The organism is Sphingobacterium sp. (assembly GCF_032065005.1).
Lineage (GTDB): Bacteria > Bacteroidota > Bacteroidia > Sphingobacteriales > Sphingobacteriaceae > Sphingobacterium.
In genome coordinates this window covers 1-54,166 of the sequence record NZ_DAMBMM010000017.1, presented here as the reverse complement: position 1 = coordinate 54,166, position 54,166 = coordinate 1, and the positions used below count along the sequence as shown (strand labels likewise).

At 40.4% G+C, this 54,166-nt stretch carries 44 protein-coding genes; 22 read left to right on the top strand and 22 right to left on the bottom strand.

The genetic code is table 11. The annotated features are described in order from the left end of the window. Positions 1-282: 282 nt before the first annotated feature. The 5 genes from RT138_RS18405 to RT138_RS18385 form a co-directional block, all read right to left on the bottom strand. Positions 283-456 carry a hypothetical protein gene (locus tag RT138_RS18405; RefSeq protein ID WP_313191826.1) on the bottom strand — a complete coding sequence of 58 codons (174 nt, stop codon included), beginning with the start codon at positions 454-456 and terminating at the stop codon, positions 283-285. A 51-nt stretch (positions 457-507) separates the two neighbouring features. Next, positions 508-1,827, bottom strand: a complete 1,320-nt coding sequence (locus tag RT138_RS18400) for an NAD(P)/FAD-dependent oxidoreductase (RefSeq protein WP_313191825.1) — start codon at positions 1,825-1,827, stop codon at positions 508-510. A 187-nt stretch (positions 1,828-2,014) separates the two neighbouring features. After that, entirely contained in the window at positions 2,015-2,344 is a 330-nt protein-coding gene (locus tag RT138_RS18395) for a 2Fe-2S iron-sulfur cluster-binding protein (RefSeq protein WP_185214151.1), read from the bottom strand. Between the two features lie 2 nt (positions 2,345-2,346). Further along, positions 2,347-3,351: an NAD(P)/FAD-dependent oxidoreductase gene (locus RT138_RS18390; protein ID WP_313191824.1), complete on the bottom strand. Its 1,005-nt coding sequence runs from the start codon at positions 3,349-3,351 to the stop codon at positions 2,347-2,349. Between the two features lie 6 nt (positions 3,352-3,357). Continuing rightward, positions 3,358-3,795 carry a MarR family winged helix-turn-helix transcriptional regulator gene (locus tag RT138_RS18385; RefSeq protein WP_185217582.1) on the bottom strand — a complete coding sequence of 146 codons (438 nt, stop codon included), beginning with the start codon at positions 3,793-3,795 and terminating at the stop codon, positions 3,358-3,360. 396 nt (positions 3,796-4,191) lie between these two features. Between RT138_RS18385 and RT138_RS18380 the strand changes: the two genes are divergently transcribed. Further along, positions 4,192-5,202 carry a zinc-binding alcohol dehydrogenase family protein gene (locus RT138_RS18380; RefSeq protein WP_313191823.1) on the top strand — a complete coding sequence of 337 codons (1,011 nt, stop codon included), beginning with the start codon at positions 4,192-4,194 and terminating at the stop codon, positions 5,200-5,202. Positions 5,203-5,212: 10 nt separating this feature from the next. On the opposite strand, the gene RT138_RS18375 is transcribed toward RT138_RS18380, so the two are convergent. The 3 genes from RT138_RS18375 to RT138_RS18365 all read right to left on the bottom strand — a co-directional run bounded on the left by RT138_RS18375 (position 5,213) and on the right by RT138_RS18365 (position 8,510). Further along, a complete protein-coding gene (locus RT138_RS18375) occupies positions 5,213-6,094 on the bottom strand; it encodes an AraC family transcriptional regulator (protein WP_313191822.1) in 882 nt (293 codons plus the stop codon). Positions 6,095-6,265: 171 nt separating this feature from the next. Beyond that, positions 6,266-6,487: a hypothetical protein gene (locus RT138_RS18370; RefSeq protein WP_313191821.1), complete on the bottom strand. Its 222-nt coding sequence runs from the start codon at positions 6,485-6,487 to the stop codon at positions 6,266-6,268. 1,030 nt (positions 6,488-7,517) lie between these two features. Beyond that, a complete protein-coding gene (locus tag RT138_RS18365) occupies positions 7,518-8,510 on the bottom strand; it encodes an acyl-ACP desaturase (protein WP_313191820.1) in 993 nt (330 codons plus the stop codon). Between the two features lie 154 nt (positions 8,511-8,664). Between RT138_RS18365 and RT138_RS18360 the strand changes: the two genes are divergently transcribed. Together RT138_RS18360 and RT138_RS18355 are read left to right on the top strand one after the other, a co-directional pair. Next, a complete protein-coding gene (locus RT138_RS18360) occupies positions 8,665-9,888 on the top strand; it encodes a cysteine desulfurase (RefSeq protein WP_313191819.1) in 1,224 nt (407 codons plus the stop codon). 6 nt (positions 9,889-9,894) lie between these two features. Beyond that, positions 9,895-10,320, top strand: a complete 426-nt coding sequence (locus tag RT138_RS18355; protein ID WP_185214159.1) for a SufE family protein — start codon at positions 9,895-9,897, stop codon at positions 10,318-10,320. A gap of 35 nt (positions 10,321-10,355) precedes the next feature. On the opposite strand, the gene RT138_RS18350 is transcribed toward RT138_RS18355, so the two are convergent. After that, a complete protein-coding gene (locus tag RT138_RS18350; RefSeq protein ID WP_313191818.1) occupies positions 10,356-11,096 on the bottom strand; it encodes a hypothetical protein in 741 nt (246 codons plus the stop codon). 80 nt (positions 11,097-11,176) lie between these two features. Next, positions 11,177-12,001: a glutamate racemase gene (gene murI / locus RT138_RS18345; RefSeq protein ID WP_313191817.1), complete on the bottom strand. Its 825-nt coding sequence runs from the start codon at positions 11,999-12,001 to the stop codon at positions 11,177-11,179. 305 nt (positions 12,002-12,306) lie between these two features. Here murI and RT138_RS18340 point away from each other — a divergent pair, with 305 nt between their 5' ends. Together RT138_RS18340 and RT138_RS18335 are read left to right on the top strand one after the other, a co-directional pair. Further along, positions 12,307-13,161, top strand: coding sequence for a hypothetical protein (locus RT138_RS18340; RefSeq protein WP_313191816.1), 855 nt, complete (start codon positions 12,307-12,309; stop codon positions 13,159-13,161). Positions 13,162-13,452: 291 nt separating this feature from the next. Continuing rightward, positions 13,453-14,310, top strand: coding sequence for a hypothetical protein (locus RT138_RS18335; RefSeq protein WP_313191815.1), 858 nt, complete (start codon positions 13,453-13,455; stop codon positions 14,308-14,310). 60 nt (positions 14,311-14,370) lie between these two features. Here RT138_RS18335 and RT138_RS18330 read toward each other — a convergent pair whose 3' ends face one another. Beyond that, positions 14,371-15,792 carry a glycoside hydrolase family 125 protein gene (locus RT138_RS18330; protein ID WP_185214164.1) on the bottom strand — a complete coding sequence of 474 codons (1,422 nt, stop codon included), beginning with the start codon at positions 15,790-15,792 and terminating at the stop codon, positions 14,371-14,373. A gap of 193 nt (positions 15,793-15,985) precedes the next feature. Here RT138_RS18330 and RT138_RS18325 point away from each other — a divergent pair, with 193 nt between their 5' ends. Continuing rightward, positions 15,986-17,626, top strand: coding sequence for a gliding motility protein RemB (locus tag RT138_RS18325; protein WP_313191814.1), 1,641 nt, complete (start codon positions 15,986-15,988; stop codon positions 17,624-17,626). A gap of 33 nt (positions 17,627-17,659) precedes the next feature. Further along, complete coding sequence (gene aroQ / locus RT138_RS18320) at positions 17,660-18,082, top strand: type II 3-dehydroquinate dehydratase (protein ID WP_185217573.1); 423 nt, start codon at positions 17,660-17,662, stop codon at positions 18,080-18,082. A gap of 71 nt (positions 18,083-18,153) precedes the next feature. On the opposite strand, the gene RT138_RS18315 is transcribed toward aroQ, so the two are convergent. Together RT138_RS18315 and lgt are read right to left on the bottom strand one after the other, a co-directional pair. Beyond that, the gene (locus RT138_RS18315) at positions 18,154-19,359 is read right to left on the bottom strand and encodes a multidrug effflux MFS transporter (RefSeq protein ID WP_313191813.1); all 1,206 of its coding nucleotides are present in this window, start codon (positions 19,357-19,359) and stop codon (positions 18,154-18,156) included. A gap of 47 nt (positions 19,360-19,406) precedes the next feature. After that, the gene (lgt, locus tag RT138_RS18310; protein WP_313191812.1) at positions 19,407-20,234 is read right to left on the bottom strand and encodes a prolipoprotein diacylglyceryl transferase; all 828 of its coding nucleotides are present in this window, start codon (positions 20,232-20,234) and stop codon (positions 19,407-19,409) included. A 93-nt stretch (positions 20,235-20,327) separates the two neighbouring features. On the opposite strand from lgt, the gene RT138_RS18305 reads away from it, so the two are divergent. The 3 genes from RT138_RS18305 (at position 20,328) to RT138_RS18295 (ending at position 23,615) form a co-directional block, all read left to right on the top strand. Next, positions 20,328-21,443: a M42 family metallopeptidase gene (locus RT138_RS18305; protein ID WP_185214169.1), complete on the top strand. Its 1,116-nt coding sequence runs from the start codon at positions 20,328-20,330 to the stop codon at positions 21,441-21,443. Positions 21,444-21,467: 24 nt separating this feature from the next. Further along, the gene (locus RT138_RS18300; protein WP_313191811.1) at positions 21,468-21,785 is read left to right on the top strand and encodes a DUF3467 domain-containing protein; all 318 of its coding nucleotides are present in this window, start codon (positions 21,468-21,470) and stop codon (positions 21,783-21,785) included. Between the two features lie 318 nt (positions 21,786-22,103). Then, positions 22,104-23,615 carry a carbon-nitrogen hydrolase family protein gene (locus tag RT138_RS18295; RefSeq protein WP_185214171.1) on the top strand — a complete coding sequence of 504 codons (1,512 nt, stop codon included), beginning with the start codon at positions 22,104-22,106 and terminating at the stop codon, positions 23,613-23,615. Between the two features lie 70 nt (positions 23,616-23,685). Here RT138_RS18295 and RT138_RS18290 read toward each other — a convergent pair whose 3' ends face one another. After that, complete coding sequence (locus RT138_RS18290; RefSeq protein ID WP_313191810.1) at positions 23,686-24,417, bottom strand: DUF1080 domain-containing protein; 732 nt, start codon at positions 24,415-24,417, stop codon at positions 23,686-23,688. 77 nt (positions 24,418-24,494) lie between these two features. Here RT138_RS18290 and folB point away from each other — a divergent pair, with 77 nt between their 5' ends. The 6 genes from folB (at position 24,495) to RT138_RS18260 (ending at position 31,797) form a co-directional block, all read left to right on the top strand. After that, complete coding sequence (gene folB / locus RT138_RS18285; RefSeq protein ID WP_185214173.1) at positions 24,495-24,863, top strand: dihydroneopterin aldolase; 369 nt, start codon at positions 24,495-24,497, stop codon at positions 24,861-24,863. Between the two features lie 172 nt (positions 24,864-25,035). Then, positions 25,036-25,479 carry an Hsp20/alpha crystallin family protein gene (locus RT138_RS18280; RefSeq protein ID WP_185214174.1) on the top strand — a complete coding sequence of 148 codons (444 nt, stop codon included), beginning with the start codon at positions 25,036-25,038 and terminating at the stop codon, positions 25,477-25,479. A 143-nt stretch (positions 25,480-25,622) separates the two neighbouring features. Further along, the gene (locus RT138_RS18275; protein WP_313191809.1) at positions 25,623-26,252 is read left to right on the top strand and encodes a TetR/AcrR family transcriptional regulator; all 630 of its coding nucleotides are present in this window, start codon (positions 25,623-25,625) and stop codon (positions 26,250-26,252) included. Between the two features lie 32 nt (positions 26,253-26,284). After that, positions 26,285-27,646 (top strand): TolC family protein, encoded by a 1,362-nt coding sequence (locus RT138_RS18270; RefSeq protein ID WP_313191808.1) that lies wholly within the window; start codon positions 26,285-26,287, stop codon positions 27,644-27,646. 5 nt (positions 27,647-27,651) lie between these two features. Continuing rightward, positions 27,652-28,707 (top strand): efflux RND transporter periplasmic adaptor subunit, encoded by a 1,056-nt coding sequence (locus tag RT138_RS18265; RefSeq protein ID WP_313191807.1) that lies wholly within the window; start codon positions 27,652-27,654, stop codon positions 28,705-28,707. 18 nt (positions 28,708-28,725) lie between these two features. Further along, a complete protein-coding gene (locus tag RT138_RS18260) occupies positions 28,726-31,797 on the top strand; it encodes an efflux RND transporter permease subunit (RefSeq protein WP_313191806.1) in 3,072 nt (1,023 codons plus the stop codon). A 59-nt stretch (positions 31,798-31,856) separates the two neighbouring features. Here RT138_RS18260 and RT138_RS18255 read toward each other — a convergent pair whose 3' ends face one another. Beyond that, the gene (locus tag RT138_RS18255; protein WP_313191805.1) at positions 31,857-32,495 is read right to left on the bottom strand and encodes an HdeD family acid-resistance protein; all 639 of its coding nucleotides are present in this window, start codon (positions 32,493-32,495) and stop codon (positions 31,857-31,859) included. A gap of 197 nt (positions 32,496-32,692) precedes the next feature. Here RT138_RS18255 and RT138_RS18250 point away from each other — a divergent pair, with 197 nt between their 5' ends. Next, the gene (locus tag RT138_RS18250) at positions 32,693-33,193 is read left to right on the top strand and encodes a PepSY-like domain-containing protein (RefSeq protein ID WP_313191804.1); all 501 of its coding nucleotides are present in this window, start codon (positions 32,693-32,695) and stop codon (positions 33,191-33,193) included. A gap of 67 nt (positions 33,194-33,260) precedes the next feature. On the opposite strand, the gene RT138_RS18245 is transcribed toward RT138_RS18250, so the two are convergent. Continuing rightward, positions 33,261-35,876 carry a valine--tRNA ligase gene (locus tag RT138_RS18245; protein WP_313191803.1) on the bottom strand — a complete coding sequence of 872 codons (2,616 nt, stop codon included), beginning with the start codon at positions 35,874-35,876 and terminating at the stop codon, positions 33,261-33,263. A 166-nt stretch (positions 35,877-36,042) separates the two neighbouring features. Between RT138_RS18245 and RT138_RS18240 the strand changes: the two genes are divergently transcribed. After that, positions 36,043-37,923: an LTA synthase family protein gene (locus tag RT138_RS18240; protein WP_313191802.1), complete on the top strand. Its 1,881-nt coding sequence runs from the start codon at positions 36,043-36,045 to the stop codon at positions 37,921-37,923. Position 37,924: 1 nt separating this feature from the next. Next, positions 37,925-39,850, top strand: coding sequence for an LTA synthase family protein (locus RT138_RS18235; RefSeq protein ID WP_313191801.1), 1,926 nt, complete (start codon positions 37,925-37,927; stop codon positions 39,848-39,850). Here RT138_RS18235 and RT138_RS18230 read toward each other — a convergent pair. From RT138_RS18230 to RT138_RS18215, 4 genes are all read right to left on the bottom strand, one after another. Further along, positions 39,847-40,866: a hypothetical protein gene (locus RT138_RS18230; RefSeq protein ID WP_313191800.1), complete on the bottom strand. Its 1,020-nt coding sequence runs from the start codon at positions 40,864-40,866 to the stop codon at positions 39,847-39,849. The genes RT138_RS18235 and RT138_RS18230 overlap by 4 nt on opposite strands. 97 nt (positions 40,867-40,963) lie before the next feature. Beyond that, the gene (odhB, locus tag RT138_RS18225) at positions 40,964-42,211 is read right to left on the bottom strand and encodes a 2-oxoglutarate dehydrogenase complex dihydrolipoyllysine-residue succinyltransferase (protein WP_185214184.1); all 1,248 of its coding nucleotides are present in this window, start codon (positions 42,209-42,211) and stop codon (positions 40,964-40,966) included. 65 nt (positions 42,212-42,276) lie between these two features. Then, positions 42,277-45,018, bottom strand: a complete 2,742-nt coding sequence (locus RT138_RS18220) for a 2-oxoglutarate dehydrogenase E1 component (RefSeq protein WP_313191799.1) — start codon at positions 45,016-45,018, stop codon at positions 42,277-42,279. A 199-nt stretch (positions 45,019-45,217) separates the two neighbouring features. After that, positions 45,218-46,453, bottom strand: coding sequence for a deoxyribodipyrimidine photo-lyase (locus tag RT138_RS18215; RefSeq protein ID WP_313191798.1), 1,236 nt, complete (start codon positions 46,451-46,453; stop codon positions 45,218-45,220). Between the two features lie 203 nt (positions 46,454-46,656). Between RT138_RS18215 and RT138_RS18210 the strand changes: the two genes are divergently transcribed. The 3 genes from RT138_RS18210 (at position 46,657) to asnB (ending at position 51,570) form a co-directional block, all read left to right on the top strand. Beyond that, positions 46,657-47,529 (top strand): hypothetical protein, encoded by an 873-nt coding sequence (locus RT138_RS18210; RefSeq protein ID WP_313191797.1) that lies wholly within the window; start codon positions 46,657-46,659, stop codon positions 47,527-47,529. Positions 47,530-47,592: 63 nt separating this feature from the next. Further along, positions 47,593-49,431 (top strand): UbiD family decarboxylase, encoded by a 1,839-nt coding sequence (locus tag RT138_RS18205; protein ID WP_313191796.1) that lies wholly within the window; start codon positions 47,593-47,595, stop codon positions 49,429-49,431. 444 nt (positions 49,432-49,875) lie between these two features. Continuing rightward, the gene (gene asnB, locus RT138_RS18200; protein WP_313191795.1) at positions 49,876-51,570 is read left to right on the top strand and encodes an asparagine synthase B; all 1,695 of its coding nucleotides are present in this window, start codon (positions 49,876-49,878) and stop codon (positions 51,568-51,570) included. Between the two features lie 47 nt (positions 51,571-51,617). Here the strand turns inward: asnB and RT138_RS18195 are convergent, their stop codons facing one another. Beyond that, entirely contained in the window at positions 51,618-52,286 is a 669-nt protein-coding gene (locus tag RT138_RS18195; RefSeq protein WP_313191794.1) for a lysoplasmalogenase, read from the bottom strand. A gap of 10 nt (positions 52,287-52,296) precedes the next feature. After that, the gene (locus tag RT138_RS18190; RefSeq protein WP_313191793.1) at positions 52,297-53,736 is read right to left on the bottom strand and encodes an amino acid permease; all 1,440 of its coding nucleotides are present in this window, start codon (positions 53,734-53,736) and stop codon (positions 52,297-52,299) included. Between the last annotated feature and the right edge of the window lie 430 nt (positions 53,737-54,166).

Below are 54,166 nucleotides of genomic sequence, written 5' to 3'. Positions count from 1 at the left end.
GAAAAATGGAAAGAATGCCGTTGCCCTGTGCGATGGGATTGGCCTTGGAATGCTTCTTGAAGATCATCCCATCAAAAGGGATGATCTTGAGGAAGATATTCCCGACATCAAGGCATTCTTTTCATGTGTATTGGATGGTGCGAAAAGCCATCTTAAATGAGCCGAAGCCTTTACGGATTCGATTTGTTTTTGGTATCCGTGAGCTCCTTCGTCGGTTTGGTTACTTTGGGCTTCAAAAGTAACGGAGAGAATTCGGGGAAATCCACAGTTTGGCACAAATTATTAAGTTTTGTATATGGCGGCTGTATGCAATAAGACCTTCAGCAACGGGGACTTTCCAGCGATAAATTGATCAAAATCATGGTCTATCCTCTTATCCCTTTCCATCCTGGTTCTTCCCAGGTCTTGGCCCATCCTCATATCTTTTCCATCCTGGTTCAAACGATACTCTTTCACAAAAAAAGGTTGACTTTTGGTCAACCTTTCTCTAAAATATTATAGTTTGTTTTATTGCTGAGCTACCTCTTCACCCTTTACGGTTGGTTCAGATTGAGGTCGGATATACTTATGGATAATCAGACGGATACCTGAGTTCTTGGTCAGGAACTTAATAGACCAGTTGACGAATGTAACCAAACGGTTCCTGAATCCAAAGATCGATACCAAGTGCACAAACATCCAGGTCATCCATGCGATAAAGCCTTTTAAGTGCAGGCTTCCCATGTCTACCACCGCTCTGTTTCTACCCACAGTGGCCATGGAACCTTTATCAAAGTACTTGAAGTTTTCTGTTTCTTGGTTGTTCAGTTTGTTTAGGATATGCTTTGCAACATATTTTCCTTGCTGTTGAGCTACTGGAGCAACACCTGGTAAACCTCTAGGGTTTTCTTCAGTGATCATTGCAGAAACGTCTCCAATGGCATAAACCACCTCTTCTCCATCCACGATACACTGTTCGTTGGTTTTGATTCGGTTACCACGTTGGATAATTTCTGGGTTGATACCTTCCGGCATCTGTCCCATCACGCCAGCTCCCCAGATAACCGTTTTGGTAGGGATCTGTTCTCCTGAAGAAAGGGTTACGGTGTTACCGTCATAATCCGTCACGACTGTGTTCAATATGGTTTTTACACCTAACTCATGTAGATATCTCTCTGCATCGCGGGAAGATTTTTCGGATAGTGCACCCAGGATCTTCCCAGTTCCTTCTACCAAGAAGACTTTCATCTCATAGGTCGATAGTTCTGGATAATCCTTTTTCAGCATATGCTGTTGATATTCGGCAATGGCACCAGAAAGTTCAACTCCCGTCGGACCACCACCCACAACAACGAAATTTAGATATCGCTCTCTATCAGAGGCGTTCTTTCTCAAAACCGCTTCCTCAAGGTTCTGTAGGAGATAGCTACGGATATTTAATGCTTCGATGATGTTCTTCATCGGTAATGCATATTTCTCCACCTGTTTGTTGCCAAAGAAGTTGGAAGTAGCCCCCGTTGCGATTACGAGGTAATCATAATCATAGTCGGCAACCGATGTGTGGACCATTTTATTTTTGCTGTCAATGCTCAATACCTCCGCCAATCTGAAACGAAAGTTCTTTTGGTTCTTGAACATTTTGCGCAATGGAAACGAAATAGAATCAGACGCTAAGGTACCGGTCGCTACTTGGTACATCAGGGGTTGAAAGGTGTGGTAGTTGTTACGGTCTATCAACAGAACTTCCACCTCTTTGTTTTTCAGCTGTCGAGCTAATTCCACACCTCCGAATCCAGCTCCAATTATGATAACTCGGGGAAAGTTTCTTTCAGAACGATTTAGTAACATAATACTTCCTTGTTATAAGAATTTTAAAATAAGGCACAAATATCTGACATTTTCCTGCATATTTTATCAATAATTTGCATTTTATTTAGATAAAACATGAAATTGATGTTTAAACTCGTGCTATTCTCTTTGTTTTCAATAAGTTAAATATAGCTAACTAAGTGTAGTAAGTACACTATAATGGAGCTTATTGTAAACTTCCCTTAATCTTTATGGTCAAACCATTATTCGAATCGGTCAACCTCAGCTGACAAGCTAACCTGCTCTTGTCATCCGAATCAGGCAAGGTGTCTAGCATATCTAGCTCTTGATCTTCCGCTTCTGGCAGATTTTCTGCCCCCTCAAGAACTTCTACATGACAGGTAGCACAGAGTGCCATACCGCCGCAGGTTGCCAAGATATCGTATTCTGAAGCTTTCAGGATTTCCATCAAGCTCAGGTTTACATCTGTGGGGACCATGACTTCCTGCCTTGTCCCGTCTCGATCCTCTACATTAATAGTGATGATATTCTCCATAATTAGAACGCATTGATACCGTTTACTGTCGTGTATTTAAAACTTAGTTTTTGCTCCGGATAGACATACTTAAAGGCACTCTGAGCCATTAACGCTGCTTCATGGTAACCACATAAGATCAGTTTTAATTTTCCCGGATAGGTGTTGATATCACCGATGGCATAAATCCGCTCCACATTGGTCGAATAATCAAATGTATCTACCTCAATGGCATTTTTATCAATGTTTAATCCCCAATCTGAAATCGGCCCTAACTTAGGGCTCAATCCATAAAGTGGGATGAAATGATCTGTTTGAACAACAATCTCTTCCTTGCTTTTGTTTGTCATAAGTACAGATTCTAAATGGCCATTGCCATTGAGGCTCTGCAAGTTATGGGATAGCAATAGATTGATCTTACCGGTTTGTGCCAAATTGAAGACCTTCTCTGCTGAATCTGGTGCTCCTCTGAAATTGTCACTGCGGTGCACCAAGGTCACCTCTTTTGCGACATCGCTCAGAAAGATGGTCCAGTCCAATGCAGAATCTCCACCTCCTGCGATAACGATGCGTTGATCCCTGAATTTTTCTGGATTCTTGACCATGTAATGCACATTCTTGCCCTCAAAATTGCTCAGGTTTTGCAGTTCTGGTTTTCTAGGTTCAAAACAACCTAGCCCACCTGCAATAACCACAACCTGGCAATGGATCTGTGTACCTTCGGAACCTACAACCATATAAGATCCGTCCTCTTGTTTCTTCAGGCTATCAACGCGCTCACCCAAGGTAAAGGTGGGTTGGAAAGGCTCAATCTGTTTCATTTGATTGTTGATCAGTTCCTGTGCGGTAATACTGGGATAGCCCGGGATATCATAGATTGGTTTGTGTGGATAGATTTCCGATAGCTGGCCGCCAACCTGTGGCAATACATCGATCAAATGACAGCGCATTTTTAAAAGACCGGCTTCAAATACAGCGAATAGACCTACTGGTCCAGCTCCAATTATGCAAATATCTGTCGTAATCATATCTTTTTATTTTGTTTCTAGATTATTATAAATTGTGTTTAATATTCTCGTGAAATTTTCGAAATCTTCTTCTGTCAAATTCTCCCATGCCTTCATCCTAAAATCCTTTACCAGAGGAGTTAAGCTTTTCGCTTGCGCCTGTCCAGCCTCAGTCAATTGAATATGCAGGCTCCTACGATCATTCGGGTGTACAATGCGATGTACATAACCTTTCTTCAACAATAGATCGACGATCCTGGTCATCGTGGGCTGGTCTTTCCCACATTTCTCTGACAGATCTTTATGGGTCAGGTCCTCATGCTCATAAAGCGTCTTTATCACCGACCATTGGTCTACTGTGAGGTCGATCCCATGCGCCGAAAAGGATGACTGGGCAAACTGCTTTACCCTTCTAGCCGTACGGTCTAGAATAAAGGAATATTGATTGAATTTTTCTTTTAGCATAACAACTATTAGTACAACAAGTAAATTTACTCAATATTTAACATTTCAAAGAATTTGGACTGAAATATTACATGATTATTATGATTGATAAAATTCCAAAATTCGGTTTTCATTGGCTCCTCCAGGTCAATAATCTTCGGACCTCAGTTTGACCTCATTCGAGACATATTCGGAAATTTCGGAATATGTCTCGAATGAGGTCGGAACTTGCTGGTATACTTACATCAAATTTTAACTGAAATGGTTGAGGCAGAGTTTAATGAATATTTTATCGAACTCAAATTTTTGATTTTTTGGAATGGCTTTTTTTGTTAATATCTATTTATTTAAAGATAATATCGATCAAAAATCCTTTCTCAAACATAATTAATTTTATGAAATCTAAATCCTAAATCTATGCAAATCTTAGCATGTAAAAAACCTGGAGAATTGGAGTATAAAGAAGAGGTCTGTAATCGGATCAAACCTGGACATTCCCTATTAAAGGTCAAGGCAATCGGCATCTGTGGGACAGACTTGCATGCCTTTGAAGGAACGCAGCCTTATTTTTCCTATCCTAGGGTGCTAGGTCATGAAATTGCAGCCGAAATCTTGGAAACAACGGCCCCCAATTTCCAAAAGGGACAATCCGTGACGGTATTGCCCTATTTTAATTGTGGGGAATGTGTGGCTTGCCAAAAGGGGAAAGGGAATTGCTGTGTTTCTTTGCAGGTGTTCGGCGTACATATTGATGGCGGAATGAAAGAGTTGATCCAAGTTCCTGATAGTTCCTTGATTGCTGGAGAAGGCTTAAGAACTGAGGAATTGGCTATGGTAGAACCCTTTTCAATTGCATTGCATGCTGTCAAAAGGGCAAAATTGGAGCCTAGAGAAATTGTGCTCATAGTTGGTGCGGGTCCCATAGGGATTGCGACCGCAATTTTTGCTTCAGAAAAAGGGGCTAAGGTCCTTTTGCTGGATGTGCATGAGGATAGATTGGCTGCAGCTAAAAAAATGATGGAAGAACTAGAAACCTATAATGTGAGGTCAGGTTCTGCATTGGAAAAGTTGCAAGAGTTCAGTAAGGGGACTATGGCACATGTAGTGTTCGATGCAAGTGGTAATTTGGAGGCCATTAATTCCAGTTTTCAGTTTCTTGCCCATACAGGGAGGTATGTTTTGATAGGGTTGCAAGCAGGGGCTATTCAATTCAGTCATCCGGAATTTCATAAACGTGAGGCGACCTTAATGAGCAGTAGAAATGCTGATCGAAGTGATTTTGAAGAGGTCATTTCATTTTTGAAAAACAGAAAGGTCAATCTAGCCAATTTTATAACGCATAAAATTGGTTTTGAAGAACTTGGGTATAAATTTCAAGACCTTTTTGATCCGAATTCAACGGTTATAAAGGCTCTTGTGGAGTTCTGATTACAGAAAACTAAGCTTCCAGTCTTCCCGTTAACCGGTCTTTATACTGTCGGGGCGTAACACCCTTGATCGATTTGAATATCTTGTTGAAGTTGGATAGGCTTGAAAAACCGGAATCATAGGCAATATTGCTGATCAGGCTGTCGGTTTTTAAAATCTCTTGGCAAGCGATGCTGATCCGGGTTTCGTTGACGAATTGTATAAAACTTTTTTGGGTCCTAGCTTTGAAAAAACGGCAAAAGGCCTGTTTGGTCATGCTCGCCATCTCCGCTGCCTCATCCAGTTTAATCTCCTTATTGTAGTTCTCTAGTACAAAACGGATAATGTGATCTACCTGATTGCCCTTAAATTCCTGGGTTGAATAGCGATTTCTGTAGGAGGAACTGGATATATAGTGGAAGTCCTCTGCCTTGATCAAGCGTTCCAACAGCTGCAGGAAATAGATGGTCCTCTGCAGATCTTCCGCTTCATTGATGGCAAAAAGTAGCTTGGTCAGTTCTTTTTTTGTTTTACCCTGAAACATTACGCCCCGATCCATCTTATCAAAGAAATTCCGCAGAGAGTGGGTTTCTTGCAGAGGATCCAATAGCGATAAGCACTTGTCCACATCAATGAACAAGGTGATGGATATTGCCTTTTTATCATCTGGATGGCTGGATGGATTGGAGTACCATACATGTGGTAGATTGGACCCCAATAGCGTTAGTTCATCCTTTTCAAAATTGGAGATATTGTCCCCGACCACGCGTTGTCCAGAACCCTCTTGGATATAGTTAATTTGGATTTCTTTGTGAAAATGGAAATTCGTTGAAAACAATTGATCGCTAAAGTGCCGGAATTTGTACACTTCATTGTCAAGTTGACTTAATATGCGGTCAAATTTGGGTTTCATGTATTGATGTTATGTGATTCCAGGTAATGTGCCTTGAAATTACGGATTTGAGAAAGGGAATTCAAATAAACTCTGTAATAAATAAGATAGAAGGAGGTTTATTAGTTACTTTTTCGCGGAAAAGTAACCAAACCGCTTCGGCTCATTTAAGATGGCTTTTCGCACCATCCACTACACATGAAAAGAATGCCTTGATGTCGGGAATATCTTCCTCAGGATCATCCCATCAAAAGGGATGATCTTAAGGAAGCATTCCAAGGCCAATCCCATCACACCGGGCAACGGCATTCTTTCCATTTTTCCGCCATTGGAAATGAGCCGGGGGCTAAAGGGCTTCCTTTGGAAGGTGAAATGTTCCTTTACCCACTGCCAATGCAAAATTCTTGCAATCAAAGAACCCTAGAAGGGTTCAATTATTTTAGCAATCCCATCGCACAGGACAACGGCATTCTTTCCATTTTTCCGCCATTGGAAATGAGCCTGGGCGCTAAAGGGCTTCCTTTGGAAGGTGAAATGTTTGTTTTTTAAACCCCTGGAAGGGGTGAAATCTTTCTAGAGCCTGGATGTTTGAAATGGCAAACCCACAGCGTGGGTGAAATGTTTTTCAATAAATCTTTTGTGTCACCCTGATGGTTTCCAGAAGGGTCTCGGAAAATCCACAATCATTAAAAAATAGTTTCCTCATCTTCCGATTTCGGAATGACCCAATCCTCCTAAAAAAAAACAAGAAATAGATTCTTCGTTTCACTCTGAATCCCTCTTTAGCACATTTTTATTCTGAACGATCAGTGAGGAATCTGTCCGGTTCTCCTCCCCAAACTGCCTGTCATTCTCGATCGAAGATTGAGGACCTGTACGCCATTTCAATACTTTATGATTTCAAAATTGGATTTTTGTAAAGTTCAGAGATTCTTACTTCGCCAGAAGGACATCGTGGCGGAAACCAAGTGTGCAGAAAAGAACGCCAATGTATTCCTGCCAATTTATCGATTTGGTCTGTAATAATCCGAGATGTTTCGTTCCTCAACATGACAAAAAAGGGAAACCGAAGGTGCAGGAAAGTACGCCGTTTTAATCATTGTTTATATAGTTCCGAGATTCTTCCTTCGTCAGAAGGACATCGTGGCGGAAACCAAATGTGCAGATATGTATGCTAATGCAAACCTATTATTTAATCAAAATATGAAGCAGGCGTACGCAATAAGCCCTACGCATAGAGGCCAAATATAGTCTACGAAGTCGCTTCATACTATGATCTTGGTCCTCCTCTTATCCTTTAAATCCTGGTTCAAATCCAGATCTTGGTCCATCCTCCCATCCTCGTCGGGTGAGCGGAGCCGAACCCAATCCTGGTTCAAATAACTATCTCAAAACCCAAAAGAGACCGCAATTTGCGGTCTCTTTTGGGTTTTGAATCAAGGGATTAATAGATCCACTTGAAGTTATATTGTTTCTCTGGGACTTTCATACGGTCGGCCAGGCGCAATAAGCGATCTGGTAGGCGCATGAGATAGTCGCGAGCTTTTTCACCTTGTTCATTTAATCCTGAAACTTGATCGATTTTCCAATCGTTGATCAGTTCTTTTAGGATATCTACATAGTCAACGGCGGTATACACACCTAATCGCTGAGCAGCATCCGAGAAATGAGCGAACGCTCCACCTTGAGGTTCTCCAGATTCTCTCAGGAAGTGCGCCGGCATCACGATTTTTTTCTTCATCATGTCTTCAAATGCGATCATGACCTCACTAGGGTCTACTACCATGGCATGAGAGATAAAGGACATATATGCTTTTGCGTGTCTGGCTTCATCCGAAGCAATAACACCACACATTTTTGCCAGCAATTTATCACCGCTTTTCTTAGAAAGGGCAGCAACACGTCTATGGGAAACATTGGTTGCTAATTCCTGAAAAGAGGTGTAGATAAAGTTACGGTAAGGATCGGCACCTGTACCGATATCGAAACCATCCTTGATCAGATATTGAACGGAGATCTCAAACTGTTTCATGTCAATCCTGCCCGACAGGTAAAGGTATTTGTTCAGCAAATCCCCGTGTCGGTTTTCTTCCGCAGTCCATGCACGAACCCATTTCATCCAGCCACCTTGTTCGTTTTTGTTTACATCGTCCACCATGGTCAACCAAGACTCATAAGTAGGTAGGGCTTCTTCGGTCACGGTGTCGCCAATAAGCACTGCTACTAAGTCGTAAGGTAATTCCTTCGCGCTTTCCTGTAAATCACGGACTTCCTCAAAAAAAGTGTCTCTTGCAGAATCAGGCAGAAAATCTGCTGGTTGCCACATATCCTCAACAGGTTTTAGGTACTCGGCCATTTCATTGAGCATGAAGGGTTCCAAGTAGGTCATTACCTCTTTTCTTGAGCCTTCTGGTATGTTTAAAGGTAGTTCTTGCATAATTATAACAAAGGTAGTCAATCTGCTCTTAATAATAATTTAATATTTTATTATTTCAAACCCAAATATGGATTATTACTTATAAATAACTTTATTGATGCCCGATATGTTTTATTATATCTTAACTTTGTGTGTTAAATAAAAAGAGTTAGAATTGAATACATTAGACATCAAAGCGATAAGAGAAGATTTCCCGATTTTGAAACGTGAGGTAAACGGGAAGCCTTTGGTCTATTTAGATAATGGTGCAACAACACAGAAGCCTAAAGCGGTGATTGATGCCATCCTAAACTATTATACCGATATGAACAGCAATGTTCATCGTGGGGTTCATTACCTAAGTCAGATTTCCACGGATGCCTTTGAGGTAACCCGTAGAAAAGTTCAGGAGTTCATTCATGCCCAGCATGACTATGAAATCATTATTACCAAAGGAACAACAGACAGCATCAACTTAGTGGCGACCTGTTTTGGACAGGAGTTTATTTCGGCAGGGGATGAGGTCCTAATTTCGGCCATGGAGCACCATTCTAATATTGTGCCTTGGCAGATGATCTGCGAAGCGAAGGGTGCTTCCTTGAAGGTAATCCCGATGACAGAAGCTGGTGAATTGGATATGGATGCCTATAAATCTTTATTAAGCCCCAAAACCAAGATTGTTTCCGTAAATTATGTCTCGAATGCATTGGGCACAATTAATCCGATCAAGGAAATCATTGATTTGGCGCATGCTCAAAATACACCGGTGCTGATTGATGCGGCGCAGGCTGTTCAACATATAAAAATTGATGTTCAGGAACTGGACGTTGATTTCTTGGTGTTCTCAGGACATAAGATGTACGGCCCAACAGGTGTTGGAGTATTGTACGGTAAGGAAGAATGGTTGAATAAGATGCCTCCATATCAAGGTGGCGGTGATATGATCAAAGATGTGACTTTTGAGAAAACCACGTACAATGAACTTCCCTTTAAGTTTGAAGCCGGTACACCCAATATTGAAGCCGGAATTGCCTTAAACGCTGCCATTGATTATATCAATCATTTGGGATTGGATAATATCAAGAAGTATGAGGATGAATTGTTGGCCTATGCAACGGAAAGATTGAGTGAAGTTGAAGGAATCCGTTTTATCGGTACCGCAAAGGAAAAATCTTCCGTGATTTCTTTTGTTGTTGATGGTACCCACCCTTATGACATCGGCGTGCTGTTGGATAAATTGGGAATTGCGGTTCGAACGGGGCATCACTGTGCTCAACCTGTCATGGAGCAGTTCCATATTCCGGGAACAGTAAGGGCAAGCTTAGCGGTTTATAACACAAAAGAAGAAATCGATGCATTGGTGGCAGGCGTGAAACGTGCCGTTGCCATGTTAGTATAAAAGATTATGACAATTAATGCAATACAGGATGAATTGATTGAGGATTTTTCCTTTTATCAAGATTGGATGGAGAAATATGAACTCATCATCCAATTAGGGAAGGAACTACCATTGATTGATGAGTCCAACAGACAAGATCAATATATCATCAAAGGATGCCAATCTAAAGTTTGGTTGGTCCCTGAATTGAAAGATGATGGAAAATTATATTTTACGGCTGATTCTGATGCGGTCATCACTAAAGGTTTGGTCAGTCTCATGGTAAAAGTACTTTCAGGGCATAGTCCAAAGGAAATTGCGGATGCCGACCTTTATTTTATCGATCAGATTGGTTTAAAGGAGCATCTTTCGCCGACTCGGGCAAATGGATTGCTTTCCATGGTCAAACAGATGAAATTATATGGTTTGGCTTTACAGGCTAAAGCATCATAAAGTATAAAAGCTGCCCAAGGGTAGCTTTTTCATTTTTAGTTTGATGATTTATATTCTTCGAAGCGGTTTTTGATATAGGCACGGAGTTCGTATTCTGACATTTTAGAAAACACTTCATAGCTTGGTCTATAGGTGTTTTGGAAGATAGTAGCCTGATCGCCTTTCAGACCGGTCATTTCTTCGATCAATTCTTTCGAGAATGTCATGTCGATATATTGTATGCTATACTCATTGGCCTCCAATTGTTCTTCTAATGGGATTTTGACCTTGCTCTTAAATAGCATTCTCTTGACCGCTAGCAAATCTACGGTAAACAATCTTGCCGTACTTCCATTTGCCAAAAAACCTCTTGGATTGCCCGACATATCCGCTCTACCTAAGACAACCTGCCGATATTTTGGCGTTTTTGGGATGCCCAGGTCGATTTTGATTTGAGTGGAATCGTTTTTCTCTGTTTTTCCTTCAACCTTTACTTCTTCAATGGCAATGTAACTCGGTTTTAAGGTAATGATGGATAAATCTTTTTGGGGTTGATCCAAATAGAGGTTTATCTTCAGTACCTGATAACCTTGCTGATAGAAAAACAGGCTATCCTGCTTCATAACCTTTATGGAGAACTTTCCTTGCAGATCGCTAAAAGTTTCTGCAATACTGCTTTTTACTTTGGCCTTGACCAATATTCTTCCGGTCTCCGAATCTCGAAGGATACCAGAAACGGTTTGAGCTTGGGAAAGTGTTCCGGAAATGATCAGAAGAAAAAGTAAAAGGATTCTCATCTAGGTATATTTTATACCTAAAAATAAAGAGTAAAAGGTTAGTTTTTAGATTATTAACTTTATTTAACGCAAGAAGAGTTTTATACCTTAATAAACTTAGAGCTGATTTTTTTGCCAAAGAATATTTCCGCCTTCTGGTTGAAATCATTGGGGTCATCTGTGGTAAAGAATTGAAGAGATCTGGATTTTGAGCATTTCTCTTCTACCTCAGGATGTCTCTTTAAATAATCAACCAAGCTTTCAGCGACTAATTTCCCTTGAGAAATAATATTGATGCCTTTTGGTGTATATTTCTCGATCAGTGGTAATAGCAAAGGATAGTGGGTACATGCTAATAAGATGGTATCCATTTCTGGTGACGTGGTAAGCAATTGTTGGATATCTTGTTGGACAAAGAAATTTGCCCCCTCACTTTCTAGCTCATTGTTTTCCACCAAAGGGACCCAAAAAGGACAGGCGTGCTGGAATACCTCGATCTGAGGGTGGAATTTATTGATCTCAAGAACATATGAGTTGGAATTAACCGTTCCTTGGGTCGCCAAAATACCAACCTTATTGCTTTTTGTAAATTGGTCGACAACCTCAGAGGTCGGTCGGATAACGCCCAATACTTTTTTGCCCTCGGGAAGGTCATGCTGTTGAATGGTCCTTAGGGCCTTAGCAGATGCAGTATTGCAAGCCAGGATAACCAGATTGCAGCCCAGTTCAAATAATTTGAAAACACATTCCTTTGTATACTCATATACAGTCTCAAACGATCTGGTGCCATATGGAACTCGAGCATTATCTCCCAAATAAATGTAATCGTAATCTGGAAGATGCTTATGGATCTCTTTGAAAACCGTAAGGCCACCATATCCAGAATCAAATATGCCAATAGGACCGGGACTGTTTTTTGCAGACATGAATTATGTGCTTTCTTAAAAATTGATACAAAGGTTGCAGATTCTGTTTTCAAATGCAAATGATTATAGAAAATGTTTCGTATCAAGTTATGTGTGTGTGCAGCGAATCTGAAAAAAATAGATAGCTAAGTTTGGATTTTTTTCTTTAACTATTTAGAATAGTGTCGGGAAAGTTAACTATATATTAAATATACAGATTTATTTAAACCATATGAAATAAAATTAGTCAATTTGTAGTAAGAAACTTGAGGAATTTTAAGATATTTGACGCTTTAAGTACACTTTAGCTATTCCATTCATTTGTAATGAAAAAAATCATATTAACCTTATTTGCTTTTATAGCATTGCTAGCTGCATGCTCAAAGATTGAGATTAAACCTGAACCAGAGCCAGAACCACCTGTAGATTATCCGAAAATTACCATTAATGCAAACAAGACGGACCTTAGTCTTTTCGAAAAGGTAGATGCTTTTCTGGGATTGGAAGGCGAGAAAGAAGAGCTCCATGGTATTGGTTTTGGTTTGACGGGAATATTCGATTCTATCCATTGGGAAATCCCAAACATGTATTTCGATTCCAGATCTTCATCCTCTTTGCTAGTTAAAGAAGGTTTTGCGTTTGCATCACCAGGAACCTACACCCTTTATTTATCAGCATTTATGAACAATGTTGTAGTAAGGAGAGATTCGGTAGAATTTCATGTGAAAAACACAAAAGACTTCTTAGGAATAAACTGGAAGGATGGCAAGGATGAAGAATTTAATAGTTCATTCAAAACTTACAGTTCAATCAATAATATTATTATTGATTATTTAGTATTAAAAAGTTATATCACAGGGGATAAACCTTTTGCTAGACTAACACCATCTTTTATCAGAGTCCCGTTGAATAGATATTCAGAATTATCCTACAACGCATTAACAAATTGTATCAAAACGACTTTTGGAGAAAGTCAATTTAATTATAGTGGGGATGTTAAAAAATCTAATCTCATAGAAAAATACAATGAGCTTTTTAAAAATCCCCTGGAAGAAAATTATTATCCAGTGAAAATCTGGCAAACGACAAAAAATAACATTGTTTTATTGGCTTATCCAGTTGAGGATCCCCTAAATCCTGTAAAAACGTATTATCATGTAATGGCAGAACCCAGGATTTAATAGTTCTGCTGATTGGATTAATAAAGCTCTCAATATCTCTTTGTTTTGAGGGCTTTTAATTTGTTAATCTGTTAAAAGCTCCGGTTATCGTTTATTCGGATAAATGCACATCTCAGTTTTAGTTTTTTCGTTAATCCTACAGGGTTTCCCTGCTAATGTTAACTCAATATTAAATTTTCAGATTTATTTAAACCAATCGAAATAAATTTGGTCATTTTGTTAGTGAGATACATTAATAATTTTAAGGTATTTGGCTGCATAAGTACTTGTTAACTATTCCATTTATTTATTATGAAAAAAATCACATTAGCCTTAATTGCCGTTGTAGCTTTGTTAGCTGCATGTACAAAGAGTGAGATTACACCTGATCCGAAGCCAGAGCCAGAGCCAGAGCCAAAACCAGCGGTAGAATATCCGAAAATTACTATTAATGCAAATAAGTCGGATCTGAGTCTTTTCGAAAACGTGGATGCTTTTTTGGGATTAGAAGGAGAAAAAGCTGATCCTTTTGATATTGGTATTACATATATGGGAGTATTTGATTCTGTTCATTGGGAAATTCCAAAGATGTATTTTGAATCCAAAACTAAATCTTCAGTTACTGTAAAGGTTGGCTTTGCATTCTCCATACCAGGGACTTATACCCTTTATTTATCCGCCTTTAAGGACAACGCTGTTGTAAGAAGAGATTCGGTAGAATTTCATGTCAAAAACACAAAAGACTTCTTAGGAATAAACTGGAAGGATGGCAAGGATATAGAGTTTTACAGTTCAAACAATACTTTTAGTAAAGAGTATTTTAATCTAAAAAGTAACATTCCTGGAGATAAACCATTTGCTAGGCTAGAATTTGGTTTGGGCAGAGGTACATTGGGAAATGAATATTCAGAACTATCATTCAATGCATTAACAAGATGTATCAATACGAATTTTGGTGAAAGTCAATTTAGTTACACCGGAGATGTTAAAAAAACTAATCTCTTTGGAAAATACAAAGAGCTTTTTAAAAATCCATTGGATGAAAAATATTATCCAATAAAAATCTGGCAAACGGCAAAAAATAACATCGTTTTATTGGCCCAACCAGCACAGGATCCAATTAATTCTTCAGAAACGTATTACCTTGTCATGGCCGAGCCTAGAAGTTAATAAACATGATAGAAATAAAAAAGCCCTCAAAACTTCATTGGTTTGAGGGCTTTTATGTTGTTAAGCTTTTAATAGCTCTGGTTTTTCTTTATAAAGTTTCCACATCAATTCTCCGAATAAGGTATTGGTCCATGCGAACCAGTGACGGGTGAATTTTTTTGGATCATCCTTATGGAAAGATTCATGCATAAAGCCTGTTCCGCCATGTGTTTTCTTTAAGGTTTGTACACACTGTCGGATTTCCTCATCATTGGTAGAGGTATTTGCGCGCATAATGATTGACATCGGCCAAATCATATCGCGGCCGATATGTGGACCACCGATGCCTTCTGCAAATTTTCCCTTAAAGAAGAATGGGTTTTTATCCGAAAGGATAAAGTTTCTTGTTCTCTGGTAAACCTCGTCATTGACATCCACCGCACCTAGATAAGGAAGGGCTAACAGGCTGGGTACATTGGCGTCATCCATCATCAAGTAACTTCCAAATCCATCCACCTCAAATGCATAAACTCGGCCATGTGTTGGATGGTCAATGATACCATATTGGTTAACAGCTGTTTCAACCTCATTGGCAAGTGCTTCCATTTCTGAAGCGAGTGCTGTATTGTTTTTAACTTTTCTTAGGATTTCTGCAGATTGACGAAGGCTGACAATGGCAAAAAGATTTGATGGGATCAAGAATCCGAAAATGCTACAGTCATCGGAAGGACGGAAACTGGAAACGATCAAGCCCACTGGATTCACTGGGTATCCATATCCATCCACCTGAAGGGTGTCAGATCCTCTAGATGTTGTTCTTTCAAACTTATAGGGGCCTACACCATTTTTACGTTGTTGCTCTTTGAAGGTCCTTACGGTAGCTTCTTGCGCTTTTACCCAAGTATCATCAAATGGCGTATTGTCATTTGTTTCTTTCCAATAGCGGTAAGCAAGGCGGATAGGATAACAAAGGGAGTCAATTTCCCATTTACGCTCATGCATTCCCGGTTTCATGTCGGTGTGATCCGTAAACCATTCTCCTTTTTTGGTTGGATCATTGTAAAATGCATTGGCATAAGGATCAATATTGATACATTCAGATTGTTTGTTGATCAATCCAAGGATCATGTTTTTGAGGTCTTTGTCCTTGTTGACAAACTGAATGTACGGCCAAACCTGTGCACTACTGTCGCGAAGCCACATGGCATCGATGTCTCCCGTAATGACATAGGTTAATTTTCTATTGCCTTTGGATTCATCATATACCGTGGTATCCAAGGTATTTGGAAGGCAGTTGTTGAACATCCAACCAAGTTCTTTATCGGCTACATTTTTCTGGAATTCCTTGATCATGCCTTCCACCAATTTACTGCTGAAATGACGTTTGTCTACCGGCGTACGGACTACGGGGAAATCATTGATCCCCTCGGCAAAAGAGAACTTGCTAGCGAGCATTCCGGCGCCCAATAAGGCAGAATTTTGAAGAAAAGTTCTACGTTTCATATTTTTAATAGAATAGTTTTACAATTAATTAGGTAGCAATATACAAATTGTACTTGATTTTACCTTGGACAGACTAAACGTTTTAGCGTTTAATATGACCAAAAATAAGTTTAGCTCAATTAATAAAAGTACCTTTGGGAGTTTTTAGGAATAAAATTTGATAGTATAGCCCAAACATCTCGACTAATAATTTATGAAACATACTTTATCTTATGCAATAGCCGGACTGCTCAGCATTAGTGCCATTGGCCAATTGCATGCTCAAGTCAAAAACCAGCCTTACTCTTACCAGCATTATCAAAAGTATGATGAGGAGTTGTATTCTCCGAATACGCGTTATCATACCTCTTCAAAACCCTATTTGTTTAAAGGGCGATTGTTAGAGAAGATGGATTCCATTCAATCATTGAATCCGGTGGATTCAGATAACTGGTTTATGCGCAAGATCTTCAATGAACACCTTGTTCAGGTTGAAAAAGAAGATCATTCCTTTTATTTGGATGTTTTACCTGACTTTGTCATCGGTACAGAAATGATAGATCCTGATAAAAGGACCACTTGGCTAAATACTCGTGGGGTTCAAGCAGGTGTTACCATCAAAGATAAATTTACTTTCTATGGTAACTTCTTCGAGAATCAAGGTGTTTTCCCAAGATATATCGATGAGTATATCATGCAGTCGAAGGTTGTTCCAGGACAGGCAATGGCCAAGAGACCCTTCAACAAGACCAAGGACTGGATGTATGCTACAGCGAACCTAACTTACGATTTCAGTGATTATTTCCAAGCGACGTTGGCCTATGATAAGAATTTTATAGGTGATGGGTATAGATCTGTTCTATTGTCAGATTTTTCAGCAAATATGGCGCATTTGAAACTGACCGGTAAGGTTGGTAATGTGCAATATACTTCCATTTGGGCCTATATGACCGATCCTAATAATCCAAGGATTGACTCCCTGAATTCAGGAGGTCGTTTTGGTGATGGTATCAAATGGGGGGCATTCCAGTATTTAGATTGGAATGTGACCAATAGATTGTCCTTAGGATTCTTCCAATCCGTTATTTGGGCCAACCGAAATCAAGCTGGACATAGAGGGTTCGATTTCAATTACCTAAATCCTGTACTGTTCCTAAGACCGGTGGAAAACAATAATATTTCTTCCCCGGATAAGATGTTTTTGGGATTGAATGCCAAGTATAAGATCCTTGATAACTTGACTGCTTATGGTCAGTTTCTTTTAGGTGAATTTACTGCGAAGGAATTCTTCTCGAATAACGGATATAAACACAATAAATGGGGGATGCAATTGGGAGCAAAGGCCTTTAATATTTTTGGTGTAAGAAACTTAAATATTTTGGCAGAATATAATGCGGTTCGTCCATATACCTATCAGCACTTTGTTTCAATCTCCAACTATAGTAACCGAGGGGAACCTTTGGCGCATCCTAGAGGAGCAAACTTTAGGGAGTTGATCGGTATTGCAAATTATTCTTGGAATCGTTTTGATTTCTCTGTTCAAGGGATGTACAGTCGTTATGGAACAGATCCGATGGGACAATTGGGACAGTTCATCAATTACGGTGGAGACATCTTCCAATCGTACAATACTGCACCTAATACCTATGGAAACAAAATCGGACAAGGTGTTCAAAACGATCTTTACTACGCGGACTTAAAAGCTGCCTATGTCTTGAACCCAAAGTATAATTTGAGGTTTGAAGTGGGTTATACGCAGCGTTATAACAAGATCGAAAAAGCTCCGACACAAAAATCTGGTGTAATTACCGTGGGATTACGTTCAAGTTTCCGTAATCTTTATGGAGATCTTTAGGATTATAGTATCTTTATCGAATAAACGCAAATAATGAAGAAGATATTAATCCTAAATGGACCTAATTTGAATCTACTTGGTGTTCGAGAGAAAGGGATCTATGGAGACCAATCCTTTGAAACCTATTTTGAACAACTAAAAGATAAGTATGCGGTTTTGGACCTGCATTATTTTCAGAGTAATTCAGAGGGAGCAATAATTGATAAACTACATGAAGTTGGCTTTTCATTCGATGGGGTTATATTGAATGCCGGTGCTTACACCCATACTTCCGTAGCCATAGCAGATGCAATCGCTGCGATCAATACGCCAGTCGTGGAGGTTCATATCTCCAATGTTCACCAACGTGAGGAATTCAGACATCATTCTTACCTGTCCAAGAATTGCAAAGGTGTAATATTAGGATTCGGATTGGATAGTTATCGATTGGGATTAGAAAGCTTTTTGAACGGATAAGTTCATGAACATAAAACAAATAGCGGGGAACCATAAGTTCCCCGCTATTTGTTTTTATGATAATCTTTTGATTAAGATTCTGTAGTTGGAACCCTTTTTTTGACGATAAGGTGTAGTATCAGGGATAGAATCCCTCCAGAGCACATAACCATTAGCATCGGCCAAGCCGTTCCATTATGGAAGAAGCTGACCAAGGCTGAAGCAAAGGCTCCGATGGCCATCTGTATACATCCCAATAGGGCAGATGCACTGCCGGCTAGGCTTTTGAAAGGTGTCAAAGCCACGGCAGAGGTATTCGGGAAAATAAACCCATGACCGAAAAGGAAGCAGAATATTAAGATCAATAATACCGGAAAACTCAGGGTATTGGTCATTAATGCGATGACCATCAGTATTCCTATGAAGGCCTGCCAAGTATTCGCCATCCGACTGATATATTCGCTACTGTGTTTTTTCAGGAAGTAACGGTTCAATTGGGTTGCAATGACCATCGCAGATGCTATAAAGGCAAAGGCTATTCCGTATTCTGCTTTTGTTAGCCCAAAGAATTGCTGCATTACAAAGGAAGATCCCGCTAAATAGGCATAAGTTCCGGCCGACGCAATAGAGCCGATCAGACAATAGGAAATAAAGACTTTATTGGAAAGGACTTGCCAGAAGTTGCCCAAGATAGATTTTGGCGCTAAGGACAAACTTCGGTTTCCAGAAAAGCTTTCAGGCAACAAGAAAGCAGTAGCTACCAAAATAAATAAGGATAGAACGGCCAAGAATAAAAAGATATAGTGCCAGTCAAAATGGGCCAGCATAAAGGCTCCGATGCTCGGGGCAAGGATAGGGGAACCCCCAATGACCAACATCAATAAACTGAAGACTTTGGCAGCCTCACGACTGCTGTAATAATCGGTTACCATAGCTCTTGCGCCGACCATGCCACCACAGCTTCCCAAAGCCTGTAGAAAACGAAGGATAATGAGATGGTTGATGTCCTTGGTCAAGATACATAGGAGGGAAGCAAAGAAATAAATGGCTAACCCGACCAATAGCGGCTTTTTGCGGCCATATTTGTCCAATAATGGTCCGTAGATCATCTGGCCGAAGGCAATGCCGATAAAATAACTGGTAAGCGTGAGTTGAACTTTATCAACGGAAGTATTGAAGTCTTCCGCTATGACATCAAAAGCAGGTAAATAAAGATCAATGGAGAAAGGTCCGATTGCAGATAGTAAACCTAAAATTAGCAGCGTGACTTTTCTGTTGTTTTTTAAAGCAGATGACATTCAATAAGGATAAAAAAAGCCCTGTTCTAATGCAGGGCTATATGTTGTTAAGCTTTTTTAGTTTCTTTAGGCTTTCTGACCAACAGAAAGATTCCCAGCAGGATAAATGGGATACTTAAGATCTGTCCCATGTTCAATAGCATTCCAGCTTCGAAAGCTACTTGATCGATTTTCACATATTCGATTACGAAACGTGCTCCAAAAAGAAGGATCAAGAATATTCCAAATAATTTCCCCGGTTTTGGGTCTTTGTTTTTCTGGTACATCGCCCAAAGGATAAAAAAGATAATGACGTAAGCAATGGCTTCATACATTTGGGCAGGGTGACGAGGGATCTGGTCAATGTGGGTAAATGCGACCGCCCATGGAAGGTCTGTAGGATTCCCGATCATTTCAGAATTGAAGAAGTTCCCTAGACGAATAAAGGCCCCTGCAATAGGTACTACAAGGATCAAGCGGTCTGTAATCCACATGAAATTAGTCTTTGTATTTCTGGAAAACAACCATAAGGCTATCAATATACCAATGGCGCCACCATGGCTAGCCAATCCGGTAAAACCAGTTAATTCCCAACTTCCATTGATTTTCTGAAAGGGGATGAATATTTCCAGGAAATGTTCTTTGTAGTATGCCCAGTCGTAGAAGAAACAGTGGCCAAGTCGAGCACCAACTAAGGTTCCAACAAAGATATAGATGGTTAATTTATCCAATAACTCTTGCGATTTTCCTTCTCTCTTAAAGATCTTGAGCATCAAGAAGTAAGATACCACAAAGGCTAACAACCAACATAGAGAATACCAGCGTACGCCAAATGATCCAATTTTAAAGATTTCTGGTTCAGGTCCCCAGGTAATAAAACTTAAAATATCTAACATATTGCAATAATGTGTCCGGTAAAGATAAGGTTTCGGATTTTATTTTTGCGAAAATTAAGGAAATACTTATTTTGCGAGAATTAATACTTCACTATGGCAAAAAAATCAGCAAAAGTAGAAGAAAGAGCATCGGTAGTGACGGATGCTTCCTTGTCTTTTTTTGAAAAATATATCAATAATCCTTCTCCAACAGGTTTTGAATGGGGAGGACAGCGAATGTGGTTGGACTATATCAAGCCTTATGTCGATGAGACCTATATTGATAATTACGGAACTGCAGTTGGGATCATAAATCCGAAGGCAGAATACAAGGTGGTTATTGAGGCTCATGCGGATGAGATCTCTTGGTTTGTGAACTATATCTCTAAAGACGGTTTGATCTATGTCATCCGTAATGGTGGTTCTGACCATCAGATCGCTCCGTCAAAACGTGTCAATATCCATACGGATAAAGGTATTGTTAAAGCGGTTTTTGGCTGGCCAGCAATCCATACACGATCTGGTGAAAAAGAAGAAAGCCCGAACCTGAAGAATATTTTCTTGGACTGTGGCTGTACTTCCAAAGAGGAGGTCGAAGAACTGGGCATCCACGTTGGATGTGTGATCACCTATGAGGATGAATTCATGATCTTGAACAACCGCTATTATGTAGGAAGGGCACTGGATAACAGAGCTGGTGGGTTTATGATTGCTGAGGTTGCTAGATTGTTGAAGGAAAACAAGAAAAAACTTCCTTTTGGATTATATGTCGTCAATTCGGTTCAGGAAGAGATTGGTCTTCGCGGAGCAGAAATGATTGCCAACTATATCAAGCCGAATGTGGCGATAGTCACGGATGTTACCCATGATACCAATACACCGATGATCAATAAGATCACACAAGGCGATCTGGCCTGTGGGAAAGGACCTGTGGTTTCTTATGCCCCTGCAGTTCAGATAAACTTGAACAGACAGTTGATCGAGGTGGCTCAAAAGAATAATATTCCAATTCAAAGGCAGGCATCATCACGATTTACGGGAACCGACACCGATGCATTTGCATATTCAAATGGAGGTGTTCCATCTGCGTTGATTTCCTTACCTTTGCGTTATATGCACACAACTGTTGAAATGGTTCACAGAGAAGATGTGGATAATGTGATCCGTTTGATCTATGAAATGGTCCTCACCATCCAAAAAGATCAGGATTTCAGAACATTTAGTAAATAAAATAAATTAGAGAAGAGAACAGACATGGAAAACCCTAATCCAAGTCCGGAAGGACAAGAATTAAGCATAGAATTAACCGAAGAGATTGCAGAAGGAGTGTATTCAAATCTTGCAATCATCACCCATTCTAATACAGAATTTGTGGTGGATTTTGTTAGGATTATGCCTGGTGTGCCTAAGGCTAAAGTAAAGTCTAGGGTTATTTTGACACCTGAACATGCAAAACAATTAATGAAAGCTTTGCAGGAGAACATCAGCCGTTTTGAAGGGCAGAATGGAACAATCCAGCCCAAGGATATGCCATATCCCCTTAACTTCGGCACTCCAAAAGGCGAAGCTTAAATTTATTTCATAAAGCTTTAAAATAGCTGCCATTGGCAGCTATTTTTGTTTGATGTTTTCTGAGAAGGTATGAAATCATGAAATGATTCCGGCCTGTTAAAATCAGTTTCTTGAAAATATTGCTGAATGTTTTGTTTTTTAATGTATTTTACTGAAATAAAAACCTGTTTTCAATCCTACACGGTTTCACGGAAATGGAGATAGCTCTCAAATAGCTAAGATGTTCATTACGAATGGTTAGTGATTTTCAGTTAAAATTTGGAATGGGTTTTGTTTTATGGATAACTTTGCCGATTCTGGCAATTCAATCATATTAAAATGGATATTAAAGTTAGAAACCTTAGTAAAAAAGATTATAAGGATTTAAAGAATTCTATGGAAGAAGCTTACCATGGTTTGGTAGGGGATCCATGGACCAAAGAGAATATTGTTGACCTTATCGATATTTTTCCTGAAGGACAGATCGCTGTTGAGGTGGATGGGAAAGTTGTGGCATGTGCATTATCCATTATCCTGAATTCACGCAAGACCAATATTTACGATAAATATTACAGCATCATTGATGATGGTAAGTTTGATAAACACGATACAGATGGAGATACCCTATACGGTATCGAGGTATTTGTGCACCCAGATTTCCGCTCCTTGCGATTAGGAAGAAGGTTGTATGATCAGCGGAAAGAGTTATGTGAGCAGAGGAACCTGCAAAGGATCATCGCCGGTGGTCGTATTCCGAATTACCATAACTATTCGGATAGTATGACCCCAAGGACCTATATTGAAAAGGTGAAAAGAAAAGAGATCTATGATCCGACCCTGACCTTCCAGTTGTCCAATGATTTCCACGTTAAGAAGATTTTAAAGAATTACCTTCCAGAGGATGCGGAATCGATGGAGGTAGCAACCTTATTGGAATGGAACAATATTTATTATGAACCGGACGCTCCTTCGAACTCGGCAACCAAACAAACCATCCGTTTGGGCTTGGTTCAATGGCAGATGCGCCAGTTCAAGGATATTCAGGAATTTTATGATCAGATTGAATTCTTCGTGGATACGGTGAGTGACTACAATACCGATTTCATCATGTTCCCTGAGTTTTTCAATACGCCATTGATGAGCCCTTATAATGAGCTACCTGAGCGTCTGGCTATGGAGAAATTAGCGGAACATACCAAGGAGATCGTTGAGCGTATCCAACAGTTTGCTGTTTCCTATAACGTGAATATTATTTCCGGATCTATGCCAATCATGGAACGTGGTAAGTTGTATAACATCAGTTACCTGTGTCATCGTAATGGTAGTTTGGACCATTATAAGAAAATACATATTACTCCGAATGAAATGAAGTATTATGGTTTAGTGGGCGGTTCGGAAGTGAAGGTGTTTGATACCGATTGCGGTAAAGTGGGGCTATTGATCTGTTATGATGTTGAATTCCCGGAATTGAGCAGGATATTGGCGGACCAAGGAATGCAGATCTTGTTTGTTCCTTTTATGACTGATACCCAGAATGGTTATATCCGTGTCCGTGCATGTGCACAAGCGAGGGCTATCGAAAATGAATGTTATGTAGCGATCGCAGGTTCGGTGGGTAACTTGCCTCGTGTAAACAACATGGATATACAGTATTCACAATCAGCAGTATTTACTCCATCTGATTTTGCCTTTCCAAACAACGCAATCAAGGCAGAAGCTACGCCAAATACGGAAATGGTCCTGATCGCTGACGTTGATCTTTATGCGCTGCGTGATTTGCATGAGTATGGTACTGTCAAGATCCTGAAGGATAGAAGGAAAGACTTATATGAAGTGAAGCTTCTGAAGTAAGCTAGCACCATTAAAAAAGCAAAGGGGCAATTTATTGATTGCCCCTTTGCTTTTTAATATTTTTACTTTCTTATAGTTCCCTGATCCAAATGTTTCGGAAAGAAACTAAATCACCATGATCTTGTAATGCAATCGGACCAGCGCCATGTGCCTGCATTTTTGGTAATCCAATATATTCTGTTGTACCTTGGATTTCGGTGTTGTTCTGAACAACTACGCCATTATGAAGCACGGTAACCGTTCCTCTTTTGATCAAATGTCCGTCCTTGTTGAATTTAGGGGCTGAATAGATCACATCATAAGTATGCCAGCCACTTTCAGGTTTTCTCACTTCTGCAAGAGGTGGGCTTTGTTTGTATATACTTCCGGCTTGTCCGTTGGTGTAAGTTTTGTTATTGTCGTTATCCAATACCTGCAATTCATATTTCCCTTGTAGGAATATGCCAGAGTTTCCACGACCTTGACCTTCACCTTTGATAGTTTCAGGGCTTTTCCACTCGATATGCAATTGGAAATCTTCAAAATTCTTTTTGGTATGGATGCCACCAGTACCGGGCTTAACCGTTAATACGCCGTCTTTGATGGTCCATTGCGGAGCACTTTCATCTTTGTCGCTTACCCATTCCGATAGGTTCTTTCCATCGAACAGTACAATGGCATCCGAAGGGGCTGCATTAGCTTTAGTATTGACGACGCGAGGAACTGGTTCATAAAATTCAGTGTCTTCAGGTTTAAACTTTGTTTGTGCGCTTGCATAGGATACTCCAGCAAGCAATGCTATTAATAAAGAATGTTTTAACATCGGTTTAAGTGTTTTGTTATGGTTAATATAAGAAAAAACATTATTTTTAATAAGCAAAATCAAAAACTTTATTCATAATGGCCCAGATTACCCAAAAAATTGCACTAGAAGATGTTCGTTTTTATTCACCGATTGGTTACTATGAAGAAGAGCAGGTTTTAGGGAATGAGTTTATGGTTAGTGTTTCAGTAAGTTTCCCCTTCAAAAATCCAGACGCTGAAGAGATCGAAAATACAGTAAATTACGAAGAGCTATATGCTATCTTGGTAGAGGTGATGAGCCCTCGCAGAAAGTTATTGGAGTCCGCAGCAGAAGATATCCTGAATAGAATTGTTGAAGAATATTCGCATATCCAACAGATCGAGATATCCATTCGAAAGATTAATCCTCCATTTGGAGGTGATGTTGCTAATTCTGTAGTATCTCTTTATTATACAAAGGATTAACTGTCTAAAAATCATGTCCTATCTTTCTTAATCAGTCATTTTGGCTGTGTTTTTTGCTTTATACAAGACAAATTGTCTTGTAAATATGTTTGTATGCCCTTGGTACGTTAGTTGATTATAGGATGTTATAAAACAGAAATTAAAGAACTAAAAAAATAAGGAGGAATTAAACATGGCATTAATAAAATTACCAGGAAAATCTTACAACACAGATGCAGTGAATCCATTTGTAAACAATGTATTTGACAATTTATTCAATGATTCATTTTTAACAGACCGATTGGTAACACGCGTACCTGCAGTCAACATTACGGAATCAGCAGAAGCTTTCCATATTGAAGTTGCTGCACCAGGTTTGCAGAAATCAGATTTCAAGATTAATGTGGATAAGAATGTAATCAATATCTCTGTTGAAAAACAAGAAGAAAAAGTAGAAGAGGGTAAAGTATATAGCAAAAAAGAATTTAGCTACACTTCGTTCTCCAGATCTTTCACACTACCTGAAGTAGTTGATTATTCTAATATCGATGCTGCCTATGAAAATGGAGTGTTGAATATTAAGATCGGTAAAAAAGAAGAAGCAATCGTAGCAAAGAGACTAATTGAAGTGAAGTAAGTTTAATTGTGGTTAGTTGAATGAGGAGCTGTCCGTTTGGACAGCTCCTTTTTTGTTGGATTGTCATGAAAATGTCTTTTTAGAAAAATAAATTAAAACTACTTAACACTGTTAAGTAGTTTTGTTTTTGTAAAGAATACCAAGTGGAAAAGAAAATAAAACAAAAAGAAGACCTACGTACCGTGATTTTAGAAGCAGCAAAAAAGCTGTTTGTCCAAGAAGGGTATGAGGCAACCTCAATCAGAAAGATTGCAAAGGAAATTGGTTTCAGCCCTACAACGATCTATCTGTACTATAAGGATAAGAATGATATCGTTTATGCTTTACATCAAGTAGGGTTCGGGATGCTAAAGGATCAGTTCCTTCCATTGATGTCGGTGGAAGATCCCTTCGAACGCTTGAAGGCAGTCGGAAGGATATACATTCATTTTGCTTTTACACATCCTGAATACTACCAGGTTATGTTTATGATGAAGGAGCCATTGTCTTTCTTGAATTCGCAGATAGAGGATAGTTCTTGGGTTGAAGGTGAATTGGTAATCGAATTATTAAAAAAGACCATCGTCGACTGTCAACAGGTGGGTTACTTCAAAGGAATGGATCCTGTATTTGTGACCATTCAAGCTTGGAGTTCTGTGCATGGATTGGTTTCATTACACATCACAAAGCATTTAGATTGTTTACATGAGTTGTTTGGAAAGACAGGCAATTTGGAAGACCATGTATATTCTTCCTACCTCATCCTGGTTGGATTGATCCAAGCAACAAAATAGTTTTTTTGAATATTTAGTTAACACTGTTAATAATGAGCTTATACAAATCACTAACTAAGCTGATAATCCTTTTCGCTGGGATAAGTGGAATCAGTTACGCGCAAGACCATCAATTAGAACAGTACGTACAACAGGGCTTGGATAGCAATTTGGTGTTGATCCAGAAAGACCTATCCATGAAAAAGGCCATGAATGGACTGGAAGTAGCAAGGAGCATGTATCTTCCTAACATCACTTTCGACTTGACCTATTCCCATGCAGATGGCGGTCGTTCCATCGACCTTCCAATTGGTGATATGTTGAACCCAGTCTACACGACGTTGAATCAATTGACCCAAAGCAACAATTTCCCCCAGATTGAGAATGAACAGATAACATTCCTTCCAAAGAATTATTACGATGCCAAGGTCAGGACTTCTGTGCCAATCATCAATACGGATATCAAACACAACAAGGTCGTCCGTGAAAAAATGGTCGAGCTGAGCAAGACCGAAACAGAAACCTACAAAAGAGAATTAGTTAAGGATATTAAAATCGCCTATTTCAATTATTTAAGCGCTGTCCAAGCCAAAGAGATTTATTTGAACGCCCTGACCTTAGCCAAAGAGGGGAGGCGGGTGAACGAAAAACTTCTGGAAGCAGGAAAAGGATTGCCAGCATACGTGATCAGGTCAGATGCCGAAATCGCACAGCAGGAATCAAAAATCGCAGAAGCTGAACAGCAGATCAAAAATGCCAAGTATTATTTCAATTCCCTATTGAACCGAGATGCGGATGCAGAAATCAATTTTGATCCTGCGCAAAGCAGGACCCATGAACTTCATGCAACCGAACTCTCCGTGAATATCGATGGACGCGAAGAATTGAAGTCGCTGGAAGGCAATATTGCCATTCAAGAGTCTTTGGTGGAGATGAGCAAACAAGCCTTTGTTCCAAAGCTCAGTGCTTTCTTGGATTTAGGCTCTCAGGCAGAAGGTTTACGCGTAAGCCGTCAATCGCAATATTTCATGGTGGGTGCTCAATTGAGTTTCCCCATATTTCAGGGAAACAGAAACAGATTGAAGATTCAGGAAAATCAGATTGCTGTCGCTGAAGCTCAAAACAAATTAGATCAAGCCAAACAGCAATTGGAACTTTCAGCTGAAGTAGCAAAAAATGAATTGATAGCTATGCAAAAGAACTACGAAAGTTCAAAAATCCAGATGGAGGCCGCTTCCACCTATCAGCGTTTGATATTAAGAGGCTTCAATGAAGGAGTCAATACCTATATCGAAACCATCGACGCCAGATCACAGTACACCAATTCGCAGATGGCAAATAATATTGCAGCCTTCAAACTATTGTCTGCCATAGCAAAATTAGAACGAGAAAACGCATCATACCAACTAAAATAAGACCCATGAAATTAGCATATACAACCCTATTGTTTGCAGGAATAGCAGTCTCTATTTCTAGCTGTAAACAAGCCGAACGAAAATCTGAAATATCCGTACAGGATACCATTCCCGTTAAATTGATGCCTATCAATATTGGTGCAGGAGATTCTGGAATAGAGGCAACAGGCGTCTTTACCACAGATGATGAAACTGTACTAAGCTTTAAGAATGGCGGTGTAATTTCTAAGATCACAGTCAAAGAAGGCGATGCGGTCCGCAAGGGACAACTTTTAGCTTCTGTCCTGAGTTCTGAGGTAGATGCAAAAGCTGGACAGGCTAAACTTGCTGTTGAAAAAGCCAGAAGAGATTTCGAGCGTGCAAGTAAGCTGTACCGAGACAGTGTAGCCACGCTGGAGCAAATGCAGAATGCAAAAACAGCGCTTGATGTTGCACAGCAAGATCTGAAGTCTGTAAGTTTCAATCAACAATATTCCAATATATATTCCCCGGTTTCTGGATTTGTGCTGGCAAAAATGGCCAATGAAGGCCAAGTGGTCGGCCCTGGAACACCGATCTTGCAAGTCAATGGTGCAAGCAATGCCAATTGGAAGCTCAAGGTTGGTGTTGGGGACCAGCAATGGAGCCAGATCAAGGTTGGTGACCCTGCCAAGATCAGTACAGATGCTATGCCTACCGATACTTTAGATGCCGTAGTTTCTAAGAAGTCGGAAGGATTGGATTCGCAGACCGGTACATTCACCATCTTTTTGGAACTAAAGGAAAAACCTAGCTATAAATTGGCTACAGGGATTTTTGGAAAATCCATTATCATGAATTCTGGAATAAAAGCAGGCAACCAATGGCGCATCCCATTCTCGGCTTTGCTGGACGGAAATGGACGTGAAGGCTATGTATTCATTACCGAAGATGGCAAAACCGCCAAAAAACAAAAGATCAAGGTCGCCAAAATTGAAAATGATGATGTACTGGTAGCAGCAGGCCTTGAGCAAGCGCAATCCATCATTGTTTCCGGAAGCCCATATTTGGTCGATGGATCAGCAATTGTTGTTAAAAAATAATACCTAACACCCGAAATCATGAGCTTAATTAAATACCCAATTAAGAACTACCAATTTACCATGATCATGGTATTGATGATTCTGGTGGTTGCTATTACATCCATGTTGACCATGCCAAGGGCGGAGGATCCTGATATGAAGGGGGTCACTTTCCCGGTATTGGTGGTGCATCCTGGAACCAGTCCAAAGGATATGGAACAATTGGTGGTGAAACCATTGGAAGCTAGGTTCTATGCCTTGGACCATATCAAAACCATTAAAACGACCATCAATAACAGCGTTGCATTCTTCTTGGTAGAATTCGATTATGGAGAAGATTACGATGATAAATACCAAGAATTAGTACGAGAATTGAATGCTGCCAGCTCGGAGCTGCCCGATAATATATACAGCATGGAGGTCCTCAAGATCGACCCAACCAATGTCAGTGTTATTCAAGCGGCCTTGATCTCTGAGAATGCTTCAGCAAGCAGCATGAAGAAATATAGTGACAAACTGAAGGAGGAGCTTGAAAAAGTGAAAGCTTTAAAATCAGTTGAGATATCAGGTCTCCCTGACCAACAGGTCCGTATCGACCTGAACCAGGCGAAACTTGCGGAATTAAATATCCCGATGAGCCGGATTATCCAAGCGGTCCAAAGCGAAAATCAAAACATTCCTGCAGGAAGTATCAATGCGGGAAGCCAGTCTTTTAGTGTCAAGAGTTCCGGAAATTATCAGAGCATCAGCGATATACAGCATACCATCATTTCGAGTGCCCAAGGACGGAATATCCTGTTGAAAGATGTGGCGGATGTCTATCCGACCTTTGGAATAAGCAACCATATGACCCGTTTGAATGGTTATAAATGTATCCTTATCAATGCCGCACAGAAAGAAGGGATGAATATTTCCGATACGCAAAAGGAGTATAAGAAGATCTTGGAAGAATTTAAGGCAGGATTACCCGAAAATATAGACTTGGTGCTCAATTTTGATCAGGCAGAAAATGTAAACAATCGCCTGGGTGGGTTGGCCATTGATTTTGGAATAGCCATTTTCTTGGTACTCTTCACCTTATTGCCTTTGGGAACCCGGGCCTCCTTGGTGGTTATGATCGCCATCCCCTTATCCCTTGGAATTGGTCTTATCGCAATGAATTCCTTTGGTTATTCGTTGAATCAATTAAGTATAGTAGGCTTTGTGGTGGCATTAGGCTTAGTGGTTGATGATAGTATCGTTGTCGTGGAGAATATCGAACGCTGGATGCGTGAAGGATATAGCAAGATGGAAGCCGCTATAAAAGGAACGGAACAGATAGCATTAGCGGTATTGGGCTGTACGGTTACCTTGGTGATTGCCTTCATGCCTTTGGTATTTATGCCTGAGATGGCGGGTGAATTCATCCGCAGTATGCCTATAGCAGTTATTTCATCCGTGATTGGATCCATGTTTATTGCCATATTGGTTGTGCCTTTTCTATCGAGTAAGATCCTGAAGCCGCATGAGGAAGAAGGTGGAAATGCCATCCTTCGGGGCATGCAGAAAATTATCCATAAATCATATGGCGTTTTCTTGGACAAGGCCCTCAAGCATCCCGGTCGCACCGCCATTATTGCCTTGGCTATTTTCTTGGGTTCATTGGCCTTGATCCCGATCGTAGGTTTCAGTTTGTTCCCAGCCTCTGAGAAACCGCAATTCATGGTCCATATCAAGACCGCCCTGCAATCGAATTTACAGACTACCGATAGCATCACCAAGACCATTGAGCATGATCTAAAACAGATTCCTGAAGTAAAGTATTATACCTCAAACATCGGAAAAGGAAATCCGAGGGTCTATTATAATATGCAACAGGCTAGGGAAGACGTTTCGTATGCGGATATCTTCGTACAGCTGCACGGTGATGTAAATTCAAAGGAAAAGGTAGCCTTAATTGAAAAATTGAGAGCCATATGGACGCCATATCTTGGTGCAAAAGTAGAAGTGCGAGATTTCGAACAGGGGGTTCCGATCATTTCACCAGTAGAAGTCAGGATATTTGGCGAGAACCTCGATACCCTTCAGTCCCTGTCCTATAAAGTAGAGGAACTGTTGAAAAATACAGAAGGTTCTGAGTATGTCAATAACCCGATTAAAAACAATAAAACGGACATCAAGGTCAACATCAATCGCGAGAAAGCCATGGCCCTTGGTGTGCCCACCTCATCTATTGACCAAACTATCCGAGTAGCCTTATCAGGCTATAGCGTAGGTACCTATTCAGATCCCAATTCCGATGATAATGACTATGATATCATGGTCAGTGTCCCGCGAGATGGTGAAGCAAGCATAGAAACCTTAGAAGGGATCTTTATCGACAATGTTGCAGGTACTTCCATTCCATTGACTCAATTGGCCACACTCGAGTTTGAAGAGTCGCCTTCCAATATCTATCATCAGAACAAAATCAGGACCGTTGCGGTCAATTCATTTGTGAAAAAGGGATATGGAAATGATGAGGTTATCAATTCGGTAATCGAGCAGATGGATAAATTCCCTTTCCCAACCGGTTATTTCTATGAGATGGGCGGCGAAGTGGAAAGCCGTGAAATGGCATTTGGAGGTTTTGGGACCATTATTCTGATCACCATCTTTATGTTTATCGCGGTGCTTATCCTGGAATTCAAGACCTTCAAGAGTACATTGATAGTATTATCTGTAATTCCTTTAGGCGTTGTTGGTGCTGTGCTGGCCCTGCTCGTCACAGGAAATACACTGTCCTTTGTGGCCACCATCGGTATTGTTGCCCTTGCAGGTATTGAGGTGAAGAATACCATCCTTTTGGTGGACTTCACAAATCAGCTGAGAAGGGAAGGGATGGCGCTGAATGAAGCCATTGAAAAAGCAGGAGAGATTCGGTTCCTGCCGATCATCCTGACAACCTTAACTGCCATCGGTGGATTATTGCCAATTGCTTGGTCATCCAATCCATTGATCTCGCCATTGGCAACCGTGATGATCGGCGGATTGATCAGTTCGACCTTATTGTCAAGGATAGTAACTCCGGTAATCTATAAATTGATACCACCGAAGATCGAAGTAGAAGAACAAAAAGAACAACATTCATAAAAACCGAAAGGCTGGCCAATATCTAATATCGACCAGCCTTTACTTTTGCTAATTGTAATTTAGTTGTTCGATTTATATCGATGGTATTCTTCTTTCAGTTCATCATATCTTCTTTTCCAGTCCTCTGGAGTCCTTTCCGAAATGTTTTTCAGTTTTTTCAATTGAAAGGATAAGATACAGGAAGCCAGCCCGGCAGAGATAATGGCCATACCCGTCCAGATGACGATGGTCAGCCCTGCAAAGACAGGATTCCACAACAGTATAAAACTGAATATCATACCTAGTATGGAAAAAACCAAGATCCATCCCCAGTTCTTGATGCCATATTGTTTAAGGTCCAAAGCAAATGAAAGGTATTGAACCGATTTAAACATCACAAAGAATCCGATTACAAAGGGTAGGGTTGCCAATGAAATAGCAGGGTTGCTCAATAATAAAAGACCGAATAAAGTATTCAGAATGCCTCCAGCTAAATACCAGCCCCAACCCTCGATTTCATTCTTATTGTTTAAGGCGAATATGATTTCCATCACCCCGGAAAATAAAAATGAAATACTAAAAACGAACGATAAGGCCAGATAAGAAGTCAAAGGGGTGGCCAGGACGTATAAACCTAAAATAACAAGTAGGATACCCACGATCAACGGCAGATACCATTGTTTTACGGCTGTTCTAATGGTTTTAAGAAAGTTTTCCATGATTTATGAGTTATGTAGCATGATATCTAGAGTATATGTTATAACCTAATACAACTCAAATTTCATTAAGTTTTCTATAATTATAAACATTTATGACGAGTGTCATTTATTAACTAAAGTTAACCTCAAAGAAGGTTAATGAATTTTCTTTACAAACAAATATTAGTTGTAGCTGTTTATGTTTAAAAGGAGTAAACATGAAAAAACTATTGATATTAGGATCGGCCTTATTAATGTTGGCCTGCAATAACCAGAATAAACAGAACAATAACAATGCGGATAGTGCGGTTTCGGATGGTTCCACCCAAGGACCTATTCCGGCAAATAATCCAGCGGATGTTTTGCCGCATGTTGCAAAGAAGTTTATAGAAGACCATTTCCCGAATGCAACAATCCAACATGTTGAAAATAAACAAAGCTCAGTTACGGACGGCACTGTCTTCGATGTGGACCTTTCTGACAACACGGAAATTGATTTTGATAAAGATGGTGAATGGAGGGAAATCAGTACCAAAGGGGATGTAGTCGTACCGATGGCAGTATTACCTTCTTCGGTTCAGGAATATATCAATGCCAATTATGCTGGTCAGACCATTAAATCAATCGATAAGGATATCGATGTGATGGCCGTTGAACTGAAAAACGATACTGATCTAGTATTTGATCTCGATGGAAAATTCCTGAGAGTCGATAAATAGAAGTTTTAGTCTAATAATAAAGCCCCCGTACAAGTTGTGCGAGGGCTTCTTTTTTATTTTTCAGGTATTAACCTAAGCTCTGTAAGCTTTCTTCTAATATCTGGATCTTAGCTTCTGCATCCGCCTTCTTATTCTTCTCGTTTTCTACGATTTCAGGTTTTGCATTCTGCACAAATCTCTCATTTGATAACTTCTTGTCAACCGAGATCAAGAACCCTTTCAGGTATTCAATCTCTTTGCTGATTCTTTCCTTTTCTGCATCAACATCGATGTTGTTTTCCAGAGCGACATAACATTCGTCCTTTCCAGCAAGGAAGCTTACCGCTCCACTTACTTTTTCTTTTACAAAAGATAGGTCTTCAATGTTCGCCAATTTCTTAATGCTATCCTGGTATTGACTGTAATCAATATTCGTTGCATTGATAGCTAAAGGAAGAGCAATCTTTGGAGAAAGACCTTTAGAATTTCTGATATTACGTACCTCAGAGATGATCTGTTGAACGATTGCAAATTCTTTGATAATATTCTCATCGAAAGCCTCAACTTTAGGGAAATCAGCTACAATGATGCAGTCTTCCGTGCTGCGGGTTCCAAAAATTTCATCATGCCATAACTCTTCTGTGATGAAAGGCATAAATGGATGAGCTAACTTCAGCACCTTTTGGAATAGACCTTTAACAGTTTCGTAGGTTTCTTTTTCAATTGGCGCTTGGTATGCCGGTTTTACCAGTTCAAGGTACCATGAACAGAAATCATCCCAGATCAATTTATAAGTTGCCATTAAGGCATCTGAAAGCCTATAATTTGCAAAATGCTCTTCAATTTCAACCAATGCTTGGTTAAAACGGGATTCAAACCATTTTGCAGACATTTTTTGCGATGCTGTAGCCTCTTGATCTACTACTTCCCAACCTTTTACCAAACGGAATGCATTCCAGATCTTATTGGCGAAGTTTCTTCCCTGCTCACAGTAGGAAACATCAAACATCAGGTCATTTCCGGCAGGAGAGGATAAAAGCATCCCCACGCGAACTCCATCTGTACCATATTGCTCCATCAATTCAATCGGATCAGGTGAGTTTCCTAATGATTTCGACATCTTGCGGCCCAATTTATCCCTAACGATACCTGTAAGATATACATTGCGGAATGGAGGTTTCTGTGTATAGTCATGACCCATGATAATCATGCGGGCAACCCAGAAAAACAAGATTTCAGGTGCTGTCACTAGATCATTTGTAGGATAATAGTATTGGAAGTCTGGGTTTTCTGGGTTTCTTACACCGTCAAAAACAGACATTGGCCATAGACCTGATGAAAACCAAGTGTCCAAAACATCATCTTCCTGACGGATACCTGATGCGGATTTTCCGGTATTTTCAAATTCAGCAATGGCTTCGGCCTCAGTTTTTGCAATTACCCACTCATTCTTCTCGTTGTACCACGCTGGAATGCGTTGTCCCCACCATAATTGACGGGAAATACACCAATCCTTCACATTTTCCATCCAATGCTTGTAGGAAGCAAAGAACTTCTCTGGAATCAGCTTAATGGTGCCATCTTCCACATATTCCAATGCTGGTTTCGCAAGTTTGTCCATCTTTAAGAACCATTGCATCGATAGCTTTGGCTCAATGGCTGCGTTAGTACGTTCCGAGAAACCTACTTGCGATTTATAGTCCTCGATCTTCTCGATCTGGCCTGCTTCTTCTAATAAGGTTGCTACCTTCTTACGGGCAATAAAACGATCCTCACCAACCAAGATCTGGGCTTTCTCATTTAAAGTACCGTTATCATTCAAGATATCGATAACCTCTAAATTATGCTTTTGACCCAATTCATAGTCATTCAGATCATGGGCAGGGGTTACCTTCAAACAACCTGTACCAAATTCCATCTCCACATATTCATCTTGGATGATCGGGATTTCACGGTTGATCAATGGAACCAATACCGTTTTGCCTTGAAGATGTTTATAGCGTTCGTCCAAAGGATTGATACAGATTGCTGTATCAGCCATGATAGTCTCCGGACGTGTCGTAGCAATGATCACATATTCATCCGAATCTTTGATATTATAGCGAACGTAGTATAACTTTTGATTGACTTCTTTGCGGATTACCTCTTCATCAGAAAGAGCGGTTTTACCTTCTGGATCCCAGTTTACCATGCGGATGCCGCGATAGATATAACCTTCTTTATAAAATTTGATGAATGTATCGATCACCGCTTCAGAAAGGTCAGGGTCCATCGTGAACTTGGTTCTTTCCCAGTCACACGAAGCTCCTAGTTTTTCCAATTGCTTCAAGATGATACCACCGTATTTTTCCTTCCATTCCCATGCGTATTTCAAGAATTCATCACGGCTGATGGAAGTTTTCTCGATGCCTTTTTCTTTTAACATAGCAACGACTTTCGCCTCGGTAGCAATGGATGCATGATCTGTTCCCGGAACCCAACATGCATTTTTGCCCTGCATACGTGCACGACGGATCAACACATCTTGAATGGTGTTGTTCAACATATGGCCCATATGTAAGACCCCAGTGACGTTTGGAGGTGGCATGACAATGGTATATGGTTCGCGCTCATCTGGTACCGAACGGAAAAATCCATTTGACATCCAGTAGGAATACCACTTCTCTTCAGCTTCTTTTGGATTGTACGTTTTTGCTATGCTCATTATATTCTTAATGTTCTAAAAGGTTACAAAAATACGCATTTAATGCCTTATTTCCCACTTGCTAACCGTAAATAAATCCGCTGTGTTTACTAAATGAAAAATTAATGTTAATTAACTGTTACTATCTGTAATTAAATGTAAATTTGGCGATTGAATTTTTTATGACATGAAAAATGTTATTAAGGATTTAAGGGGTTTCTTCTTCTATTTTGGCTATTGGCTATTGATGAGCTTCTTAGATCGATTGATATTCCTAATTTCGTTTTACGACAAAGTCAATTTTTCCAATTTTAAGGATGTATTGAGGATTTACTACCACGGATTGCCACTTGACTTCTCCGTGGTCTCTTATATATGTGCCCTTCCTTTTCTGGGCTACCTCGTTCTAAACCATTATTCTAACGAGGTCCTAAAGCGAAAACTGCTCATTGCGTATACCTTTGTCGTTCTCATCCTATTCCAGATTGTCACTTTTGCCAATGTCAATATTTATAGGGAATGGGGGGATAAAATTTCAAAACGGGCCATTGATGCCATTGCTGAAGATGCTGCAGGTGCAGCGGCCTCAGCTGAATCTACCCCAATCTTGATTCCTGTCCTGGGTATCGTCCTCTTGACTGCTGCAGGTTATTGGTTATTTCTAAGACTATTTAGAGAAGTCAGGTTCCCTAAGAAATTAGCATGGTGGAAATTAGGGATACAGTTCTTCATTGGTGGACTTTTTCTCTTCGGATTTATCCGTGGTGGATTTGGAAGGGCCCCTTTGAATCCTAGTAAAGCCTATTTCTCAGCCAATACCTTTTATAATCATGCTGCGGTCAATACCCATTACGCCCTGTTGCGCGAGTATTTTACCAGAAACCAGCGCATGCGCTCTCCATATAAATACTTTCCCACCGACGAAGCGGCCAAAGAAATATTGAAACCTGCTTTCGCAGAAATTCCGGACTCCAGTTTCAATATCCTGAATACCAAAAAGCCTAATGTCGTGGTTATTGTCCTGGAAAGTTTCGTTGCTGATTTGATACATTCCATGGGCGGTGAGAAGGGAATAACACCGCATTTTGAAGAATTGATTGCACAGGGTCTGTTTTTTGACCAGATTTATTCGGCGTCCGATCGTTCTGATAAAGGCATTGTCGGTGTTTTCAGTGGATTTCCTGCACAAGGTCCTGAAAGTATCATAAAATATATCGATAAACATGAAAATATGCCTGCAATAGGGCAGGAGTTTCATAATGCTGGGTATAAAACCTCATTCTATCACGGTGGACAGAGTGAATTTTATAATTTTAAGTCCTATATGCTGTCCCATGGCATTGAAAAAGTCGTTGATATCATGAACTTCAACCCTTTGTTGCCGCGAACCTCTTGGGGAGTGTATGATCATGTGGTGTTTGAAAGAATGATCGAAGACTTGGATGAAGAAGATCAACCCTTCTTTTCCAGTATTTTTACCTTGGTCAATCATGAACCTTTTGAACTTTACGATGGCTATAAATTTGGTAAGGACAATAATGTAAACAAGTTCAAGAGTACGGCTTTTTATACCGATCAGGCAATCCATGAATTCTTGGAGCAGGCAAAAACCAAAGATTGGTACAAAAATACCTTGTTTGTGCTGGTGGCAGACCATGGTCACCGATTGCCTTCGGAAAAATGGGACATTACTAGACCCCAACGTTTTCATATTCCGCTTTTATTTTTTGGTGAACCTATCAAAGCTGAATACAGAGGGAAAAAGGTGAACATGATCGGAAATCAAACAGATCTTGCCAAATCCCTGTTAAATCAATTAAATCTACCTACTGATCGTTATCATTGGAGCCGTGATCTATTTAACCACAGTTTTCCTCAGGTTGCCTTCTATAATTCTAAGGATGCCTTTGGCATAATAGCCAAACAGGAAGTGATTTCTTATGATCGTGTTGGGAATCGTGTGAACTTTAATGCCAATGAACAGTATCCCAAGGAAAAAGCAGATAGCCTATTGAATATGGCAAAAGCTTATTACCAAGAGGTATATGAAGATTTTATGAAGTACTGATATGATTAAGTTAAATGGATGGTTTGGACCTTATTTGGCAATGGCAATTCGCCTTGGTTTGATGCTTTTGCTCTATGGAATCCTTAGGCTCGGGTTCTATGGATTCAATATGGCCCAATTTCCTCAGGTAACCTTTTCTGAACTCATGTACATGATGGCTGGTGGAGTGAAGTTTGATATCGTAGCTTTGCTGTATATCAATATCCTGTATATCCTGCTTGTTTCCTTTCCAGTTCCTTTTAAATATAACCCTACTTTTTCCAAAATAAGCAAATGGGTCTTTGTGGTTTCCAATAGTATTGGAATAGCCCTTAACCTCGTTGATTTCGCCTATTACCCATTTACCTTAAAGCGAACTACCGGAACCGTGTTTGGGCAGTTTGCCAATGAAGAGAATCTTGGAAAGTTGTTCTTGGACTTTGGTTTGGAATATTGGTACCTGTTACTGTTTTTTATCCTGATTGTATGGGGCTTGATTAAACTCTATGATCTGGTCCAAGTTGAAAAACCGGTGGCATTCAATTGGAAATTCTATTCCGTGCAGTTAGTGCTTTTGTTGACCGTGGCTTTTCTCTTTGTAGGAGGTGTACGTGGGGGCTGGGCCCATAGCACGCGACCGATCACTTTGAGCAATGCCGGCGATTATGTGAAATCCCCAGAGGAAATGAACATCGTGCTCAATACACCTTTTTCGATCTTGAAGACCTTAAAGGCTGTAAGCCTCAAAGAAGAACATTTCTTTTCAGAACAAGAACTTAATGCCATGTATCCGGTTGTCCATCAACCTAAGGATTCTGCACAGTTTAAGAAATTGAACGTAGTCGTTTTGATTATGGAGAGTTTTGGTAAAGAACATATTGGGTTCTTTAACAAGGACCTGGACAATGGTACTTACAAAGGATATACTCCCTTCCTGGACTCTTTGATCCAGCAATCATATACTTTCACAAGATCCTATGCTAATGGCCGTAAATCCATCGATGCATTGCCCTCGGTGATTACAGGGATCCCATCGATTGGAGAGCCCTTTGTACTTTCGATCTATTCAGGAAACAAAACAACAAGTCTGGCAAAGCTGCTTTCGGATGAGGGCTATGAAACATCCTTTTTTCATGGGGCTCCTAACGGTAGCATGGGTTTTTCGGCCTATATGCAATTAGCTGGGATCAAGTATTATTATGGTAAAAATGAATACAATAATGATGCTGATTTTGACGGTATCTGGGGAATCTGGGATGAGCCCTTTATGCAATACATGGCAAAAGAGATGGATCAAATGCAAGAACCTTTTTTCAGCAGCTTTTTTTCCCTGTCCTCCCATCACCCTTTCAAGGTTCCAGAGAAATATGCCGGTAGGTTTCCAAAGGGAACCCTTCCATTGCACGAGCCATTAGGTTATGCAGACCATGCCCTAAAGGAATTTTTCCAAACAGCTTCAAAGAGTTCCTGGTACAAGAATACCCTATTTGTGATCTGTGCCGACCATGCCAGTATGAGCCATTTTAAAGAGTACAATACCATGCCCAATTCCTTTGCCATACCTATAGTATTCTACTATCCTGGCGGGGATTTGAAAGGCGTTTCAGATAAGCTTGTACAACAGATAGATATCATGCCTACGGTATTGAACTATCTGGAATATGACAAACCTTATTTCTCTTTTGGATTTGATGCCTTAGCTCCGGAGCGAAATAACTTCGTGGTCAGCAATATTGGGAATATCTATAACTTTTTTATGGGTGATTATTTCATGACCTATGGAGATAAGGAAGTGAAGTCTGTCTATAACCTCAAAACAGATAAGCTTTTAGAACATGACCTGAAAGGAAAGGAACCTCAGGTTCAGGACTCCTTGATGAGACATCTGCAATCTTTTATGCAGCAATACAACAATCGGATGATCCACAACAAATTAGTGGCCGATTAATTTACTATTGTTTTTCCGAATTTATATCGAAGCGTGAACATCTGTTGATTGTCCACTTTTCCAGGGGAGAAATGGAATGAAGCGGTAAACTTCCCTTCTATTTTGTCTGATTTGAATGGCATCCAACCTAAGTCTAAACGATCATAGGTCTTACGGTGGTAAAACGAGTCGCCATTAGGTAGGTTCAATGGTTCGCCTAAATACAAGGTGTTAGCCAGAAAGAACCTTTTAAAGCCCAAATGTATATTGGAAATAAATCCATTAGCTTTTTGCATGTCATAGACCGATCTAACGCGATCGAATCCCATTGCTGCACCAGCATCAATGGTCAGTGAGTCAAAGATAGTCTTATGGCTAAGATCGACACCTAATCTAAGCATGACTACTGCATTGTCTTGTATATGTTCGTCGATGCTATCATTGCTTGTGAGTGCATTATGGTACATCATCCCATCATTGCGGATAAAGAAGTTTCCAATACTATATTTTCCAGATATCCCTGCGACAAATTGTTCCCTATTCTGATAACCTTGTTTGCTCATCCAATCAATGAAAACAGATTGCTGGAAATTGCGGTTCTTGTAATTGAAGTACATTCCTTCAATATTTGGCCGGTCATACATCAAGGTGTCAGCCAAGACCATACGAGGAATGTCTTTCAAGCGTTCGTACCTTGGCATGAATCCCAAAGCAAAATCAATTTTTTCTGTTTTGTAGTTATAGTATGCAATGGGGTTCCATCGACTTTTGTTTTCTGAATTGATTCCAAACTCCTGATTAAAATGCGCTCCGCCATAGAGCCTATGGTTCTTCTCTATCTCGAAGTATAGGTTAGGGGAGATGGTCGCTCCGAAGAAGGTTTTTGGAATGGTATATTGGGCTCCATACTCCCTGTTGTCAGCATATCCAAAAAAATCTATGCCAAGGCCTATCTTTTGCGCAAATGTACTGAAGCTTATCAATAAAAGTAAAGCTGTAAGGAATGGTCTTGACATGGAATAAAGGTAATGCTGCATAAACTATTTTGGTGCTCAACTTATAAAGAATCTCTCAAAAATACAAAAGGTCGCTTAAAATAATTAAGCGACCTTTTGAGAATTATGTGTTTTGGAATTAAACTTCCAATAATAATCTAGCTGGATCTTCAAGTAATTGCTTAACGCGTACCAAGAAGCTCACTGATTCACGACCGTCGATAATACGGTGGTCATAAGAAAGAGCGATGTACATCATTGGACGGATAACCACTTGACCATTTTCAGCGATTGGTCTCTGGATAATGTTGTGCATACCTAAGATTGCCGATTGAGGGGCATTGATAATAGGTGTAGACATCATTGAACCAAATACACCACCATTGGTAATGGTAAATGTACCACCAGTCATTTCATCGATCGTCAATTTGTTGTCGCGAGCTTTTGTCGCCAATTCAGCAATTGCTTTTTCGATTTGGTATAGGGCCATCGACTCTGCATTTCTGATTACAGGAACTACTAATCCTTTAGGAGCAGAAACTGCAATTGAAATATCGGCAAAGTCAGAATATACAAGTTCATTCTCTTCGATACGGGCATTGACTGCAGGCCATTCTTTCAAGGCAGTAGTTACTGCTTTGGTGAAGAATGACATAAAGCCTAGACCGATACCATGTTTCTCCTTGAAAGTATCTTTGTACTTCGCACGTAGATCCATGATAGGTTGCATGTTTACTTCATTGAATGTAGTTAACATGGCTGTATCATTTTTAACAGCTACCAAACGCTTAGCGATAGTTTTACGCAATGAGCTCATTTTCTCACGACGTTCAACACGTTCACCTGCACTTACTGGAGCAGATGGAGTTACCGCTGCAGCCGGAGCCGCTGGTTTAGATTCCGCTTTCGCTGGAGCTGCTTGAGCTTTCTCAGCATCCTCTTTGGTGATTCTTCCGTCTTTACCTGTTCCTTTGATCGTAGATGGGTCGATGCCTTTTTCTCTTAAGATTTTAGCGGCAGCAGGTGATGCTGTGCCAGCAGCATAAGTTTCAGGACTCTCGTCAGCTTCAGCTTGAGCAGGTTTTGACTCCGCCTGTGCAGCTGGAGCTTCCTCTTTTTTCGCTGGAGCATCGCCAGATCCTGCAGGAGCGTCTCCGTCTTCAATGGTACATACTACCGCACCAATTTCCAGTGTATCACCTTCTTGTGCAATAATACGTAGGATACCAGCTTTTTCAGCAGGTAGTTCAAACGTTGCTTTATCAGATTCTAATTCGGCAATGTTCTCGTCCATTTCGACGTAATCACCATCTTGTTTTAGCCATTGGGCCAAGGTTACTTCGGTAATTGATTCACCAACCGAAGGGACTTTGATTTCTAAGCTCATATTTACTTCTTTTAAACCTCCATTAAATATACTATAATATTACAACGGACGGTTAAACATTTTGTTTATTCGAATGATTTATTAATTATTGCTTCTTGTTGTGCCACATGTTTCTTCATGTAACCTGTAGCAGGGCTTCCGCTCTCCGTACGTGCAATATAATCCGTGAAATCAAGATCTGTCTTGCGGAATATACGGCAGTAATAAGGCCATGCACCCATGTTTTCATTTTCTTCCTGAACCCAGATGAATTCAGTCGCTTTTTTGTACTTCGCACGGATCGCCTTGAATTGCTCTACTGGTGCAGGATACAATTGCTCAACCCTAACGATGGCTACATCGGTACGTTTGTCGGCTTGTTGTTTCTCCAATAAATCGTAGTAGATTTTTCCTGAACAGAATAATACACGTTTTACGGTCGTTGCTTTTGCGTAGCTATCATCGATTACTTCTTGGAAGTTCTCTTTGGTAAAGTTATCCAGTTTAGAAACCACTTTTGGATGGCGTAATAAACTTTTTGGCGTAAAGACTACCAATGGTTTACGGAAATCTCTTACCAATTGACGGCGCAATAAGTGGAAGTAGTTCGCTGGAGTGGTACAGTTTGCAATGATCAGGTTGTCGTTGGCACATAATTCCAAGAAACGCTCGATACGTCCCGAAGAGTGTTCTGGACCTTGACCTTCCATACCATGAGGTAACATCATGACCAAACCGTTCGATCTTTTCCATTTGGTTTCAGCACTTGACAAATATTGGTCAACGATAATCTGTGCACCATTGTAGAAGTCACCAAACTGTGCTTCCCAAACTGTCAATGCCTGAGGATTTGCCAATGCATATCCATATTCAAAACCTAGAACTGCATACTCAGAAAGTAAGGAGTTATAGATGTTGAAACGCTCACCGCCATTAACATTTGCCAATGGAATGTATTTCTCTTCCGAGTCTTCCAAAGTCAAAACGGCATGTCTGTGAGAGAATGTACCACGTTGAACATCCTGTCCTGAAATACGAACGCGTTTACCATCTTCCAATAGGGTAGCATAAGCCATCAATTCTCCCATCGCCCAATCGTAGTTGTCATTTTTAACCATGGCAGCACGATCTTCGAACAATTTAGAGATCTTACGGAAGAACTTCTTGTCCTTTGGTAGGGTAGTGATTTCAGTAGCCAATTTCAAGAATTCCTTTGCCGGAACCTTCGTGTCTACCTCTTCATAGTTATCAGCCTTTTTAGCGGCATGCAGACCTTTCCACGCTCCACCGAACATTGGAACTTCTTCGTCCAATTTATCTGTTTTCTTGGCGATGTCCAATTGCTCCTGAAGATAATCCTTGAATTCCTTCTCTGTGTTTTTCACATAGGTCTGGTCAATGGATTTCTCATCCACCAATTTCTTGGCATATACATCTTTTGGATTCGGATGTTTTTCAATAGCCTTGTACAATAATGGTTGAGTAAACTTAGGTTCATCAGCCTCGTTATGCCCGTAACGACGGTAACATAATAGGTCGATATAAACATCAGTTTTATATTTCTGACGGTATTCTACCGCTAAATTAATCGCATAAACTACTGCTTCAGCATCATCTCCATTGACATGGAAAACTGGTGAAGAAGAGATCTTGGCAACGTCCGTACAGTATGTTCCTGAACGGGCATCTTTATAGTTGGTCGTAAAACCAACTTGGTTGTTGATGACAATGTGAATGGTACCACCAGTGCGGTATCCCTCAAGTTTGGACATCTGAGTTACCTCATATACCACACCTTGACCTGCAATTGCAGCATCACCATGAATCAGGATTGGTGCAATCTTCGATGAATCGCCATTGTATTTCATGTCGATTTTAGAACGCGTGATACCTTCTACGATAGGATCTACGGTCTCTAGGTGCGAAGGGTTTGGAGCCAGAGAAAGGTGGATGGATTTACCGTCTTCTGTAGTCACGTCCGATGAATAGCCTAAGTGGTATTTTACGTCACCACCAAATTGTAATTCCGGATCCTCTTCAGCATACATTTTACCTTCGAATTCAGAGAAGATAGTTTTGTAAGGTTTACCCATGATGTTTGCCAATACGTTCAAACGACCACGGTGAGCCATACCGATCATAAATTCTTGAATTCCTAAGCTTGCACCTTTTTCTATGATGGAATCCAATGCTGGAATTAAGCTTTCAGCACCCTCAAGGGAGAAACGTTTTTGTCCCAAGAATTTGGTTCCCAAGAAACTCTCGAAGATTACCGCACGGTTCAGTTTCCTGAAAATGCGTTTCTTCTGATCAACATCGTAGTGAGGTTGGTTTCTATCCGCTTCCATATGGTCTTGCAACCATTTGATTTTCTCAGGGTTACGGATGTATTTGAATTCAGCACCAATGGAACGACAGTAAGTGTCTTCAATCAGCTGACGGATATCTCTTAATTTGGCAGGGCCTAAACCAACTTCCACACCAGCATTGAAAACCGTGTCCATATCAGATTCTGATAGGCCAAATGTCTCTAACTCTTTGCCTGGGTAGTATTTGCGACGCTCGCGAACAGGGTTGGTTTGGGTAAATAGGTGACCACGGTCTCTATAACCATGGATCATGTTTAGTACGTTGATTTCTTTTAATGCGTGATCAGATACACCTTCAACTGATTCAACCGAACCACCTTCTGATGTTTGACCAAAGTCAAATCCTTCAAAAAACTTTTGCCAACCAAAATCTACTGAATTTGGGTCAGCTTTGTATGCTTGATATAAACCGTCGATGTAACTCGAATCAGCATTACTCAAAAATGTCAATTTGTCCATGTGGATTGGGGTGATAAAATTTTGCCAAATTTATAAATAATAAACATACTTTTCCGCATTTAATCGATATAAAATACAATGTTTTAGCATGTTTTTTCGTGTATTCTGTTTAAGAAATAAATAATAGTCAATTTTTGATAAACTTTGTGTTTATTATTGTTTTCTCCATAATATTTTAACGTTGAGAAAATGATTTTGTTTATTTCGAAACATATAATTTCTTGGCAAGATCTTGCCAGTCAGCACAGCTGTTTTCCTTAGGACTGGTTCCCACGGAAGCCATGTGCGACCAAAAGCCATAGGTGGTTGCTGGCGCATAATCTAATAGGTGCTCCTCAAAAAAGCTAGCACCAGCAAGCCAGTTGGAGTCTAGCTCTTGGGTAAAATATTTTGAAATCAACCTTCGCTCTGCATAGCTGATATTTCCTGTATTCAATAAGGTTTGGATGCTATCGTCAACTGTTTCCTGACCAGTATTGGCCGTTTTCCAGTTCATGACCAATTCCTCATTGATGCTTTCTGTATTTTTTTGCTCTGTTTCCATGCCATTGAGCTTAAAAAATACATTGGGATATTTTTTGAGCATAAAGCGGAAATAGTCTCTCCACAATAGCATGGTCATCAAGCGGTCGTATCTTTTTTTATTCTGAACCAAGGCAGAGTTCTGCATCTCATGGTACACGTAAATCGGCGATAGGGCCCCAATGGCAATATAAGGGGAAACCAAGGAGAAATTGTTAAGACCTTCGTAATTGGGGTCCAAAAGGTCTTTTAGTTTCTCTATACCAAAATCTTCGCCTCCTTCAAAACTTTGCCCATCGAGGCTTTCTATTTCCTCTTCAGAATAACCTAACTCCTTTAAACTGGGAATACTGGTCTGTTCCAGGTGCTGTGGGCTAGAAATATTTTGAGGTGCAGCAAGGGGTTGGCGGACCGAGCTTTCACGCTCGATCTTTTTTCTGAAAATATTGAACTTATCCGGAATGTCCTTGATTGGAAAGGGAAGATCCTCTTTGTGAAAAAGGGTATGGCCGATAAAATGCCTTAGGTTGATTTTGTTCTCCCATAGCTCGGCTTCCACTGCCTCGGAAATCTGCGTCTCCCTGGAGGCAACCTCCCGATGGTGGAAAACCTCTCCAACCTCATATTTAGCACATAAAACAGGAAGGATTTCCTCGGGCTTCCCAACAAAAGTCATCAGGTCACTGCCCATTTCTTGGAGTTTCGCCTTTAGTTGCGCAACTGATTCCAAAAGAAATTGCGCCCTTTTTATGCCGGTATTGTTTTGTTGGAATTTGTTTTTGTGGAAATAACGAGGGTCGAAACAGTAAACTGGGATGATTAAGTCTGATTTGTTTATAGCTTCAATTAATACTTCATTGTCATGCAGTCTTAAATCATTCCTAAACCAAACAAGAACTACTCTTTTACTCATATTATACCCCGAAATGCGTTACTTAACAAATATAGTTTATTCTAAGTGACTGGGGGCATTCACAACCCGATTTTTACATGTCAAAGACAATATGATTAATTGTTAATTTTTATTTGATTTGTAAAATTTTTAGAAACTTTAAACTTTCACAGTTTAATTCTGTTAGCATTAAATAAATATTATAACAAATAAGTGGAGGGAAGATGGAAGTGTTATTATCGGGATTGAATTCTTATTTGGGAAAACGAGCCATGAGTAACCTGAGTAGGGAGGATTACAATGTACATGGAATTGTCAGGGACTTGGATTTGTTTAAATCCAGGGTGTTTGAGACATTAACGGCAACTCTTGATAAGGTCGATTTGTTGCGCAGGGGCAAAGAATTTGAAGCCTTTAAAATCGAGTCTGGAGTGGGCCTTTCCATATATATTACACATGTTCCTACATTAGGCGAACTTGTTAACCTTAATTTAGAACTTATAACCTTGAAAAACTTCATTGAACTGACTAAGTTAAATGGAGGTAAACGAATCGTCTATATAGCAAGGCTTATGGATAAGCCTTTTATTAAGGATATTGAAGCGCTCTTGAAAGCTTCCAATATCACCTATACCATCGTGCTCAAAAATTTGGCTATAGGGAAGGGCAGTGTCCTGGATAAATACATGCACATCCTGATCAATGTTCGTTATCTGCCCTATGATAATGCCATTGCCAAAGTTAAGTTCAATCCTATCTCTTCATTGGACCTCTTGCGCTGGGTCTATAATGTGGATTGGGACAAATGTTTCCTGAATGAAACCATCGAGATAGGTGGCCCTAGGACCATCACAGTTCAAGAAATTTACCGTCTGTACAAGAAAACATTGTACCCTAATGCCGAAGTGAAAAGCATATTAGTACCGCATTTTATTATGAGTTTGGTCTTCAAAAAAGCCTACCATATCCATAAAGAGGACCTTATCGAATTCAAGCGCCTAATGGAGCGTGAATACCCTATTGACAATACATCTTGGAAAAACGAAATGTTATTCTCCTTTACCCCGCTAGATCAGGTCATCAAGCTCGACCAATAAATTCTTAAACCTTCTTATATTGCCGCTATTAGCTTACATTTGTAGCTAAGCGAGCTATTAAATATGGGATACAAAAGTTTACAAGAATGTGTTGCCGACCTAGAAAAACATGGTCATCTTATCCGAATCAAAGAAGAAGTCGATCCTTACCTGGAAATGGCCTCTATACAGATGCGGGTATATGATGCCCAAGGTCCGGCCTTATATTTTGAGAATGTCAAAGGATCAAAATTTCCAGCAGTATCAAACCTCTTTGGAACCCTTGAGCGATCGAAATTCATGTTCCGGGACACCTTGGATCACGTCAAGAAATTGGTTGACGTCAAAATGAACCCGATGTCCGTTTTGAAAAAGCCATTTTCCTATGCGGGCTCTTCCATGGTCGCCTTGGGTGCATTGCCTTGGAAAAAGAAATCTGCAGCTCCTATTTTATACGGTCAGACCAAAATCTCCGAACTTCCCCAGATCGTAAACTGGCCCATGGATGGTGGCCCTTTTGTGACCATGCCGCAGGTATATACAGAAGATATCAGCAAACCGGGCATCATGAATGCCAACCTTGGTATGTACAGGATACAGCTAGGGGGCAATGAATATGTCCAAGATCAAGAGATCGGTTTGCACTATCAGTTGCACCGTGGAATCGGTATACATCAGACCAAGGCAAATGCCTTAGGGAAACCGCTGAAGGTCAGTATATTCATCGGCGGTCCGCCTTCGCATCCGCTTTCGGCAGTGATGCCTCTTCCAGAGGGCCTCTCCGAAATGATCTTTGCTGGCGCTCTTGGAAACCGTCGCTTCCGTTATTTCTATGATGAGGAAGGTTTCTGTATCTCTGCAGATGCTGATTTTGTCATTACAGGTACCGTTTATCCGAATGAAAACAAACCTGAAGGCCCATTCGGAGATCATATCGGTTATTATTCCTTGGTACACCCATTCCCACTGATGAAGGTGCATAAGGTTTACCATAGAAAGGATCCAATCTGGTCCTTTACCGTAGTGGGTAGACCTCCACAAGAAGATACCAGCTTTGGTGCATTGATCCATGAAATTACTGGGAATGCCATTCCACAGCAAATCGGCGGACTTCATGCTGTGCATGCCGTTGACCCAGCTGGAGTGCATCCCCTATTATTTGCCATAGGTAGCGAACGATATACGCCATATCAAAAGGTCGATAGACCTCAAGAAGTGTTGACCATTGCTAACCAGATTTTAGGCACCAACCAACTCAGCCTTGCGAAATATCTATTTATTTCAGCCTTTGAGGATAACCCTCAATTGGATATCCATAGTATCAAGGATTTCTTTACCCATATCTTCGAAAGGATTGACCTTAGCAGGGATCTGCACTTCCAAACCAACACGACAATCGATACCCTGGATTATACTGGAGACGGATTGAATGCAGGATCAAAGGTCACTTTTGCAGCTGTAGGGGAAGTAAAACGCCAATTGATTAGCGAATATCCAGTGGGATTAGATTTGCCAAGGCCTTTCAACCGTGGAAAGTTGGCCCTACCTGGGATCATCGTACTGGATGGGCAGGCCTTTACGAGTTATGAAGAGGAAGCCAAAGTGCTGGGAGAATGGTGTGCGGCAGCAAAGGATAGAAATTGGGAAGGCATACAGCTTATCGTATTAGCAGATGATGCAGCCTTTACCGCAGAAAATGAAAACAATTTTGTGTGGGTTACTTTTACAAAGTCCAATCCTGCCTTTGATATTTATGGTATTGATAGTTTCACTAGCCATAAACACTGGGGCTGCCATGGTCCCGTGATCATCGATGCGAGAAGTAAACCTCATCATGCCCCTGATCTGATCAAAGATCCGGCAGTGGAGAAACGAGTTGATCAACTTGCCGCTAAAGGAGGATCGCTTCACGGTATATATTAAAATAAATTCCAATATACGATAAACGAGGTTGCCAAAAAAGGCAACCTCGTATTGTATGCCATGCATAGTCATTTTTCTGGCCATCCCTAAAAATTTTCAATCTTTTTTATTCCTCCATTTAAACTTGTTCTCATTCGGGACACATTCCGAATTTTCCAAATGTGTCCCGAATGAGACCAAAGTAATTCTCGATGCTGTTTGGCAGGGACGATCGAATGGATTGTTAAAATAATTTTAGCCAACAATCCAGCATGGTAAAAATTTTTGTTCTGATGTGTTTTTCAACAAAAACCTAAATTAGGTATGAATAAATCAACAAAACTTTAAAATGATTAATAAATATTCAATAAAAATTAAAAAAGATTATGAAAATTGTTTTTTAATACTTTACTTTGTGTCATTAATTCATGAAAACAAGTAAATAATTAACAAAACAACAATCGTATGTGCGGAATTGTCGGAGCATTTGAATTGAAACAACCCCTAGAGTCCCTAAGGCCACAGGTCTTGGAAATGTCGAAAAGAATTCGTCATAGAGGACCAGATTGGTCGGGGATCTATAGCTCAGCGAAAGCATTGTTAGCTCATGAGCGTTTGGCTATTGTTGACCCTAAATCAGGAAGTCAACCTTTATACAGTCCTGATGGACAGGTAGTCCTTGCCGTAAATGGTGAAATCTACAATCACAAGGAGTTGCGAAATTCTCTTCCAAATTATCAATTCTCGACTTTGTCCGATTCCGAGGTTGTTTTGGCTCTATACTTGGAAAAAGGACCTGCCTTTGTGGAGGAACTCAATGGGATCTTCGGCTTTGCCTTGTATGATGCCCGTGATGATTCATTCTTTATTGCTAGGGACCACATGGGTATTATCCCGCTATATTATGGGAAAGATGAGCAGGGACAGTTGTTTGTAGCATCAGAACTAAAATCCTTGGAAGGTTTCTGTACGGAAATCGAGCAGTTTCCTCCGGGGCATTATTTATATAGTAAGGAGGGTTTGGAGCCTAAGCGCTGGTATAAAAGGGATTGGGAATCTTATGATACGGTACAGGACAATGAAACCGATATCGCCAAATTGAGAAAAGGTTTGGAAGATGCGGTCTACCATCAATTGATGTCCGATGTTCCTTATGGCGTATTGCTGTCTGGTGGATTAGATTCCTCGGTGATCGCTGCCATAACCAAAAAGTTTGCTTCCAGAAGGATTGAGAGCAATGATGAGGAAGAAGCTTGGTACCCACAGTTGCATTCATTTGCGGTAGGACTTCAGGGTTCACCGGATTTAATTGCCGCCCAAAAGGCTGCAGATCATATTGGGACCATCCATCATGAGGTAAACTTTACCATACAGGAAGGTCTTGATGCAATCAGGGATGTGATCTATCATCTGGAGACCTATGATGTGACGACAATCCGTGCTTCAACGCCTATGTATCTATTGGCTAGGGTAATCAAGTCGATGGGAATAAAGATGGTGCTTTCAGGAGAAGGGTCGGATGAACTATTTGGTGGTTACCTGTATTTCCATAAAGCCCCTAATGCAAAAGAATTCCATGAAGAAACGGTAAGAAAGCTGAAAAAGCTCTATCTATATGATTGCTTAAGAGCGAATAAATCATTGGCTGCTTGGGGAGTTGAAGGAAGGGTGCCGTTTTTGGACAAGGAGTTTATGGATATCGCCATGAGCATCAACCCGGAAGATAAGATGATCAGGGATGGGAGAATGGAGAAATGGGTAGTGAGGAAGGCCTTTGAGGATTATTTGCCGGAGTCGATTGCTTGGAGACAAAAGGAGCAATTCTCGGATGGGGTGGGTTATTCCTGGATCGATACCTTAAAAGCGCAAGCGGAAGAAAAGGTATCTGATACAGAATTCGAAGCAGCGGCGCACCGTTTTCCGATCAATACCCCAAAGAATAAGGAGGAGTATCTGTACAGAAGTATCTTTGAAACACATTTTCCTTCGGATGCTGCCGCGAAGACGGTTCCTTCGGTGAAGTCTGTTGCTTGCAGTACACCTGAAGCGCTGGCATGGGATGCTTCATTCCAGAACCTAAACGATCCTTCGGGTAGGGCGGTGGCCAATGTACATCATGAAAGTTATGGAAAGAAGGAACAAGAAGAATTACTGACATAGTTTAAATCATATCATATCAACTTGTATTAATGCCGGGTTGTAATTATTTACGGCCTGGTTTTTTTATCTAATATAATACCGAGGGTAATAAAGTATTGGGCGAGGATATAGCTGGACATGATGTATAGACCGGAATTGGCCAAGTAGGCCACAAACTTATTGATGGCCAAAATGGAATCTGAGAAGATAAATAAAAGGGCTCCGATCAAACAGATGATAAAACTTAAGGTATTGGTCTGATACCTTCTGGTATAGGCAAAAAAGGCCATAGCTGCAATGACAAGAATATATAAGATCACTGGAACCTTTAATGGTCCTAAACTTGGTTGGAGAATGCCATAGAGATAATAGGAATAGCTTGCCAATATACCGGCGATGAGAATATAGCTTTTATGTTTACTCAGGGCCTTGGCACTTGTCTGTTTGCTAAAGGCAATGACATAGAGGATGTGTCCGATTAGGAAAGAGGCCAGACCAGCGACAAACTTGTCATGCAACATCAAGAATATATCCCCCAGACAGCCAAAAAATAGACCAACCGCGGTCAATTTTTCAATGTTCTTTTTTAGGCCGGTTTCCCTAAAGAGGATAAAGATTAGGGAGAGGCAGATCAGTGGTTTTGTAATGAACCTCAGGTTAGGAAGGTTGGCATAAACGGCATATAAATGAAGCAGTGCAAGGAGCAAAAATGCGATATGTAATTTGTACTGCTTCATTTTACTGGATTTAGATATCCTTATTTTTTAACTGTTTTTCTTTGTTCCGTTTTACCAAGATATAACTGATCCATAGGAGCAAGACCCAGATTGGGATAAGCTCCACAGAGATCTTTAATCCGGTAAACCACATCATCAACAATACGCCCAATAAGAACAATAAGCTGAAATAGTTGCTGATTGGGTACAGAATGGTCGGAAATTTAGTCTTGATCCCTTGTTTATCCTTCTGCTTCCTGAAAAACATGTGGGTCAGGGTAATCATGATCCAGTTGATGATCAAAGCGGAAACCACTAGCGACATTAAGATACCTAATGCCTCTTTTGGAATTACTTTATTGATCAAAACCGTAATGGCTACGATTCCAGCAGATACCAAGATCGCATTTACAGGCGAATGGTTTGAGTTCAATTTCTTAAGGAATTTGGGTGCATTTCCTTGTTCCGCCAAGCCATAAAGCATTCTTGAATTACTGTACACGCAGCTGTTGTAAACTGACAGGGCAGCAGTAAGAACGATGATGTTCAGGGCATTTGCAATGATGCTCGTAAAGAAGAATGTCTTGCCGAACATTTCAAATTGGAAGCCTTTTAAGGTGGCAAACACTTCAACGAAAGGACTTGTATCAGCAGTAATGGTTCGCCAAGGCATTAAGGAAAACAGGATGAATAAAGCTCCAACGTAGAATACCAGGATTCTCCACAAAACTTGATTGGTCGCTTTGGGGATGTTTTTCTCTGGGTTTTCAGCTTCTGCAGCGGTGATCCCTACCAATTCAAGCCCTCCGAAGGAGAACATGATAATGACGAGTGCGGCGAGTAATCCCGAATATCCTATATCGCCATTACCGTTGAGCCAGCCATGAGGGAAGAAGCCTCCATCATTATAGAGATTGGCTACGGTTGCTCTCTCGCCTCCATTCCCAGAAACTAAGAGATAGACCCCGAAGATGATCATGGCGATGATAGCCACGACCTTGATGATGGAAAACCAGAATTCGGTTTCTCCATATACCTTTACGGATGCGAGGTTGATGACATTGATGACCAAAAAGAAGAATAGGGAAGAAGCCCAGAGCGGTATCTCTGGCCACCAGAACTGCACATATTTTCCGATTGCCGTCAATTCGGCCATACTGACCAAGATATACAGGAGCCAATAGTTCCAGCCGGAAGCATAGCCGGCAAAGGGTCCCCAATATTTATTGGCAAAGGAGCTAAAGCTCCCCGAGATGGGTTCTTCAACGACCATTTCACCGAGCTGACGCATAATGAAGAAGGCGACAAGCCCTGCGATGGCATATCCCAATATAACAGACGGGCCAGCTAAGATTGCTGCCTGTCCAACCCCTAAAAATAAACCTGTACCGATGGCTCCACCTAGGGCAATTAACTGAATATGTCTATTGCTAAGGCCTCTTTTTAGTTCTTTTTCGTTGTTTTCTTGCACTCTGAAGAAGGTTAATTCCTGATTATGTTCCTAGTTAATATTCTCCATCGGTCTGAGGACCGATAAAAGGCACAAGATAAATTTTTCATTTTAATTTTTGTGCATCAAATAAAATAAAGAGTGTTTTAATCGGAATAATATGGAAAATAATTTTTTTTATGTTAAGTAGGGTTTGGGTGGATGTGGGTTTTTTAGGGTAGGGAGGAATTGGAACCTACGCTTGGATAAAATTAGGATTGCTGGGCTGTTCTTTAAACTTTGATGAACACCACGCTGTCATCGTGAGGGTTTAAAATTTGAACTAAATTTATCGGAATGAGATGACAGCATGTTGGCCATGAAAATCTATTAGCTCTTTTATTTTTTAAATATAGAACCCCTTTTGGGGTTCCATTATTTTAGCTGGCATGGCACGTTAGCCTGAAAGTCG

Excerpts from the sequence above, each read along its gene's own strand:
- RT138_RS18205 (WP_313191796.1), top strand. The coding sequence starts at position 47,593 with ATGGGATACAAAAGTTTACAAGAATGTGTTGCCGACCTAGAAAAACAT.
- RT138_RS18215 (WP_313191798.1), bottom strand. The coding sequence starts at position 46,453 with ATGAGTAAAAGAGTAGTTCTTGTTTGGTTTAGGAATGATTTAAGACTG.
- RT138_RS18390 (WP_313191824.1), bottom strand. The coding sequence starts at position 3,351 with ATGATTACGACAGATATTTGCATAATTGGAGCTGGACCAGTAGGTCTA.
- RT138_RS18290 (WP_313191810.1), bottom strand. The coding sequence starts at position 24,417 with ATGTTAAAACATTCTTTATTAATAGCATTGCTTGCTGGAGTATCCTAT.
- RT138_RS18365 (WP_313191820.1), bottom strand. The coding sequence starts at position 8,510 with ATGCAAGAACTACCTTTAAACATACCAGAAGGCTCAAGAAAAGAGGTA.
- RT138_RS18265 (WP_313191807.1), top strand. The coding sequence starts at position 27,652 with ATGAAATTAGCATATACAACCCTATTGTTTGCAGGAATAGCAGTCTCT.
- RT138_RS18250 (WP_313191804.1), top strand. The coding sequence starts at position 32,693 with ATGAAAAAACTATTGATATTAGGATCGGCCTTATTAATGTTGGCCTGC.
- RT138_RS18230 (WP_313191800.1), bottom strand. The coding sequence starts at position 40,866 with ATGCAGCATTACCTTTATTCCATGTCAAGACCATTCCTTACAGCTTTA.
- RT138_RS18325 (WP_313191814.1), top strand. The coding sequence starts at position 15,986 with ATGAAACATACTTTATCTTATGCAATAGCCGGACTGCTCAGCATTAGT.
- folB (WP_185214173.1), top strand. The coding sequence starts at position 24,495 with ATGGCCCAGATTACCCAAAAAATTGCACTAGAAGATGTTCGTTTTTAT.
- RT138_RS18280 (WP_185214174.1), top strand. The coding sequence starts at position 25,036 with ATGGCATTAATAAAATTACCAGGAAAATCTTACAACACAGATGCAGTG.
- RT138_RS18400 (WP_313191825.1), bottom strand. The coding sequence starts at position 1,827 with ATGTTACTAAATCGTTCTGAAAGAAACTTTCCCCGAGTTATCATAATT.
- lgt (WP_313191812.1), bottom strand. The coding sequence starts at position 20,234 with ATGTTAGATATTTTAAGTTTTATTACCTGGGGACCTGAACCAGAAATC.
- asnB (WP_313191795.1), top strand. The coding sequence starts at position 49,876 with ATGTGCGGAATTGTCGGAGCATTTGAATTGAAACAACCCCTAGAGTCC.
- RT138_RS18375 (WP_313191822.1), bottom strand. The coding sequence starts at position 6,094 with ATGAAACCCAAATTTGACCGCATATTAAGTCAACTTGACAATGAAGTG.
- RT138_RS18340 (WP_313191816.1), top strand. The coding sequence starts at position 12,307 with ATGAAAAAAATCATATTAACCTTATTTGCTTTTATAGCATTGCTAGCT.
- RT138_RS18300 (WP_313191811.1), top strand. The coding sequence starts at position 21,468 with ATGGAAAACCCTAATCCAAGTCCGGAAGGACAAGAATTAAGCATAGAA.
- RT138_RS18330 (WP_185214164.1), bottom strand. The coding sequence starts at position 15,792 with ATGAAACGTAGAACTTTTCTTCAAAATTCTGCCTTATTGGGCGCCGGA.
- RT138_RS18195 (WP_313191794.1), bottom strand. The coding sequence starts at position 52,286 with ATGAAGCAGTACAAATTACATATCGCATTTTTGCTCCTTGCACTGCTT.
- RT138_RS18255 (WP_313191805.1), bottom strand. The coding sequence starts at position 32,495 with ATGGAAAACTTTCTTAAAACCATTAGAACAGCCGTAAAACAATGGTAT.
- RT138_RS18295 (WP_185214171.1), top strand. The coding sequence starts at position 22,104 with ATGGATATTAAAGTTAGAAACCTTAGTAAAAAAGATTATAAGGATTTA.
- odhB (WP_185214184.1), bottom strand. The coding sequence starts at position 42,211 with ATGAGCTTAGAAATCAAAGTCCCTTCGGTTGGTGAATCAATTACCGAA.
- RT138_RS18335 (WP_313191815.1), top strand. The coding sequence starts at position 13,453 with ATGAAAAAAATCACATTAGCCTTAATTGCCGTTGTAGCTTTGTTAGCT.
- RT138_RS18350 (WP_313191818.1), bottom strand. The coding sequence starts at position 11,096 with ATGAGAATCCTTTTACTTTTTCTTCTGATCATTTCCGGAACACTTTCC.
- RT138_RS18245 (WP_313191803.1), bottom strand. The coding sequence starts at position 35,876 with ATGAGCATAGCAAAAACGTACAATCCAAAAGAAGCTGAAGAGAAGTGG.
- RT138_RS18380 (WP_313191823.1), top strand. The coding sequence starts at position 4,192 with ATGCAAATCTTAGCATGTAAAAAACCTGGAGAATTGGAGTATAAAGAA.
- RT138_RS18385 (WP_185217582.1), bottom strand. The coding sequence starts at position 3,795 with ATGCTAAAAGAAAAATTCAATCAATATTCCTTTATTCTAGACCGTACG.
- aroQ (WP_185217573.1), top strand. The coding sequence starts at position 17,660 with ATGAAGAAGATATTAATCCTAAATGGACCTAATTTGAATCTACTTGGT.
- murI (WP_313191817.1), bottom strand. The coding sequence starts at position 12,001 with ATGTCTGCAAAAAACAGTCCCGGTCCTATTGGCATATTTGATTCTGGA.
- RT138_RS18260 (WP_313191806.1), top strand. The coding sequence starts at position 28,726 with ATGAGCTTAATTAAATACCCAATTAAGAACTACCAATTTACCATGATC.
- RT138_RS18395 (WP_185214151.1), bottom strand. The coding sequence starts at position 2,344 with ATGGAGAATATCATCACTATTAATGTAGAGGATCGAGACGGGACAAGG.
- RT138_RS18305 (WP_185214169.1), top strand. The coding sequence starts at position 20,328 with ATGGCAAAAAAATCAGCAAAAGTAGAAGAAAGAGCATCGGTAGTGACG.
- RT138_RS18240 (WP_313191802.1), top strand. The coding sequence starts at position 36,043 with ATGAAAAATGTTATTAAGGATTTAAGGGGTTTCTTCTTCTATTTTGGC.
- RT138_RS18315 (WP_313191813.1), bottom strand. The coding sequence starts at position 19,359 with ATGTCATCTGCTTTAAAAAACAACAGAAAAGTCACGCTGCTAATTTTA.
- RT138_RS18235 (WP_313191801.1), top strand. The coding sequence starts at position 37,925 with ATGATTAAGTTAAATGGATGGTTTGGACCTTATTTGGCAATGGCAATT.
- RT138_RS18210 (WP_313191797.1), top strand. The coding sequence starts at position 46,657 with ATGGAAGTGTTATTATCGGGATTGAATTCTTATTTGGGAAAACGAGCC.
- RT138_RS18220 (WP_313191799.1), bottom strand. The coding sequence starts at position 45,018 with ATGGACAAATTGACATTTTTGAGTAATGCTGATTCGAGTTACATCGAC.
- RT138_RS18270 (WP_313191808.1), top strand. The coding sequence starts at position 26,285 with ATGAGCTTATACAAATCACTAACTAAGCTGATAATCCTTTTCGCTGGG.
- RT138_RS18355 (WP_185214159.1), top strand. The coding sequence starts at position 9,895 with ATGACAATTAATGCAATACAGGATGAATTGATTGAGGATTTTTCCTTT.